The 56482-nt window shown below is 62.9% G+C and carries 53 protein-coding genes, 1 tRNA gene and 1 riboswitch (1 of these 55 cut by a window edge); of the genes, 28 read left to right on the forward strand and 26 right to left on the reverse strand.

What is annotated here, in order from left to right:
- Nucleotides 1–261: 261 nt before the first annotated feature.
- The 4 genes from E0L29_RS09775 to E0L29_RS09790 are packed head-to-tail and all read right to left on the reverse strand — an operon-like array spanning nucleotide 262 to nucleotide 2577.
- On the reverse strand, nucleotides 262–918 hold the full coding sequence (locus E0L29_RS09775; protein ID WP_242664361.1) for a FeoB small GTPase domain-containing protein: 657 nt from the start codon (nucleotides 916–918) through the stop codon (nucleotides 262–264).
- Nucleotides 915–1142, reverse strand: a complete 228-nt coding sequence (locus E0L29_RS09780) for a ferrous iron transport protein A (protein WP_131358339.1) — start codon at nucleotides 1140–1142, stop codon at nucleotides 915–917. Before E0L29_RS09780 ends, E0L29_RS09775 begins: the two co-directional genes overlap by 4 nt.
- Nucleotides 1139–1480 (reverse strand): ferrous iron transport protein A, encoded by a 342-nt coding sequence (locus E0L29_RS09785; protein WP_242664363.1) that lies wholly within the window; start codon nucleotides 1478–1480, stop codon nucleotides 1139–1141. Before E0L29_RS09785 ends, E0L29_RS09780 begins: the two co-directional genes overlap by 4 nt.
- A 26-nt stretch (nucleotides 1481–1506) precedes the next feature.
- A complete protein-coding gene (locus E0L29_RS09790) occupies nucleotides 1507–2577 on the reverse strand; it encodes an LbtU family siderophore porin (RefSeq protein WP_131358342.1) in 1071 nt (356 codons plus the stop codon).
- A 348-nt stretch (nucleotides 2578–2925) separates the two neighbouring features.
- Here E0L29_RS09790 and E0L29_RS09795 point away from each other — a divergent pair, with 348 nt between their 5' ends.
- Nucleotides 2926–3831: a DUF2914 domain-containing protein gene (locus E0L29_RS09795; RefSeq protein ID WP_131358345.1), complete on the forward strand. Its 906-nt coding sequence runs from the start codon at nucleotides 2926–2928 to the stop codon at nucleotides 3829–3831.
- 9 nt (nucleotides 3832–3840) lie between these two features.
- Here the strand turns inward: E0L29_RS09795 and ybgF are convergent, their stop codons facing one another.
- The 8 genes from ybgF to E0L29_RS09835 form a co-directional block, all read right to left on the reverse strand.
- The gene (gene ybgF / locus E0L29_RS09800; protein ID WP_242664365.1) at nucleotides 3841–4647 is read right to left on the reverse strand and encodes a tol-pal system protein YbgF; all 807 of its coding nucleotides are present in this window, start codon (nucleotides 4645–4647) and stop codon (nucleotides 3841–3843) included.
- Between the two features lie 81 nt (nucleotides 4648–4728).
- Nucleotides 4729–5244: a peptidoglycan-associated lipoprotein Pal gene (gene pal, locus E0L29_RS09805; RefSeq protein WP_131358351.1), complete on the reverse strand. Its 516-nt coding sequence runs from the start codon at nucleotides 5242–5244 to the stop codon at nucleotides 4729–4731.
- 78 nt (nucleotides 5245–5322) lie between these two features.
- Nucleotides 5323–5787 carry a peptidoglycan-associated lipoprotein Pal gene (pal, locus tag E0L29_RS09810; RefSeq protein ID WP_131358354.1) on the reverse strand — a complete coding sequence of 155 codons (465 nt, stop codon included), beginning with the start codon at nucleotides 5785–5787 and terminating at the stop codon, nucleotides 5323–5325.
- 57 nt (nucleotides 5788–5844) lie between these two features.
- A complete protein-coding gene (gene tolB / locus E0L29_RS09815) occupies nucleotides 5845–7155 on the reverse strand; it encodes a Tol-Pal system beta propeller repeat protein TolB (protein ID WP_131358359.1) in 1311 nt (436 codons plus the stop codon).
- Nucleotides 7156–7323: 168 nt separating this feature from the next.
- A complete protein-coding gene (locus E0L29_RS09820; RefSeq protein ID WP_131358362.1) occupies nucleotides 7324–8187 on the reverse strand; it encodes a TonB C-terminal domain-containing protein in 864 nt (287 codons plus the stop codon).
- Between the two features lie 8 nt (nucleotides 8188–8195).
- Nucleotides 8196–8615 (reverse strand): ExbD/TolR family protein, encoded by a 420-nt coding sequence (locus tag E0L29_RS09825; RefSeq protein WP_131358531.1) that lies wholly within the window; start codon nucleotides 8613–8615, stop codon nucleotides 8196–8198.
- Nucleotides 8616–8623: 8 nt separating this feature from the next.
- Nucleotides 8624–9292 (reverse strand): protein TolQ, encoded by a 669-nt coding sequence (tolQ, locus tag E0L29_RS09830; protein ID WP_131358365.1) that lies wholly within the window; start codon nucleotides 9290–9292, stop codon nucleotides 8624–8626.
- Nucleotides 9293–9384: 92 nt separating this feature from the next.
- Nucleotides 9385–10965, reverse strand: a complete 1581-nt coding sequence (locus E0L29_RS09835) for a DUF92 domain-containing protein (RefSeq protein ID WP_131358368.1) — start codon at nucleotides 10963–10965, stop codon at nucleotides 9385–9387.
- Between the two features lie 547 nt (nucleotides 10966–11512).
- Here E0L29_RS09835 and ilvD point away from each other — a divergent pair.
- From ilvD to radC, 10 genes are all read left to right on the forward strand, one after another.
- Nucleotides 11513–13201 carry a dihydroxy-acid dehydratase gene (gene ilvD / locus E0L29_RS09840; protein WP_131358371.1) on the forward strand — a complete coding sequence of 563 codons (1689 nt, stop codon included), beginning with the start codon at nucleotides 11513–11515 and terminating at the stop codon, nucleotides 13199–13201.
- An 18-nt stretch (nucleotides 13202–13219) separates the two neighbouring features.
- Nucleotides 13220–14941 carry a biosynthetic-type acetolactate synthase large subunit gene (gene ilvB / locus E0L29_RS09845; RefSeq protein WP_131358373.1) on the forward strand — a complete coding sequence of 574 codons (1722 nt, stop codon included), beginning with the start codon at nucleotides 13220–13222 and terminating at the stop codon, nucleotides 14939–14941.
- Between the two features lie 12 nt (nucleotides 14942–14953).
- Complete coding sequence (ilvN, locus tag E0L29_RS09850) at nucleotides 14954–15430, forward strand: acetolactate synthase small subunit (RefSeq protein ID WP_131358376.1); 477 nt, start codon at nucleotides 14954–14956, stop codon at nucleotides 15428–15430.
- 45 nt (nucleotides 15431–15475) lie between these two features.
- Nucleotides 15476–16468 (forward strand): ketol-acid reductoisomerase, encoded by a 993-nt coding sequence (ilvC, locus tag E0L29_RS09855; RefSeq protein WP_131358379.1) that lies wholly within the window; start codon nucleotides 15476–15478, stop codon nucleotides 16466–16468.
- A 22-nt stretch (nucleotides 16469–16490) separates the two neighbouring features.
- On the forward strand, nucleotides 16491–17552 hold the full coding sequence (gene leuB, locus E0L29_RS09860) for a 3-isopropylmalate dehydrogenase (RefSeq protein WP_131358382.1): 1062 nt from the start codon (nucleotides 16491–16493) through the stop codon (nucleotides 17550–17552).
- 25 nt (nucleotides 17553–17577) lie between these two features.
- Nucleotides 17578–19146 (forward strand): 2-isopropylmalate synthase, encoded by a 1569-nt coding sequence (locus E0L29_RS09865; RefSeq protein WP_131358385.1) that lies wholly within the window; start codon nucleotides 17578–17580, stop codon nucleotides 19144–19146.
- Between the two features lie 5 nt (nucleotides 19147–19151).
- Nucleotides 19152–20447, forward strand: a complete 1296-nt coding sequence (locus E0L29_RS09870) for a 3-isopropylmalate dehydratase large subunit (RefSeq protein ID WP_131358388.1) — start codon at nucleotides 19152–19154, stop codon at nucleotides 20445–20447.
- A 40-nt stretch (nucleotides 20448–20487) separates the two neighbouring features.
- Complete coding sequence (locus E0L29_RS09875; protein ID WP_131358391.1) at nucleotides 20488–21060, forward strand: 3-isopropylmalate dehydratase; 573 nt, start codon at nucleotides 20488–20490, stop codon at nucleotides 21058–21060.
- On the forward strand, nucleotides 21057–22655 hold the full coding sequence (gene cimA / locus E0L29_RS09880; protein WP_131358394.1) for a citramalate synthase: 1599 nt from the start codon (nucleotides 21057–21059) through the stop codon (nucleotides 22653–22655). The genes E0L29_RS09875 and cimA overlap by 4 nt, the downstream gene beginning before the upstream one ends.
- A gap of 181 nt (nucleotides 22656–22836) precedes the next feature.
- Nucleotides 22837–23508, forward strand: coding sequence for a DNA repair protein RadC (gene radC / locus E0L29_RS09885; RefSeq protein ID WP_131358397.1), 672 nt, complete (start codon nucleotides 22837–22839; stop codon nucleotides 23506–23508).
- 6 nt (nucleotides 23509–23514) lie between these two features.
- On the opposite strand, the gene E0L29_RS09890 is transcribed toward radC, so the two are convergent.
- On the reverse strand, nucleotides 23515–23808 hold the full coding sequence (locus tag E0L29_RS09890; RefSeq protein ID WP_131358400.1) for a cold shock domain-containing protein: 294 nt from the start codon (nucleotides 23806–23808) through the stop codon (nucleotides 23515–23517).
- 221 nt (nucleotides 23809–24029) lie between these two features.
- On the opposite strand from E0L29_RS09890, the gene E0L29_RS09895 reads away from it, so the two are divergent.
- The 3 genes from E0L29_RS09895 (at nucleotide 24030) to serS (ending at nucleotide 26639) form a co-directional block, all read left to right on the forward strand.
- Complete coding sequence (locus E0L29_RS09895) at nucleotides 24030–24761, forward strand: SDR family oxidoreductase (protein WP_131358403.1); 732 nt, start codon at nucleotides 24030–24032, stop codon at nucleotides 24759–24761.
- A 101-nt stretch (nucleotides 24762–24862) separates the two neighbouring features.
- Nucleotides 24863–25318, forward strand: a complete 456-nt coding sequence (locus E0L29_RS09900; protein ID WP_131358407.1) for a GatB/YqeY domain-containing protein — start codon at nucleotides 24863–24865, stop codon at nucleotides 25316–25318.
- A 31-nt stretch (nucleotides 25319–25349) separates the two neighbouring features.
- The gene (gene serS / locus E0L29_RS09905) at nucleotides 25350–26639 is read left to right on the forward strand and encodes a serine--tRNA ligase (RefSeq protein ID WP_131358410.1); all 1290 of its coding nucleotides are present in this window, start codon (nucleotides 25350–25352) and stop codon (nucleotides 26637–26639) included.
- Here serS and metX read toward each other — a convergent pair.
- Together metX and E0L29_RS09915 are read right to left on the reverse strand one after the other, a co-directional pair.
- Complete coding sequence (gene metX / locus E0L29_RS09910; protein ID WP_165498883.1) at nucleotides 26623–27687, reverse strand: homoserine O-acetyltransferase; 1065 nt, start codon at nucleotides 27685–27687, stop codon at nucleotides 26623–26625. The two genes, serS and metX, sit on opposite strands and share 17 nt — an antisense overlap.
- Before the next feature lie 20 nt (nucleotides 27688–27707).
- Complete coding sequence (locus E0L29_RS09915; RefSeq protein WP_131358416.1) at nucleotides 27708–29003, reverse strand: O-acetylhomoserine aminocarboxypropyltransferase/cysteine synthase; 1296 nt, start codon at nucleotides 29001–29003, stop codon at nucleotides 27708–27710.
- 85 nt (nucleotides 29004–29088) lie between these two features.
- A riboswitch (SAM riboswitch) is annotated at nucleotides 29089–29198 on the reverse strand.
- A gap of 105 nt (nucleotides 29199–29303) precedes the next feature.
- On the opposite strand from E0L29_RS09915, the gene rsmB reads away from it, so the two are divergent.
- From rsmB to E0L29_RS09930, 3 genes are all read left to right on the forward strand, one after another.
- Nucleotides 29304–30632: a 16S rRNA (cytosine(967)-C(5))-methyltransferase RsmB gene (gene rsmB, locus E0L29_RS09920; protein WP_131358419.1), complete on the forward strand. Its 1329-nt coding sequence runs from the start codon at nucleotides 29304–29306 to the stop codon at nucleotides 30630–30632.
- Nucleotides 30633–30666: 34 nt separating this feature from the next.
- Nucleotides 30667–31551, forward strand: a complete 885-nt coding sequence (gene xerD, locus E0L29_RS09925; RefSeq protein ID WP_131358534.1) for a site-specific tyrosine recombinase XerD — start codon at nucleotides 30667–30669, stop codon at nucleotides 31549–31551.
- Between the two features lie 70 nt (nucleotides 31552–31621).
- Nucleotides 31622–31697 (forward strand) — tRNA-Lys (locus tag E0L29_RS09930).
- Between the two features lie 7 nt (nucleotides 31698–31704).
- Here the strand turns inward: E0L29_RS09930 and E0L29_RS09935 are convergent.
- From E0L29_RS09935 to E0L29_RS09945, 3 genes are all read right to left on the reverse strand, one after another.
- Complete coding sequence (locus E0L29_RS09935; RefSeq protein ID WP_131358422.1) at nucleotides 31705–32160, reverse strand: DUF2721 domain-containing protein; 456 nt, start codon at nucleotides 32158–32160, stop codon at nucleotides 31705–31707.
- Between the two features lie 30 nt (nucleotides 32161–32190).
- Entirely contained in the window at nucleotides 32191–33585 is a 1395-nt protein-coding gene (locus E0L29_RS09940) for an MBL fold metallo-hydrolase (protein ID WP_131358425.1), read from the reverse strand.
- A 62-nt stretch (nucleotides 33586–33647) separates the two neighbouring features.
- The gene (locus E0L29_RS09945; protein WP_131358428.1) at nucleotides 33648–35420 is read right to left on the reverse strand and encodes a DEAD/DEAH box helicase; all 1773 of its coding nucleotides are present in this window, start codon (nucleotides 35418–35420) and stop codon (nucleotides 33648–33650) included.
- Nucleotides 35421–35746: 326 nt separating this feature from the next.
- On the opposite strand from E0L29_RS09945, the gene E0L29_RS09950 reads away from it, so the two are divergent.
- Nucleotides 35747–37051: a glycosyltransferase N-terminal domain-containing protein gene (locus E0L29_RS09950; RefSeq protein WP_131358431.1), complete on the forward strand. Its 1305-nt coding sequence runs from the start codon at nucleotides 35747–35749 to the stop codon at nucleotides 37049–37051.
- Here E0L29_RS09950 and E0L29_RS09955 read toward each other — a convergent pair.
- Nucleotides 37017–38258: a LuxR family transcriptional regulator gene (locus tag E0L29_RS09955; protein WP_131358434.1), complete on the reverse strand. Its 1242-nt coding sequence runs from the start codon at nucleotides 38256–38258 to the stop codon at nucleotides 37017–37019. The genes E0L29_RS09950 and E0L29_RS09955 overlap by 35 nt on opposite strands.
- Nucleotides 38259–38432: 174 nt before the next feature.
- Between E0L29_RS09955 and E0L29_RS09960 the strand changes: the two genes are divergently transcribed.
- Nucleotides 38433–38879, forward strand: a complete 447-nt coding sequence (locus E0L29_RS09960; protein ID WP_131358437.1) for a Fur family transcriptional regulator — start codon at nucleotides 38433–38435, stop codon at nucleotides 38877–38879.
- A gap of 108 nt (nucleotides 38880–38987) precedes the next feature.
- Here the strand turns inward: E0L29_RS09960 and E0L29_RS09965 are convergent, their stop codons facing one another.
- The 3 genes from E0L29_RS09965 to E0L29_RS09975 all read right to left on the reverse strand — a co-directional run bounded on the left by E0L29_RS09965 (nucleotide 38988) and on the right by E0L29_RS09975 (nucleotide 40844).
- Nucleotides 38988–39488 carry a rubrerythrin family protein gene (locus E0L29_RS09965; RefSeq protein ID WP_131358441.1) on the reverse strand — a complete coding sequence of 167 codons (501 nt, stop codon included), beginning with the start codon at nucleotides 39486–39488 and terminating at the stop codon, nucleotides 38988–38990.
- Between the two features lie 48 nt (nucleotides 39489–39536).
- Nucleotides 39537–40031 carry a ferritin-like domain-containing protein gene (locus tag E0L29_RS09970; RefSeq protein WP_131358444.1) on the reverse strand — a complete coding sequence of 165 codons (495 nt, stop codon included), beginning with the start codon at nucleotides 40029–40031 and terminating at the stop codon, nucleotides 39537–39539.
- Between the two features lie 144 nt (nucleotides 40032–40175).
- Nucleotides 40176–40844 (reverse strand): peroxiredoxin, encoded by a 669-nt coding sequence (locus tag E0L29_RS09975; protein WP_131358447.1) that lies wholly within the window; start codon nucleotides 40842–40844, stop codon nucleotides 40176–40178.
- A 245-nt stretch (nucleotides 40845–41089) separates the two neighbouring features.
- Between E0L29_RS09975 and E0L29_RS09980 the strand changes: the two genes are divergently transcribed.
- From E0L29_RS09980 to E0L29_RS09990, 3 genes are read left to right on the forward strand one after another with little or no spacing between them, the layout of a single operon-like run.
- On the forward strand, nucleotides 41090–41554 hold the full coding sequence (locus E0L29_RS09980) for a DUF4293 domain-containing protein (RefSeq protein ID WP_131358450.1): 465 nt from the start codon (nucleotides 41090–41092) through the stop codon (nucleotides 41552–41554).
- A gap of 7 nt (nucleotides 41555–41561) precedes the next feature.
- Nucleotides 41562–42578: a 4-hydroxythreonine-4-phosphate dehydrogenase PdxA gene (pdxA, locus tag E0L29_RS09985; protein ID WP_131358453.1), complete on the forward strand. Its 1017-nt coding sequence runs from the start codon at nucleotides 41562–41564 to the stop codon at nucleotides 42576–42578.
- Complete coding sequence (locus E0L29_RS09990) at nucleotides 42575–43270, forward strand: ATP-binding cassette domain-containing protein (RefSeq protein ID WP_131358456.1); 696 nt, start codon at nucleotides 42575–42577, stop codon at nucleotides 43268–43270. Before pdxA ends, E0L29_RS09990 begins: the two co-directional genes overlap by 4 nt.
- 89 nt (nucleotides 43271–43359) lie before the next feature.
- Here the strand turns inward: E0L29_RS09990 and E0L29_RS09995 are convergent, their stop codons facing one another.
- The 4 genes from E0L29_RS09995 to E0L29_RS10010 all read right to left on the reverse strand — a co-directional run bounded on the left by E0L29_RS09995 (nucleotide 43360) and on the right by E0L29_RS10010 (nucleotide 50316).
- Nucleotides 43360–47928: an LAGLIDADG family homing endonuclease gene (locus E0L29_RS09995; protein WP_131358459.1), complete on the reverse strand. Its 4569-nt coding sequence runs from the start codon at nucleotides 47926–47928 to the stop codon at nucleotides 43360–43362.
- Nucleotides 47929–48205: 277 nt separating this feature from the next.
- Nucleotides 48206–48973, reverse strand: coding sequence for a hypothetical protein (locus E0L29_RS10000; RefSeq protein WP_131358462.1), 768 nt, complete (start codon nucleotides 48971–48973; stop codon nucleotides 48206–48208).
- A 37-nt stretch (nucleotides 48974–49010) separates the two neighbouring features.
- Complete coding sequence (gene nadA / locus E0L29_RS10005; RefSeq protein ID WP_131358465.1) at nucleotides 49011–49940, reverse strand: quinolinate synthase NadA; 930 nt, start codon at nucleotides 49938–49940, stop codon at nucleotides 49011–49013.
- Nucleotide 49941: 1 nt separating this feature from the next.
- Complete coding sequence (locus E0L29_RS10010) at nucleotides 49942–50316, reverse strand: co-chaperone GroES family protein (protein WP_131358468.1); 375 nt, start codon at nucleotides 50314–50316, stop codon at nucleotides 49942–49944.
- A gap of 142 nt (nucleotides 50317–50458) precedes the next feature.
- Between E0L29_RS10010 and mreC the strand changes: the two genes are divergently transcribed.
- The 6 genes in view from mreC to tyrS are tightly spaced (at most 26 nt apart) and all read left to right on the forward strand, a layout consistent with a single transcriptional unit that may run on beyond the window.
- Nucleotides 50459–51301: a rod shape-determining protein MreC gene (mreC, locus tag E0L29_RS10015; protein WP_131358471.1), complete on the forward strand. Its 843-nt coding sequence runs from the start codon at nucleotides 50459–50461 to the stop codon at nucleotides 51299–51301.
- A gap of 16 nt (nucleotides 51302–51317) precedes the next feature.
- A complete protein-coding gene (mreD, locus tag E0L29_RS10020; RefSeq protein WP_131358474.1) occupies nucleotides 51318–51809 on the forward strand; it encodes a rod shape-determining protein MreD in 492 nt (163 codons plus the stop codon).
- A gap of 3 nt (nucleotides 51810–51812) precedes the next feature.
- Entirely contained in the window at nucleotides 51813–53771 is a 1959-nt protein-coding gene (mrdA, locus tag E0L29_RS10025) for a penicillin-binding protein 2 (RefSeq protein WP_131358477.1), read from the forward strand.
- Nucleotides 53768–55255, forward strand: coding sequence for an FAD-binding oxidoreductase (locus E0L29_RS10030; RefSeq protein ID WP_131358480.1), 1488 nt, complete (start codon nucleotides 53768–53770; stop codon nucleotides 55253–55255). Before mrdA ends, E0L29_RS10030 begins: the two co-directional genes overlap by 4 nt.
- Before the next feature lie 8 nt (nucleotides 55256–55263).
- Nucleotides 55264–55737: an SsrA-binding protein SmpB gene (smpB, locus tag E0L29_RS10035; RefSeq protein WP_131358483.1), complete on the forward strand. Its 474-nt coding sequence runs from the start codon at nucleotides 55264–55266 to the stop codon at nucleotides 55735–55737.
- A gap of 26 nt (nucleotides 55738–55763) precedes the next feature.
- Nucleotides 55764–56482, forward strand: partial view of a tyrosine--tRNA ligase gene (gene tyrS / locus E0L29_RS10040; RefSeq protein ID WP_131358486.1) — the 5' portion only. The gene runs 499 nt beyond the window's last position; only the first 719 of its 1218 coding nucleotides appear in the window; its start codon is at nucleotides 55764–55766; its stop codon lies beyond the right edge, outside the window.

The following is a 56482-nucleotide window of genomic DNA, read 5'->3' on the forward strand; positions in this document are numbered from 1 at the left end:
CCAAGAAGCTGCTGGTAATGAGAGATCAGGGATTCCATCACGAGACTGCGGGTTGGATTGGTGAGGCTTGAGACTACGTCAAGCTATCCATTTCCTCCCGCATTCCCACTAAATTTGACGAAGAGCCCACATTTCTACAGATCCTGAGTCTCAGCGTATTCGAGAAAGTCGATATTTTACAATTAGTTACGAACTCAGCCGGCACAATCGAGAGTACCTATACCGATAACCAGTTGAATTTATTTGACTTATAACCGGACACTAGTGGTGGGCGACGATTCCGCCGACCCCCTCGAGCTCCGAGGCGAGCCTCTTGACCGCCTGGACGATCGCGTCGGGGTAGGAAACCCTGCAGCCAGGAACCCGTTTCTTCTCGAGCTCTTCGGCGATGGCGTCCTTGAGCTCCGAAAGACCCTCGCCGCGCGAGGCCACCATCGGCACGACGCGGCACCCGAGCCCTGCCGAGAGCGCTTCGACGTCGATGTCGATACCGCGGCCGGCCGCGGTATCGAGCATGTTGAGCGCAACGAGCACCGGCACGTTCATCTCAAGCAGCCGGCTCGTCAGGTAGAGGTTGCGGTCGGGATTCGAGGCGTCGACGATATTGACGACGAGCTCCGCCTCGCCCCCGAGGATGTAGTCGCGGGCCACCGCCTCGTCCTCGGAGAGGGCGGAGAGCGAATAGATGCCGGGAAGATCGACCAGCTCGTAGGAGCGGCCCTTATGGGAGAACGAACCGCTCTTTCGGTCGACCGTGACGCCCGGCCAGTTGCCGACCGTCTGGTTGAGGCCGGTCAGCGCGTTGAAGAGCGTCGTCTTTCCGCAGTTGGGATTGCCGACGACGGCAACGACCCGCGTCTCCGAGGCCTTCTCGGCCGGTTTCATGACGGAACCGACCAGTGCTTCTGCCTCCATCATGCCACCTCCTCGACGGTTATGCCCTCGACCTCGTGCTTGCGGAGCGTCAGGCGGTAGTTCTTGACCGAGATTTCAAACGGATCGCCGAGCGGGGCGACACCCTCCACCCTGACGGTCTCACCGGCCAGCAGCCCCATGTCGAAGAGGCGGCGCCGAAGCTGCGGGGAGGCCGAGACGGAAAGCACCCGCCCGGCCTGCCCTTTCTTGAGTTCTGATAGATTCATGATATTTTTCTCCGTACGATGATTTCCATTGCAACACTGTGATCAATTGCCATCCGGCCGTCGTGGACCTTCAGGAGGAAGGGCACGCCGCGGCCGCTCTGGACCACCTCGACCGTCTGGCCGGGACTGAAGCCCAGCTCCGAAAGCCGGAGCTCCTGCCCCCGGCCGTCGTGCGGCCTTCCGTCCCGCGGCCTTCCGCGACCCGGACCCCGGCTGCCGTGAAGGAGGCGGCCGGATCCGTTGCCGCAGGAGAGCGGGCCCCCGCCGCCTTCACGGCGGCGGAATCCGACGATTTGGGCGGACTCCCCCGCTCCGAGCACACCAAGAGGCACCATCATCGCTGCTCCTGTTTTTTTGAGGTTGGTTAAAATTCCATTGCAAGCTGCATGGTGAGGGTATCGGTATCAGCCGTGCCGGCCTTGTTGTCGGCACGCTGGTACTCGAGCGCAAGGCCCGCACCATCGACCACATCCCAGCCGACGGTCGCGCCGTAACGGCTGTCATTGGTGCCGAAATCGTCGGAACCCTCATAGCGCACGGCGAGTCGAAGCGGAAGCTCGCACCGGTAACCCGCCTCGACGCTCCAGGCGGAAGGCTGACGGCCACTGTAGTCGCCACCATCCTTGAAACTGTCGCAGGCGCCGAGGTACTCGCCCCTCAATTCGAAGCTGCCGTAACCCGCCATGGCGTTTACCGACCATCCGCCCACGAAATCAGCCGTGGTTTTTTTACCATCAGCATCGAAGCTGTCCTGCAGCCCGTCGGTGTCGGCCATATTGTTGGTCCAGGAGGCGCCGAAGCCGTAGCGGAAATCATCCTGCTCCCCGCTCCAGCCGAGGGCTGCGACAAGACTCTGGATCTCGCTCTCGCCCGCCTTCTGCACGTCACCCTTGAAAACGGAGACCGAACCGGCAAGGCCGTCCTCTTCATAACCCGCCCTCACCGATGCGTGCCCGGTGGTCTCGCCGAGTTCGAGCGTCATGGGATCGGAGACCATGCCGCTCTCGAAGCTGCCGAAGGACTGCGTGAGGCGGCCGACCTCGAGGAACAGCGGCGAAGAGCCGGACTTCATCCGGATATAGGCCTGGTCGACCGAAATATTGTCATTGTTCTCACCCTGTTCGTAGAGCAGGACGCCGTAGCCCGTGATCCAGGAGTTGAGCTTCGCTTCGAGGCCGAGCTCGAGCGTGGCAAGGGTGATATCGGAGGTCGACTTCGCCCCTTCGGTGTCGACAAAGGCCCCTTCGACCTCGACAAGGCCCGCGAAGGAAAGCTCAGGGCCGACCTTCTCTTCGGCCGAAGCGGAAAGCTCGCTCCTCTTCTCGAGCGCGTCGAGACGGCGCTTCAGCTCCTCGACCTCGTTATTGGCGAATGCCGTGGATGAAAGGAGCATCGAAAGCGATGCGGCGGCGGTGGTTTTAACGAATCTGTTCATGTGCAGCTGAGGGTGTATGATTGTTCTTCTTATTTATACTCTATCTAATTAAATCACGAGAAACTTAACACTATTTAGATTTATTCCAAATAAGCTGACAAAAAAAATTACGCCAGCCGAATTGATATCGCCAGCAGCGTGACGGCTTCACCAGAGAGACAGTCCGTTAGGGAATTTGCAATTGCGACACGTCGGAACGCCGTAGGGATGAAAAAAAATGCCTCATCTGCAGACCGATGAAGGCATCCGGCGTATTTTTCGTTAAGTTAACAATGAAAAAGCCCTTTGAACTGAGACCGAATTCGTAGCTTTCCTCCCAAAGCGCCTCAACCCCAGAGAACACTCGAAATGGAAAACATGACGGAGTTCGTCCGGATCGGACGGACCATACTCGATACGCTCAGGAAGGCAAGGGAAGGCAAAGGGCTCAGCCTCGAAGAAGCCGCACGGATGGCCGGCACGGCTCCCGACCGCCTCGCACGGCTGGAGGCCGGAGACCTCGAGATCCTCCCCCCTGCCTACACGGTCGCCCTCATGCGTGAATACGCGCAGGCGCTCGGCGCCTATGACGAACCGCTCTTCCATGAGCTCAAGGAGGCGGCCGGCATTCCGGTGCCCCGGTCGAGCACGACGCGTCCTGTTCCCGACCATCGGGAGCAACAACCCGGACTGTGGCGCAATGCTTTTGCCGGAGCCGTTGCAGTGACGCTCCTTATCGCTGCCTGGCTGCTCGTCGGGCGCGCATGCCAGACCCCGTCCAGAACCGTACAGAAAACACCCGATCCGGCAATGACGGCCGCGGCACCGCCGGCCCCGGTGCCGGCTCCATCCGCCGCTCCTCTTCCGGAACCGGACACGCTGCAGAGCCAGGCGCCGGCCATAAACGCGGACAGTGCACCGGCAAGCGGCGCGACAGTAGCGCACAGCTGCTTCACGACGTCGATCGACAGGGAGAAACGCTCTCCTCTTGACCGGCTCCGGCGTACGCCACAGCAAGAAACTGCCATCGCATACTTCAGCGACATTCTGAACCCTTCGGGGAAACCCCTCTACCATGAGTGGCTGTTCAACGGAAAAACGGTACAGCGGATAGCCGTCGGTACGCCCACCGGCCGGCGATGGCGCTGCTGGTCGCAAAAAACGGTCGGACGGGGTGAAGAGGGAACGTGGACAGTGAGGATCGTGGAGGGAGAGGGAACAGTGCTGCATACCGACAGCATCCCCGCGGGAACGCTGCCGGCTGCGGCGGAATAAACGGGAACCCTAGTTGAGCTTCTGGCGGGCCAGCTTGGCTTCAGGAGCCTGCGGATAGACGTTCACGAGATCCCGGTAACGGGTTTTCGCGTTAGTCGTGTCGCCGATCAGTTCGAACGAACGGGCCTGCTTGTAGATCGCAGCAGGGCGCTTCGCGCTTTTGGTGTACTTGGCGATCACGGTCTGGTAATCGAGGATGGCCTTGTCGTAGGCTTTCTCGGCGAACCAGCTTTCGGCGATGAAGAACTGCGCGTCACCAGCCCGTGAAGACTTCGGATACTCCCTGACCAGGGCGGAAAAACGCTCGCGGGCGTCAGCATAACGCTCCTTGCCGAACATCGCCGCACCTTCATTGAAAAGATCGGAATCGTTTTTCGGGGCCGGAGCCTGCGATACGGCAACCGGAGCCCCCTTCATTGCGGCAGCGCTGTCAGGCGGAGCTGCGGCGACGCTGTCGGCGGCGGCAGCCGGCATTGCGGCGGGCACCGAAACGGCCTCTTTCGGAGGCGGCGTCAACCCGAGATAGCGTTCGACGGCCCGGATCCTGCGTTCGAGCTCATCGCTCTTCTGCACCAGCAGCGAATCCTCTGCACCGAGGCGCTGGAAAGCCGAGCGGCTGCGGTACGTCGACTCGTCGATGCGTCCCTCGATCGAACCGATTCGGTCGCGGATCTGCTGCATTTCGGTATAGGATCCTGCGGACTGCGTCTTGATGGTTTCAAGATTGTCCTTGACGACGACGAGGTCCTGCTTCGAAGCGCAGGCGGAGAGGAAAAGGAACGGAACGAGAAGAAACCTGCCGGATTTCGTGATCATGGGCATCGGGGTATTGTTCATCTTTGAATTAACCTCCCGGGCCCTGAACGGGCCCGGAAAGAAGGGAACGGCACTCGGTACTTACTTGAGGATGAAGTGCGCACGGCGGTTCTTCGACCAGGCCGATTCGTCATGGCCTGCCGCAAACGGCTTCTCTTCGCCATAGCTCACCGTCTCGATGCGAGAAGAGGGAATACCGAGCCTGACGATGTACTCCTTGGCGTTCGTGGCACGACGCTCGCCGAGTGCCATGTTGTACTCGGAGGTTCCGCGCTCGTCGCAGTGACCCTCGATAAGGGTGGATGCACCGGCATTGTTGCCCATCCAGGTGGCGTTCTGCTGAAGCTGATTCTGCGCGTCCGAACTCAGCTCGGAGCTGTCGAACTCATAGAACACGTCGCCGAGCGGACCGGTCTGGTACTCATCGAATCCGTAGCCGGAAGGACCTGCCTCGACGGAAGTCACGGGAGCTGGAGCGGGAACACCGGCTCCTGCCCCGGCATCAGCCCCGCCCGAAGGAGCCACGGCATTTTTGGACGAACACCCTGCAGTGAAAAGCACGGCGAGGGAAAGGATTCCATACACGCTTTTTTTCATGGGACCGGAAGTTTTGATTGTGATGGTTACGGGAAACGAAGCAGGGCGGCTGAACGCCGCCCTCTCTCCGGGTACTGCTTATTCAGCCACGAAATGCGCCCGCCTGTTCTGCGCCCAGGCCTCCTCCGTACTGCCGGCGGCAAACGGCTTCTCTTCGCCGAAGCTGACCGTCTCGATGCGCTCTGAGCTGACACCGAGATTTACCATGTAGTCCTTCGCAGAATTGGCCCGGCGCTCTCCGAGGGCCATGTTGTACTCGGCGGTGCCACGCTCGTCGCAGTGTCCCTCAACAACAACACGGCGGGAACGGTTGGCGTCCATCCAGGCCGCATTGTCGCGGAGCTGGCTCTGGGCGTCCACGCGGAGGGCCGACTGGTCGAAATCAAAGAACACGTCTCCGAGAGCGGGAACGGCAACAGGAGCTGGGGCCGGCGGAGGGGGGGGCTCCGGAGCGACGGCAACATCTTTCTGGCAGCTGCATGCTCCGATGAAGAGCAGCGCCGGGATACACAGACTTCTGGCTAAAGGCTTGAGATTTTTCATGGTTCCCCCTGTTTTGTGTTTGTAAAAAACTGCGTGTACTGCCTAAGAACAGATGCGTCAGCGGACAAACGACCATGAGGGCTGCATCTGCTCTCCCGACATCTGGAGGAGACGACGCTGGTGTTCCCCGTTCGCATTCATGACATAAAGTTTTTTCTGGCCCTGGCGGCTGGAGGTGAAGACGATCATGTCGCCGCCGGGCGACCAGGACGGAGATTCGTTCTCGCGGTCCCCCGAAGTCAGCTGGGTCGCGCCCGAACCGTCCGCCCTTATGGTAAATATATTTATTTCGCCGTTTTTCTCCATTGAACTATAGGCAATTTTATCGCCGGCCGGAGACCACGAGGGCTGCGTATTGTAATTGCCGTTGTAGGTCAGCCGACGGGTCTGGCCGGAGATCAGGTCGAGGATGAAGATCTGCGGGTTGCCGTAGCGGGCGGAAACGAACGCCATCCTGCTTCCGTCGGGTGAAAAGGACGGGGAGAGGTCTATCCCCCGGCTGCTCGTCACCCTGCGGGACAGGGAACCATCGGTGCGGACAAGGTAGATCTCCTGGTCACCCTGGAATGAGAGGGTCGTGGCCACCTCCGCGTTGCTCCGCCATCCGGGATCGATGCTGACCCCGGACTGCCGGACGGAGGCGATGCGGCGGTCCGAGAGGTTCATGATCTTCAGCGCCGGCCTGCCGCTCGTATAGTCGGTAAAGGCCAGGCTGGTGCCGTCGGGAGAGAGCGCGGGAGTAAGGGAGATGGAGCGGGAACGGGTCAGCTGGCGGACGTTGCTGCCGTCGAAGGCGCAGGAGTAGATCTCCTTGAACCCGCTCTGGTTCGACACGAACACGATGCTTGAGCCGAAGACCGATCGGTGGCCGGTCAGGAGCTGCACGAGATCGGCGCAGAAGGCATGGGCGAGGGCACGCAGATCGCCGGAACTGCCCGTATAGGTCTTGCTGAGAATGGGTTTGGCGCCGAAGGTCTCATAGGCGGCCATGGTAAGCCGGACCCGGTCGGGATCCCCCGAGACCGTCCCTCCGGCGAACACCTCCGCACCGATGGAATTGAGTGCGCCGAAATTCAGCGCAGGCTTTCCGCCTTTTCCCTCCTCGAAAAGGTTCATGGGCGGAGGAATCATGTTGAAAAGCCCCGTGAAATCGAGAGCCCGGCGGATCTCCCGGTCGATCTCCCCGGACCAGGAGGAAGCCTTTCCTCCCTCGGCCAGCGGTGGGGCGACAATGAGGGCGATGCGCCCGGAACCCTCCTTGCGGATCGCAATATACTCGCCATCCGTCGCACGGGCGGGAAGAGAGAAGGCCAGACTGAGAAGGAACGTGAGCAGAAAAGCGGCAGCGGGTCGCATTAAGAGCCTCATGGGTACGGTGGTGTCGTTATGGGTTGTCGTCTCGTTATCGTCTCATCATCGGCGGGAACCCCGGAGAGGATCTGCAGCCGGAGGTCCGTCACGGATCGGATCGATTCAAGGAAAATGAAAAAATATACACAATACGCGCAACCCCCGAAAGACTCCCATCCCTTTCCCTCAGGGCGCGATCCCCTCTGGCGTAAAGACGAAGCCGATCCACTCCGACTGCGAAGCATAGCCGGAAGGGAACGGGGGAAGGGGCGAGGACTTCTCCAGGGCTATTTCGACCGAGTTGTTCAGGTAGGCGCTCGGGGAACGCTTCTCGAAGACGATCTGCTGGATCGTTCCGTCGCGAAGCACCTGTATTTTCACATACACCTCCATCCCTCCGGCGCTCTGCAGCATCGGGCTCGAGAAGTTCCAGTTCGCGTTGATGATCTGTGCAATCCCGGCACGATAGGGATCGCCGGTCCCGCCTCCGCCCCCGGTACCGGCCCCTGTTCCCTTCCCCGGCGCTCCGGCAGGGCCGGAGGAGACGCCGCTTCCGGCGGCCACGGACTCCTTCAGGCGTGAGAGCGCCCGTTCAAGGTTGTCCCGGCCCGCCGCCTTTTTCGCCGCCTCGTCGGCCTCGACCTTTTTTTTGAGATCGGCGATCGCCTTCGAGATATCGGGAGCCTTTTCGGGCGCCACGGGTTTCTTCTTCGCGGCAGGGGTTTTCTTCGGCTCCGGAACGGTTTTCTTCGCCTTGGGCGCCTCAGGGACCTTCACCGCCTTCTTTTCTGGTGCCGAGGCCGCCTTCTTCTCCGGCTTCGGCGCCGGAGCAGGCTCGCTGACCGCCCTCGAACCACCCCCGGCAGGCTCTCCCCCGCCCGGAAGCGAAAGGAGGCTGACGCTGACGACCCTCGGCCTGAAAGGGCGCACGGCCGTCCACTGCTGATAGGCCACCAGCGCGGCGAAGACGGCGAGGTGAGCCGCCACGGCCAGGACGATCCAGAAGGAAAAAGGCCTGCCGGTTCCGAAGGGCATCCCGATTTTTCTCATAGACCCGCCTATCGTCCTTCCTTCCGCCTCACGGGGGCGGGTTCGGTAACCATGCCGATCTTCTCGATGCCGGCATCCCTGATCTGCGCCATGACATCCATCACCAGCCCGTAGGGCAGCGACTTGTCGGCCTTGAGATAGACCTCGCCGGTCTTTTTCACGTCGAGCAGCGTCGGGAGCTTCTCACGGACCTCCGAGGCGCCGAGTTCGTACTGGTTGACGAACACCCGCCTCGAGCCGTCGATGCTGATCATCAGGCCCTTGGGATCCACATCCATTTTTTCATGCGTGGTCTCCGGCGTCTCGACCTTGACGCCGTGCGTCATCATCGGCGCCGTCACCATGAAGATGATGAGCAGGACGAGCATCACGTCGACGAGCGGCGTGACGTTGATGTCGCTCATGAGCCGGCCTTTTCCGGAAGTCATCATGGTGATCAGTCCTGTGTCTGGTTGGGAAGGCAGGCGGAGGTGAACTCGGGGGCAAACTCCTCGATGTCGCGCTCGATGATGCCGATCTGGAGGGAGAAATAGTTGTAGGCCATGACGGCGGGAATGGCGGCGGCAAGCCCGGCGGCGGTTGCGACGAGCGCCTCCGAGATGCCCGGAGCCACGGCGGCGAGCGAAGCCGACTGCACCATGCCGATGTTCTGGAACGCGTCCATGATCCCCCATACCGTCCCGAACAGACCGATGAAGGGCGCGGTATTGCCGACCGTCGCCAGGAACGGCACCAGCGTCGAGAGGCGCTTCAGTTCGAGGTTGGCTTCCCGCTTCACGGCTCGCGCGATGCGAACGCGCGGCTCGCCGGATCCGGGAGCTTCGCTGAGGGCACGGTACTCGACGTAGGCCGCGCGGAAGACGCGGGCGAGGGAGGCGTTGCGGTAGTTCTCGCTTTCGGCGAAGATCCGCTCCACACCCTGCGACTGGAAAAAAGCGTCGAGAAATGCCGTCGACTCGCGCATCGAGCGGCGAACGAAGGTGAATTTCTGGAAAATGATCGCCCAGGAGACGACGGAGAAAAGCAGAAGGACGGCGAGGACGAAGAGGACGACGGGACCCGCCTGCGAGAGGAGGGTGAGGATACCGGAATGCGCTTCAGGCATGGGAACGTGGAAGGTTAAGGTTCAACTGCGGTCTCGTAGAGGAACGGCCCCCGGAGGGGCCGTCAGACAAACATACGATATAGGGCGACATATCAAAAGAGTCCTGCGTTCTGGATGACAAGAAAAGCGAGCCCGGAGCCGGAAAGGGCGCAGAGCGTGTTGACGAGGTCGTTGTTGACGAGGGCGTAGCCCTTCAGCAGCCGGTTCTCCACTTTCGATCCGTCGGGCGCCATGCTGTGGGTCCGCTCGGTCACCTTCTCGCGGATGGGATCGTAGTACTGGGCCTGGAGGGTGGCGCCGAAGAAACTGTCGACGAGGCTGGCCAGGAGGCCCGAAAACCCTACCAGGAGAAACGAGTTGAGGAGGCCGAACTCCTGCAGCCACGGCGTACCCACCGCCACGGCGCCGAGGCAGATGAAGAGCGAGCCGATGAAGGCGCCGGCCGTGCCGGGGAAGGATACCCCGCCGGAGGTGCCGACGGCGACCGGCTGGAGAGTGGTCACGAGCCATGCCTTGGGGTTCGGCCACATCGTGCCGATCTCGGTCGCCCAGGTGTCGGCCTGGACGGCGGCGAGGGTGCCGAGGTAGGCGAAGAAGACCGCCGGGTTTCCGGTAAGGGAGTAGACCCCCATGAGGATCCAGGCGATGCCGCCGTTAGCGTAGACCTGCCCGGCGTCCCGCTGCGAGCCTTTTTCGAAAACAAGGTCGAACTTGGCCTTGCGCCTGCGCCCGAGCTTCGAGAGGACCGATGAGAGCAGGTAGAAGGTGAGCAGCGGCACCGTCCAGAGCATGCCGCCGACACCGAAGATGGTGGTGCCGAGCAGGAAAGTCGCCGTGGCTCCGCTGTTGTTGAGGAAACGCACCTTCACCGAAAAAACGGCAAGCAGGAAGGCGAAGAGCCCACCGCCGAGGAGTCCGGAAGCCGTCGCGGCCTGGTTGCCGTCGAGCAGGTAGAGGACGTATGCCGTCGCGAAGGGAATGAAGAAGTTGTCGAGCCCGTAGGAGAGCAAAGCCTCGACTGCCGTCGAGACGAGGGCGAGCAGCAGGGCGAGCAGGAGAAGCGTGAGGAGCGGCGCACCCTGGAGGCCGCCGGTGAATGAGGGCTGGAAGAAGAGCAACGAAAGGGCGATGCCGGCAAACGAAACCCCGAACATCGTCGCCGACCCTTCCAGGCTCTTGCGGTTGCGGGTAAGGTCTGGAATCAGGTGGCGGCCGAAGGCGGAGCCGACGAGCGCGGCGAGCGAATCCCCTGCGGTCGAGGCCAGGACGGCGGTCTGCAGGATCCAGCGGTGATCGTCCCAGAGCAGGAGCGTGCCGAGCAGGAATGCAAGCGGCAGGAGGATGCTGCCGTAACTGCGGACCGCCTGGGAAGCAGGCTCCCCGGCCCCGGGGCCGGAGAGCAGCGAACGGAACCAGCCGAACGAAAGGTTCAGCGTATTGAGAACCAGGAACAGCAGCGCAAGGAGCAGCGGGTAGAAATTCGAGTCGAACCAGGACGGGACGAAGAAGAGCACCACGCCCGTTCCGAGGTGGACGATCTTGCGCGAGACCGTCGCATCGAGACCGAATCGGCCGGAAAGGAGCTCGGAGAGCAGGATGAAAAGAACGAGGAGGCCGGCCGAAAGGAGGAATGCCGGAAATTCTGGTGCGAGGGGGAGCGGAATGTTCAGCATGGCTGCAGTGTTGTGATTGTGCAGGATGATAATGCGGAAATTGCCCGATATCATTAAAATATACGCCTTTGGAACTCCAAGACAAGAAAAACCACGGGAATCCGCCAAGTGCCGAGGCACGACAGTGCACGAAAAAGGTGCGAAATCCGGCAGGAACGGAACCCATGTCCGTACCCCTATATTATTAGGGAGCATCCGCTTGTATTAATGGCGGCGAAAATGTAATTTAATGCCGATTTTTCGTCCGTTACCGTTTGCCGAAGAAACCCGTATCCATCCATGACTGCACCGTCGTCACATACCGGTTACCGCAACCGCCACTCCCCCGGCAGCCGCAAAAGGGCCTTACGGTCCCTTAGCAGCGCCGCGCGCCCTGCAGCCATCACTTCCGTATCGGGCATTATCGTAACCGGTTCAGTACGCTGAATCCGGCACCGCCCCCCAGTCCTCACATTCCTGTTTCTGCACACCACATGCACAGAGTGACGTCGGGACCGGCGGTTCCGGGGCCCTGGAAGTCAATTGCATAAAAACAGACATCGCACCTATGAGATCCGACACCATAAAAGCGGGATATGAAAAAGCCCCCCACCGCAGCCTTCTGAAAGCGACCGGCACCATCCGCGAGAAAAGCGACTACCGCAAGCCCTTCATCGGCGTCTGCAACTCCTTCAACGAACTGATTCCCGGCCACGCCCACCTGCAGGAGCTCGGCAGGCTCGCCTGCGAAGCGATCCGGGAGGCCGGCGGCGTCCCGTTCGAGTTCAACACCATCGGCGTCTGCGACGGCATCGCCATGGGCCACATCGGCATGCGCTACTCGCTGGCCAGCCGCGAGCTCATCGCCGACAGCGTCGAAACCGTCGCCGAAGCACACCAGCTCGACGGCCTCGTCTGCATCCCCAACTGCGACAAGATCACTCCCGGCATGATGATGGCCGCGCTGCGCATCAACATCCCGGCCATCTTCGTCTCCGGCGGCCCGATGAAAGCCGGCCACACGCCCTCCGGCAAAACGGTCGACCTCATCTCCGTCTTCGAGGCCGTCGGCCAGCGCAGCACCGGCGAGATCTCGGAGCAGGAACTCGAAACGATCGAAGAGAACGCATGTCCCGGCTGCGGCTCATGCTCCGGCATGTTCACCGCCAACTCCATGAACTGCCTCTCCGAGGCACTCGGCTTCGCCCTGCCCGGCAACGGCACCATCCTGGCGAGCGACCCGCGCCGCCGCGAGCTCGTCCGCGAGGCCTCGCACCGCATCATCGACCTCGTCGAAAAGAACGTCCGGCCGCGCGACATCCTCTCCCGCCAGGCCCTCCTCAACGCCTTCGCCCTCGACTTCGCCATGGGCGGAAGCACCAACACGATCCTGCACACGCTGGCCATCGCAAACGAGGCAGAACTCGACTTCGACTTCTCGGAGCTCAACGCCCTCTCGGCCAGGACGCCCTACATCTGCAAAGTGAGCCCCGCAACGATGGAGGTCCACATCGAGGACGTCGACCGAGCCGGCGGCATCTCGGCCATTCTCAAGGAGCTCTCGAAGATCGACGGGCTGCTCGATCTCTCCGTGCCCACCGTCACCGGCAGGAGCCTCGGCCAGAACATCGAGGGCGCCGTGGTCAGTGACCGCAAGGTCATCCGCAGCATCGAGGACCCCTATTCGGCAACCGGCGGCCTTGCCGTCCTCTACGGCAACCTCGCCCCCCAGGGCGCCGTCATCAAGACGGGCGCGGTCAGCGCGCCGATGATGCAGCACACCGGCCCCGCGAAGGTCTACGACTCCCAGGACGAGGCCATCGGCGCCATCATGAAGGGGGACGTCAAGGCGGGCGACGTGGTCGTCATCCGCTACGAGGGCCCGAAGGGCGGTCCCGGCATGCCGGAGATGCTCTCCCCGACGAGTGCCATCATGGGCCGCGGCCTCGGCGACTCGGTCGCGCTCATCACCGACGGACGCTTCTCGGGCGGCTCGCGCGGCGCATGCATCGGCCACGTCTCGCCGGAAGCGGCGGAGAGGGGCCCCATCGCAGCGCTCCGGACCGGCGACACCGTCTCGATCGACATCCCCAACCGCTCCATTACGATGGAGGTCGGAGAGGAGGAGATCGAACGACGCCTGGCCGGGCTGCCCGCATTCGTACCCAAGATCAGGAAAGGCTACCTGGCCCGCTACGCTCAAATGGTGACCTCCGCCTCTACCGGCGCGATCCTGAAGACACCCGACTACAACTGAACCCAAATACCGACGACCATGCCAGCATCAGGACCGACCATGAATGGCTCTGAAATATTCTTCGAAAGCCTCCGGCGGGAAGGAGTCGACCTCATTTTCGGCTACCCCGGCGGAGCGCTCCTGAAGGTCTACGAGACCCTCCACGACATCGAGGACATCAAGCACATCCTCGTCCGCCACGAGCAGGGTGCAACGCACATGGCCGAGGGCTATGCGCGTGCCACCGGCCGGCCGGGCGTGGTCCTCGTCACCTCCGGTCCCGGCGCGACGAACACCGTCACCGGCATCACCAACGCCTATATGGATTCCTCTCCGATGGTGGTCTTCACCGGCCAGGTGCCGAGCAGCCTCATCGGCAACGACGCCTTCCAGGAAGCCGACATCGTCGGCATCACGCGCCCGATCACCAAGCACAACTTCCTCGTCAAGGACGTGCGGGAACTGGCCTCGACCATCCAGAAGGCCTTCTTCCTTGCCACCAACGGCAGGCCGGGCCCCGTGCTCGTCGACATGCCGAAGGACATCCTGAACGCCAGCTGCGCCTTCGAGTGGCCGGAGCAGGCCGACATCCGCGGCTTCAAGCCGACCCTCAAGTGCCACCAGAACCAGATCGAAAAGGCGGCGCACAAGATCGCCGAAGCCAAACGCCCGCTCCTCTACATCGGCGGCGGCGTCATCACTGCGGAAGCCTCCGAAGAGCTGCAGGAGCTGGCCACGAAGCTGGACATCCCGGTCACCATGACCCTGCAGGGGCTCGGCGCCTTCCCGGCGAGCCACCCCCTCTCGATGGGCATGCTCGGCATGCACGGCACCTACTGGGCCAACCAGGCGGTCAACAAGTGCGACCTGCTCATCGCCGTCGGCGCCCGTTTCGACGACCGCGTCACCGGCCGGGTCGACACCTTCGCCCCCCAGGCCTACAAGATCCACAACGACATCGACCCGACGAACGTCGACAAGAACATCAAGGTCGACCTGCCGATCGTCGGCGATTCGAAGAACTTCCTCCAGGGGATCCTGAAGGCGCTGCCGAAAAAGGCCGAAAAGCACGAAGCGTGGCTCAATGAGATCCGCCAGTGGCAGGAACAGTGCCCGATGACCTACACGGTCGAGGAGGACTCGCTGAAGACCGAATTCGTCATCGACCAGGTGTCAAAACAGACGGAAGGCAACGCCGTCGTCGTCACCGACGTCGGCCAGCACCAGATGTGGACCTCGCAGTACTACCGCTTCAACAGGCCCCGCTCGATCATCACCAGCGGCGGGCTCGGCACGATGGGCTACGGCCTTCCGGCCGCCATCGGCGCGGCCTTCGGCGTCACCGACCGCCCTGTCGTCCTCTTCTGCGGCGACGGCGGGTTCATGATGAACATCCAGGAGCTCGTCACCGCGGTCCACTACCGGATCCCGGTGAAGATCTTCCTGCTCAACAACAGCTACCTCGGCATGGTCCGCCAGTGGCAGGAGCTGTTCCACCAGGAGAAGTACTCGTTCACCGACCTCGAGGACAGCAACCCCGACTTCCTCAAAGTCGTCGAGGCGTTCGGCTGCAGGGCCATGCGGGCCGAGACCCCGGCGGAAGCCGAAGCGGCCATCCGCTCTGCGCTTGACTACAACGAAGGCCCCGTCTTCGTGGAGTTCCGCGTCATCAGGAAGGACATGGTCTTCCCGATGGTTCCGGCAGGCGGCTCCATCTCAGACATGCTCCTCGAGAGGCTGAATCCGAAAACAATGGTTTAACCCCGTCCAACGATGAAACATCTCATATCAGTCCTTGTCGAAAACAAGTTCGGCACCCTCAACCGGGTCGCATCGATGTTCAGCGCCCGCGGCTTCAACCTCGAGAGCATCTCCATCGGCGAGACCGAGGATCCGGAGATCTCACGCATGACCATCGTCACGCGCGGCGACGACCAGATCGTCAGCCAGGTGCTCAAGCAGCTCAACCGGCTCATCGACACCATCAAGGTGACCGACCTCACCCGCCAGCCGCATGTCGAGCGCGAACTGCTGCTCATGACCATGAAACTCAGCAAGGCCACCCAGCACGAGATTTTCGAGCTGATCAACGTTTTTAAGGGAAAAGTCGTGGATATCAAACAAAAATCCATTACTATTGAGGTCATCGGTTCCCCGGATAAAATCAATACCACCATTGATATTTTCAGGCCCTACGGCATCCGGGAGCTCGCCCGCTCTGGGGCTGTAGCCATCCACCGCGGGGAATGAACACCAGAATAACTGCCATTCAATCAATCAAAACCTACTTACGAGATGAACGTTTATTATGAGCAGGATGCCGATCTCGGGCGCCTCCAGGGAAAGAACATCGCCGTCCTCGGTTACGGCAGCCAGGGCCACGCCCATGCGCTGAACCTCAAGGACAGCGGCCTGAACGTTTGCGTCGGCCTCCGCACTGACAGTTCATCATGCCAGAAGGCACGCGAGGCGGGCCTCCGCGTCGAACCGGTCGCCGATGCCGTCAAATGGGCGGACATCGTCATGGTCCTGCTCCCCGACCAGACCCAGAAAGCCGTCTACGAAGCCGAGATCAAGCCGAACCTCTCGGCAGGCAACACCCTCGCCTTCGGCCACGGCTTCAACATCCACTACAAGCAGATCGTCCCCCCGGCCGACGTGGACGTCATCATGATCGCCCCGAAGAGCCCCGGCCACCTCGTGCGCCGCACCTACACCGAGGGCAACGGCGTGCCGTGCCTCATCGCCGTCCACCAGGACGCCAGCGGAAGCGCGAAGGACACCGCGCTTGCATGGGCCAAGGGCATCGGCGGCACGAAAGCCGGCGTCATCGAGACCAACTTCAAGGACGAGACCGAAACCGACCTCTTCGGCGAGCAGGCCGTCCTCTGCGGCGGATCGGCCGAGCTGATCAAGGCCGGCTTCGAGACCCTCGTTGAAGCGGGCTACCCCGAGGAGCTCGCATACTTCGAGTGCATGCACGAGCTCAAGCTCATCGTAGACCTCTACTATGAAGGTGGCCTCTCCCGCATGAACTACTCCGTCAGCGATACGGCCGAGTACGGCGGCATGACCCGCGGCCCGCGCCTCATCACCCCGGCGGTGAAGGCCGAGATGAAGAAGGTGCTCGAGGAGGTCCAGGACGGCCGTTTCGCCCGCGAGTTCATCGACGAGTGCGAAGGCGGCTACAGGAACCTCAACAGGCTCCGCGAAGAGAACACCCAGCACCCGATCGAAAAGGTCGGCGCCAAGCTCCGCAACATGATGAGCTGGCTCGTCAGGAAATAACCCTCTCCACTTCGAGAACACTATGTACAAGATCGTATCCATACCCGGCGACGGCATCGGCCCGGAAGTAGTCGCCGGAGCACTTGCCGTCATGCGGCAGGTCACGAAAAAGCACGGCTTCGAGATCCAGGTCGAGGAGCACCCCTTCGGCGGCGCATCCTACGACCTGCACGGCAGCATGCTGACCGACGAGACCCTCAATGCCTGCCGCGAGTGCGATGCCGTCCTGCTCGGCGCCGTCGGCGGTCCGAAGTGGGAGAACCTTCCGCACGAGCACAAGCCTGAGGCCGCGCTCCTCAAGATCCGCCGCGAGCTCGGGCTCTTCGCCAACCTCCGCCCCGCAAAGGTCTACGACGCCCTCGTCGACGCATCGAGCCTGAAGGCCGACGTGGTGCGCGGCACCGACTTCATGGTATTCCGCGAACTGACCGGCGGCATCTACTTCGGCGAACCGAGAGGCTACGACGAGACGAAAGGCTGGAATACGATGGCCTACGAAAAGCACGAGGTTGAACGCATCGCGCGCCTTGCCTTCGAGGCGGCCCAGAAGCGCGGCGCCAAGCGCGTCATGTCGATCGACAAGGCCAACGTCCTCGAGGTGTCGCAGTTCTGGAGGAACGAAGTGCACCGCGTGCACCGCGACTTCCCCGACGTCGAGCTCGCCGACATGTACGTCGACAACGCCGCCATGCAGATCGTGCGCAACCCGAAGCAGTTCGACGTCATCGTCACCGGCAACCTCTTCGGCGACATCCTCAGCGACATCGCCGGCATGATCACCGGAAGCCTCGGCATGCTGCCCTCGGCCAGCATCGGACGCATCCACGCCCTCTATGAGCCGATCCACGGCAGCGCTCCCGACATCGCGGGCAGGAACATCGCCAATCCCATCGCCACCATCGCTTCGGTCGCCATGATGTTCGAGCACAGCTTCTGCATGCAGGACATCGCAAACGAGATTCATGCAGCCATCGAAGCCGCGCTTGCCGACGGACTTCGCACGGCCGACATCGCAGCTCCCGGAGAGAAAACGGTCTCGACGACGGAGATGACGGAGGGTATCCTCCGCCACCTCGGCGCCTGAGCAGAACGAAAGGGTTTAAGGCACGGTGAAAGAAAAGATCCTGGTATTCGACACAACGCTCCGCGACGGTGAACAGTCCCCCGGAGCGTCCCTGAACGTCCAGGAGAAGGTCGAGATCGCCCGGCAGCTCGAGAAACTCGGGGTGGACATCATCGAGGCGGGCTTTCCCGCCTCCTCCCCCCTGCAGTTCGAAGCGGTCGAGCGCGTCGCCGGCGAGTCCGCCGCCGTCGTCGCAGCCCTCTCACGGGCAGTCGAATCCGACATCCTCTCGGCCTGGAAGGCACTCAGCAGGGCGAAAAAGCCCCGCATCCACACCTTCATCAGCACCTCCGACATCCACATCCAGGGCAAGTTCGCCTCCGACCGGTACGGACGCACGCTCGACGAGAAGCGGCGCACCGTCCTCCGGATGGCCGTCGACGCCGTCGCCTACGCGAAAAGCCTGTGCGGGGATGTCGAGTTCTCCGCAGAGGATGCCGGCCGAACCGACCCCGGCTACCTCGCCGAAATCACCGAAGCGGTCATCGCCGCCGGCGCCACGACCGTGAACATCCCCGACACCACCGGCTATACCTGGCCCTCGGAGTTCGGCAGGAAGATCGCCGACCTCCGCTCACGGGTCCCCAATATCGGGGAAGCCACGATCAGCGTCCACTGCCACAACGACCTCGGACTGGCCGTCGCCAACACGCTCAGCGCCCTTGAAAACGGAGCCCGGCAGGCCGAGTGCAGCATCAACGGCATCGGAGAGCGGGCCGGCAACGCCTCGCTCGAGGAGATCGTCATGGCCCTCAAGGTCCGCAGCGACCTGCACGACTTCGAAACCGCCGTCGACACCAGGGAGATCTACCGGACCAGCCGGATGGTCTCCACGTTCACCGGCATCATCGTCCAGCCGAACAAGGCGATCGTCGGAGAGAACGCCTTCTCGCACGAATCCGGCATCCACCAGGACGGCATGCTGAAGAACCGCCAGACCTACGAGGTGATGACCCCGGAATCGGTCGGCGTGCCCAAAACCAGCATCGTCCTCGGCCGCCACTCCGGCAAGCACGGCCTCAAGGCTCGACTCGAAGCGCTCGGCTACGCCATCGCGGACGAGGAACTCGAGCCTGTCTACCGGCGCTTCATGGAGATAGCCGACAAGAAGAAAGAGGTCTACGACGACGATCTGCGCTTCCTCATGGGCGACACGCTCGCCGACCGGGGCTCGGCCTACACCCTCGACTACCTGCACATCAACAGCGGAACCGCGTCCATCCCGACAGCCACCGTCCGGATCCTCTTCCGGGACAGGGTATACGAGGAGTCGGCCACCGGAGACGGGCCGGTCGACGCCTGTTTCAGGGCGATCGAGCGGGCCCTCTCCATCTCTTCGATGGTCACCGGCTACACCGTCCGTTCGGCCACGGCCGGCCGCGAAGCGCTCGGAGAGGCGCAGGTGCGGATCCGCGACGCCGAACGTTCATACACCGGCCGGGGGGTATCGACAGACATCATTGAAGCCAGCGCCAGGGCCTACATCCAGGCGCTCGGCCTCCGACTTGAACACGAAGAAAACACCACAAACGAAACCACAGAGCACGGGGTTTAAGAATTATGGCACAGACAATAACCCAGAAAATCCTTTCAAGGGCGGCAAACCGCAAGTTCGTCGACGCCGGCGAAAACGTATGGCTTAACGTCGACGTCCTCCTCACCCATGACGTCTGCGGACCGCCGACCTTCGACATCTTCAACCATGAGTTCGGAGCCGGCGCCAAAGTCTGGGATCCGGAGAAGGTCGTCGTCCTTCCCGACCACTACATCTTCACCTCGAACGAGCACGCACGGCGCAACATCGACCTCCTGCGCAAGTTCGCGGCCGAGCAGCACCTCCCCAACTACTATGACGTCGGAACGGAGCGCTACAAGGGCGTCTGCCACGTCGCGCTCGCCGAAGAGGGCTTCAACGTCCCCGGCACCGTGCTCTTCGGCACCGACTCGCACACCTGCACCTCGGGCGCGTTCGGCATGTTCGGCTCCGGCATCGGCAACACCGACGCCGCATTCATCCTCGGTACCGGGAAGCTCTGGGAAAAGGTGCCCGAATCGATGAAGTTCACCTTCGACGGGGTAATGCCCGAGTACCTCATGGCCAAGGACCTGATCCTGCAGATCCTCGGCGACATCGGCACCGACGGGGCCACCTACCGCGCCCTCGAGTTCGACGGCGAGGCGATCCACAGCCTGCCGATGGAGGAGCGCATGACGCTCACCAACATGGCCATCGAGGCCGGCGGCATGAGCGGCATCATCGCCGTCGACGAGGTCACCGAGGCCTTCGTGAAGGCCCGCACCTCGAAGCCCTACGAGATCTTCCACAGCGACCCCGACGCCAGGTACCACAGCGTCCACCGCTACGACGTCTCGAAGCTCGAGCCGGTCGTCGCCAAGCCGCACAGCCCCGACAACCTCGCCACCGTGCGCAGCGTCGAGGGAACGCCCATCACCAAATCCTACATCGGCTCCTGCACCGGCGGCAAGCTGACCGACTTCAGGATGGCCGCAAAGATCCTCTACGGCCAGAAGGTGGCCATCACGACGAACATCGTGCCCGCCACCGTCCAGGTCGCAGCCGGCCTCGATAGCGAGACGCACGAAGGAAAAACGCTCCGCGAGATCTTCGTGGAGTCGGGATGCAACATCGCCCTCCCCTCCTGCGCAGCCTGCCTCGGAGGCCCGTCGGACACCTTCGGACGTTCGGTCGACCGCGACGTCGTCGTCTCGACGACCAACCGCAACTTCCCCGGCCGGATGGGCAGCAAGCAGGCCGAGGTCTACCTGGCCTCACCGCTCACGGCGGCGGCATCGGCCATCACCGGCAAGCTCACCGACCCGAGGGACTTCCTCTGAGAAACCGCACAGAACAGAACCTGAACTGAGAAGAAACACCATGGAAAGCATCATACAGGGAAAAGCCTTCGTACTCGGCAAGAACATCGACACCGACCAGATCATCCCGGCCGAGCACCTCGTCTACAGCCTCTCCGACCCCGAGGAGGTGAAGCTCTACGGCAAATACGCCCTCTCCGGCGTACCGCCGGCCCAGGCCGGCCTTCCCGAGGGCAACATCCCCTTCGTCAGCGAAGGGAGCTTCAAGAGCGACTACTCGGTCATCATCGCCGCCGAGAACTTCGGCTGCGGCTCCTCGAGGGAGCACGCCCCCTTCGCCCTGCAGGTTGCCGGCGCGAAAGCCATCGTCGCCGAATCCTACGCGCGCATCTTCTACCGCAACTGCGTCGACGGCGGCTTCGTCATCCCCTACGAGACCGCGGAGCACCTGACGGAGTTCGTGAAGACCGGCGACGAGGTGAAAATCGACATCGCAGCCAACACGCTCGAGAACCTCACCACCGGCAACACTTACAGCCTCAATCCCCTCGGCGACGTCTTCGACATCGTCGAGGCCGGCGGCATCTTCGCCTACGCCCGCAAGGAAAACCTGATGGAAAGGACCGATTCATGACTGGCACAGGGAAGAAGGTGGAGCTCTACGACACGACGCTGCGCGACGGAACCCAGGGAGAGCACATCAACCTCTCCCTGCAGGACAAGCTGCTCATCGCCCAGCGGCTCGACGAGTTCGGCATGGACTATATCGAAGGCGGCTGGCCGAGCAGCAACCCGAAAGACGAAGAGTTCTTCAGAAAGGCGGCAGCGCTTGAGCTCCGCCACTCCAGGCTCTGCGCGTTCGGCTCGACGGCCCGCCGTTCCGGCGACGTAGAGAGCGACGTGAACCTCCTGGGCCTCGTCAGGTGCCAGGCCCCGGTCATCACCATCTTCGGCAAGACATGGAGGGCGCATTCGGAGAAAGGCCTCGGCATCTCCGACGCCGAGAACCGAGCCCTGATCCGCAACTCGGTAGCCTTCCTGAAGGATGCCGGCCGCGAGGTCTTCTTCGACGCCGAGCACTTTTTCGACGGATGGAAGGACGACCGCGCCTTCGCCCTCGACATGCTCAAGGCCGCAGAAGAGGGCGGAGCGAGCCGCATGGTTCTTTGCGACACCAACGGCGGCACGCTGCCGCACGAGATCTCGGCCATCGTCGAAGACGTCAGGAAGCACACCTCCGTCCCCGTCGGCATCCACTGCCACAACGACAGCGAGCTTGCCGTCGCCAACTCGATCGCCGCAGTCATGGCCGGCGCGACCCACGTACAGGGCACCATCAACGGCATCGGCGAACGGTGCGGCAACGCCAACATCCTGAGCATCATCGCCAACCTCGTGCTCAAGCTCCCCCAAACCGGAGCCTCGGTACCGGACCTCGCCCAGCTGACCTCGCTCTCGCGCTTCGTCTACGAGATCCTCAACCTCCCTCCGGATTCGAAAGCACCCTTCGTCGGCCGCTCGGCATTCGCCCACAAGGGCGGCATCCACGTCAGCGCCGTCATGAAGGAGAGTTCGCTCTACGAGCACATCGATCCCGCCCTCGTCGGCAACCGCCAGCGCGTACTGGTCTCGGAACTGGCCGGCCAGAGCAACATCCGCTACCGGGCCAGGGAGCTCGGCATCACGATCCCCGAGGACGGAGAGCAGATCAAAAAGATCGTCCTGCACGTCAAGGACCTTGAAAACCGGGGATACCAGTTCGACGGCGCCGAAGCCTCGTTCGAGCTGATCCTGCAGAAGGAGCTCGGTTCCTTCAAGCCCTACTTCGAGGTGATCGAAAGCAAGGTGTACGTCGAATCCAGCCTGGAAGGCCGCAACGTCGACCAGGCGGTCATGAAGGTCCGGGTCGGCAACGAGACCGAGCATATCGCTGCCGACGGCGACGGCCCAGTCAACGCGCTCGACAAGGCGCTGAGAAAAGCGCTCATCCGCTTCTACCCCGAGATCAAGGGAATCAAACTCGTCGACTACAAGGTCCGCGTCCTCGAAGAGAAACGCGGCACCAGCGCCAGAGTGAGGGTGCTCATCGAAACCGGCAACGGCCGCACCACATGGGGCACCGTCGGCGTATCGACCAACATCATCGAGGCCAGCCTCCGGGCCCTCGAGGACAGCATGAACTACCACCTCTTCACCCTGAAGGCCCCGAAGCCCGAACCCGCCCTCTGACGAACGCACGAAGGGCCGGCATCCGCTGCCGGCCCCTCGCTTGCCGTTACCATATTTTCTGCGTATTATATCCTATACTATCCGACAGAGACCGACAAACCGTCTCTCACGGATACACCCCATGGCGCAGCCGCGCCGGAGCACCGGGGCGATTCCGCCAACCCCTCGCGTCCATCCGCCCATGCGCATACACGATCTCGACCCGGAGAACCGTCCGCGGGAACGCTTCCTCTCCAGCGGCCCCTCAGCGCTCAGCTCGGCAGAGCTCCTTGCCCTCATCCTCCGCTCCGGCACCAAACACCTCAACATCGTCGACACCTGCCAGCGCATCATCGCCGAGAACGGGCTGGAGAAACTCGCCTCGATGACGCTGCGGGAGCTGCAGAAGACACCGGGCATCGGCCAGGCCAAGGCGATGCAGATCGTCGCCATCTTCGAGCTCAACAACCGCCTGAGCCACAAGAAGAACGCAAACCGCCGCATACAGGGCGCCAGGGACGTGTACGAGTACATGAAGGGACGGATCCCCGACGAGACGCAGGAACACCTCTTCGTGCTCCACCTGAACACGAAGAACCAGGTCACCCGGTGCGTCCGCTCCACCGTCGGGACCCTCAACGCCTCTCTCATCCATCCGAGGGAGGTGTTCAAGTCGGCCATCCGCGAGAGCGCCCACGCGATAATTCTCGTCCATAATCACCCATCGGGGGACACCGAGCCGAGCAACGCCGACCGCCAGGTGACCACGCTCCTCAAACAGGCGAGCGCCGTCATCCAGATCGACCTGCTCGATCACGTCATCGTCGGAAAGACCGGCTGGTTCAGCTTCCGGGAAAGCGGCCTGCTCGGCTGAGAAGCCCTACTCCCCCAAGAATCCGGCCGGGGCGGACGTTTCCCCGGACGCAGCATCCTGCACTGCGGAAGAAGAGGCCTGAGCGGCCTCGGAGGGCAGTTCACGGACATTCTTGGCCTGGAGGCCTTTCTGGGTGGTATCGATCTCGAAATCGACATCGGCGTCCTGGTTCAGCACCTTGAAGGGCTGGTCGCTTTCGATTGCGGAAAAATGCACGAAAATGTCCTCCCCGCCTTCGGGGTGGAGGATGAAACCGTACCCTTTCTTCCCGTCAAACCATTTCACTTTACTTCTTGCCATAACGAGCATACTGATTTATCATTGTTCATACCGCGGCAGTACGGCATAGGGGTTTGCGGTTGCCTTGCCATTTGCTTATGAGCGAATATATACAATATTGCCATCACTTCACACCACACACGGATGTTGCAATGTTATTACACTCTTAATCCAGGATATCACGCAACCGACACCGTCCCCCGGAACGACATATACATAAACCACCCAAAAGAGCAGACAGCATGAAACAGGTCATCGTCATCACGGGAGCCGGCAAAGGCATCGGCCGGGCCATCGCCCTGGAATTTGCGGCAGCCGCCGCCCGGAACACGGAGTTCGAACCGCTTCTCGTCCTCGCGTCCCGCACGCCCGAAGAGCTTGAACGGCTCGCCGAAGAGTGCCGGGGATACGGCGCGGAAGCCGAAACTGCGGTGCTCGACATCGCAGACACCTCCGGGCTGGACGACTTCGTCGAGGGCATCGTCAGGCGGCACGGCCGTATAGACTGCCTCGTCAACAACGCAGGAGTCGGCAGCTTCAAGCCGTTCCTGGAGATGAGCGAAGAGGATTACGAGCTGATGGCCGGCGTCAACATGAAAGGGACCTTCTTCCTTACCCAGAAGGTGTTCCGGCACATGGAAGGCCGTCGTTCCGGGCACATCTTCTTCATCACCTCCGTCGCCGCCCGGAAGGCATTCCCCTCCTCCTCCATCTACTCGATGACGAAGTTCGCGCAGGACGGACTCGTCGAAGCCGTCCGCATCTATGCGCGCAGGTGCGGGGTCAGGGTGACGAACGTCATGCCGGGCGCCGTGCTGACCCCGATGTGGGGAGCGGTCGACGAGGAGATGAAGAGCGTCATGATGATGCCGGAGGACATCTCGGGACCGGTCGTGGAAACCTACCTTATGGCGAAGCGCACCGTCGTCGAGGAGCTGGTACTGCGTCCGGTCGGCGGCGACATCAACGAGTAAAGGAAGGAGCGGCGCCGAAATAGCGCCGCCCCGTCTGGGAAAGATCGGGTTTTTGCCTTATTTTCATCCACTTACCATAGCAATCACAAGACACAAGCGCCATGAGCCTCAAGGAACAGATAGACGCCGACCTGAAAGCCGCAATGAAAAGCGGTGAAAAAACCCGCCTGACCGCGATCCGCTCCATCAGGGCGGCGCTGCTCGAAAAGGAGGTCTCCATCCGCGTCGGAGGGAAGGCCGAACTGAGTGAGGACCAGGAAATGGACGTGCTTTCGAGCCTGGCCAAGCGCCGCCGCGACGCCATCGAGCAGTTCAACGCCGGAGGAAGGGCCGACCTGGCCGAAAACGAGGAGGCCGAACTGAAGGTCATCGAAACCTACCTGCCGGAACCCGCCGGGGCCGAAGAGATCGAGGCCGTGGTGCGCGAGGTCATCGCGAAAACCGGTGCCTCGTCCATGAAGGATATGGGGCGCGTCATGGGAGAATCCATGAAGGCCCTCAAAGGCAAGGCCGACGGCAGCGCCGTGCAGGCGGCCGTCAAGGCGCTCCTTTCCTGACAACCACTTTTCCCCACAGACCAACGGAACCATGCTCGACATCAACTACATACGCCAGAACCCCGAAGAGGTCGCAGCCATGCTCCAGGCCCGCCAGCTGTCCGGCGAGGAGCCGAAGCTTCGGCGGCTGCTTGAGGCAGACACGCTTCGCCGGGAGCTGGTGCAGAAGAGCGACGAGCTGAAAGCCGAGCGCAACGAAACCTCCAGGGAGGTCGGCCGGCGGAAGAAGAGCGGCGAAGCGGCCGAAGAGCTGATCGCCAGGATGCAGTCGGTCGGAGAGGAGATCTCCGAACTCGACCGGAAGCTCTCCGGGCTGAACCTGGAGATGGAGGAGATCCTGCTCGCACTCCCGAACCGGCTCGACCCCTCCGTTCCCGTCGGCCGCACGGCCGAAGACAACGTGGTCTTCGGCGAGCCGGTGCATTTCAGCCACCCGCTGGAGTTCGACGTCAAGGACCACCTGGAGCTCGGCCGCTCGCTCGGCATACTCGATTTCGAACGCGGAGCCAAGATCACGGGAGCCGGCTTCCCGGTCTACGTCGGAAAGGGAGCCCGGCTTGAGCGGGCACTGCTGAACTTCATGCTCGACCGGCATACCGAAGAGCACGGCTACCGGGAGATCTTCCCGCCCTTCATGGTAAACCGCGACTCGCTGAGGGGAACGGGCCAGTGGCCGAAGTTCGCCGACCAGGTCTACCACATGGAGGAGGACGAGCTCTATGCCATCCCCACGGCCGAAGTGCCGGTGACGAACATGCACCGCGACGAACTGCTTCCGGCAGAATCCCTTCCCATCGCCTATGCCGCCTATTCGGCCTGCTTCCGCCGCGAAGCCGGCAGCTACGGCAAGGACACGAGAGGGTTCCTCAGGGTGCACCAGTTCAACAAGGTGGAGATGGTGCAGTTCACCAGGCCGGAGGACTCCTACCGCACGCTCGAGGCGATCCGCAGCCACGCCGAGGCGATCCTCTGCGCCCTGGAAATACCCTACCGGGTGCTCCTGCTCTGCAGCGGGGACATCAGCGCCAATGCGGCGAAGTGCTATGACATCGAAGTGTGGTCTCCGGCGGAGCAGAAGTACCTCGAGGCCTCGAGCTGCTCGAACTTCGAGGACTACCAGGCCCGTCGCGCCAGTATCCGGTTCAGGCCGGAGGCCAAGGGCAAGCCCGCCTTCGTGCATACCCTCAACGGATCGGGCCTTGCCACCACGCGCCTCATGGTCTCCATCCTCGAGCACTACCAGACCCCCGAAGGGGGCATCAGGGTGCCTGAGGTGCTCGTACCCTATACGGGATTCCGCGAGATCACGCCTTCAGCATGAGGGCTGCGAGGAAGTCGCAGACCATCCGGCTGACCTGATCGACGTCGATCAGGAAGGCGTCGTGGCCGAAAGGCTCCTGGAGATAGACGATCTTCGAGTTCGGAAGCATCCGGGCCAGCTCCTCCTGCTCCTCCTTCGGATAGAGCACGTCGGAATCGATGGAGAGGATCTCCGTCGGAAGCGTGATCGAACACACCGCCTCCTCATAGCCTCCCCTGCCCCGTCCGAGGTCGTGCATGTCCATGGCCCGGGTGAGGGTCATGTAGGTGTTGGCGTCGAACCGCCCGACCAGTTTCTCTCCCTGATGGCGCATGTAGCTCACGGCCTGGAAGGTGCCGTCCGGCTGCCGGCTGCGGCCGAACTTCTCCTCGAAGTTGCGGAAGCTTCGGTAGCTGCACATGGCCATCATGCGCGCTGCCGCGAGCCCTGCGGCAGGAGGCGCGTCCGGCTCGTACCACCCGTCCTTCCACGCCGCATCGGCCGAAATGGCCTGCCGCTGGGCCTCGCTCTGCGCGATGCACCAGGCGGAGTGGCGCCCCGAGATCCCCATCGGCATGAGCGCCCGGGCCACGTCCGGATAGAGCGCCCCCCACTCGAGAACCTGCATGCCCCCGAGCGAGGCGCCGACGACGAGCTTCAGCCTCCCGATGCCGAGGTGGCCGAGCAGCCGGTGCTGGAGGTGGACCATGTCGCGGATGGTGATCGGGGGAAAGTCCGGTCCGTAACGGCGGCCGGTTTCGGGATTGGGCGAAAGCGGCCCGGTCGTGCCGTAGCAGCTGCCGAGCACGTTGCTGCAGATGATGAAGTCCCGGTCGGGATCGAACGCGCGGCCGGGGCCGAACAGCCCGCCCCACCACTCGTCGGCGTCGGCAGAGCCCGTCAGGGCGTGGCAGACCAGGATGGCGTTGTCCCTCTCTTCGTTGAGCCGCCCCCATGTCCGGTAGGCGACCTCCACCACCGGAAGAACGGCGCCGAGCTCGGTCCGGAAGGGTTCAGTGGATGAAAAACGTTTCGTTTCGGCGGAGACAAGTTCGTTTATGGGTTTCATGCCTTGGTTCATGCCTTGGTTCATGGCTGTGTTCTGAATGCCTGCTGGAAGTCCTCCAGGATGTCGTCGATATGCTCGATGCCGACCGACACGCGGACCATGTCGGGAGTTACGCCGGCCGAAACCTGCTCTTCGGCCGTCAGCTGCTGGTGCGTGGTCGAAGCGGGGTGGATGACGAGCGTCTTGGCATCGCCCACGTTGGCCACATGGCTAGCCAGGCGCACCGAATCGATGAAGGTGACCGCTTTTTCGTAGCCGCCCCTGAGGCCGAAGGTGAGCACGCAGCCGAATCCGCCTCGCAGGTATCGGGCCGCCATATCGTGCGTCGGGTGGCCTTCGAGGCCGGGATAGTTGACCCATGCGACCTCCGGCCGCCCTTCGAGCCAGCGGGCGAGGGCCATGGTGTTGGAGAGGTGGCGCTCCACCCTGAGCGAGAGGGTTTCGAGGCCCTGCAGCATGAGAAACGAATTGAACGGGCTCTGGACAGGGCCGAAGTCGCGCAGCCCCTCGACGCGGGCCTTGACGATGAAGGCCAGTTCACCGAAGGTCTCGTGGAACCGCAGCCCGTGATAGCCTTCGGAAGGCTCGCTGAGCATCGGGAACTTTCCGCTGCCCCAGTCGAACGTGCCGCCGTCGACGATAACCCCTCCCATCGAGGTGCCGTGTCCGCCGATCCACTTGGTGGACGACTCCGTGACGATCGAGGCGCCGTGCTCGAGCGGACGGCAGAGGAAGCCGCCGCAGCCGAAGGTGTTGTCGACGATGAGCGGGATGCCGTACTCGCGGCCGAGGGCGGCGAGCGCCTCGAAATCCGGCACATGGAAGGCGGGGTTTCCGATCGACTCGACATAGAGCGCCTTGGTGTTCTCGTCGATGCAGCGCCGGAAGTCCTCCGGCCGGAGCCCTGCGGTGAAATGCACCCCGATGCCGAGACGGGCGAAGGAGACCTTGAACTGGTTATAGGTACCGCCGTAGAGGTAACTGGAAGAAACGATGTTGTCGCCCGTCCGGCAGAGGCTCGTGATGGTGAGGAACTGCGCCGAATGGCCGCTCGACACCGCCAGCGCCGCCTTGCCGCCCTCGAGCGCGGCCATACGGCGTTCGAAGACGTCGTTGGTCGGATTCATGAGGCGGGTATAGATGTTGCCGGGCTCTTTCAGGGCGAACAGGTCGGCCCCGTGCCGGGCGCTCTCGAAGGTATAGGCTGTCGTCTGGTGGATCGGAACGGCGCGTGAGTGCGTAACCGGGTCGGGCTCCTGGCCGGCATGGACCTGGAGGGTCTCAAAACGGTATGTCGGGGTCTTCTTTTCGTTCATGGCGGCAGTTGGTTCACCGGTGGCGCCACCATCTCCTGGGGGGAAGGAAAAAATACGGAATGCGTCTGAAGCGGGGTATCGTATCTCTTCATCTTTCCCGGCCGTTTCTCCGGGATGGAATTGGCACCGCTCACTATGGCAGTGACGGTTGCCAAGGCTTCTCAGGGCCAGTCCCTCCACCTTTCTCGATGATAGCGTAAAACTTGAAAAGAACATTAATTCAATGAATCTACAACAGCAAAGAGTATTTTACAAGCCGCAGCCAAGAGAGACAGCCCCCCTCAACACCGACCAGCAGTTATGACTTCATCACGGGAACTCGCCTTCAACGTCCTCCAGCAGCTCGAGAGCGGCTCGCGCCACTCCGACTCGCTGCTCCATGAACTTCTGGAGGCCTCGTCCCTGAAAGGCCCCGACCGCGCGCTCGCGACCGCGCTCACCGGCGGCGTGCTGCGCCGCCGCCTTCAGCTCGATTTCATCATCTCGAAGTTCTACAGCCACGACCTCGAAAAAGCCTCCCCCGCCGTACGCAACATCCTCCGGCTCGGTGTCCTCCAGCTGCTTTTTCTCGACCGGGTGCCCCGCTGGGCCGCCGTCAACGAGTGCGTCAGGCTCGCCCGCCGCTACAAAGGGGAGCGGATGTCGAAGCTCGTCAACGCCGTCCTGAGGAAGATATCGCCAGAAACGGTCCACCTCGAAGAGTGGCTGGCGGGAAGCACCCCCTCCCGGCGCCTCTCGGTGCTCCACTCCCATCCCGAGCCGCTCGTGCGGCGCTGGATCGGGCGCTTCGGAGCGGAGCGGGCGGAATCGATGCTCCGTTACGACAACGAGCCGCCGCTCTTCGGCATCCGCCGGAACCCCCTGAAGAAAGCCCCTGCAGAGAGCTCTGCGATACCGGAGAACGCGTGGCGGGAAAGCGGCATTCCGGGAGTCGGCATCGTCGGGGACTTCGCCCTGATCGAAGCGGCCGTCCGCGAAGGCCTCGTCTGCGTGCAGAACCCGACCCAGGCGCTTGCGGGCCTGTTGCTCGACCCCCGGCCCGGCTGGAAGGTACTCGACCTCTGCGCCGCGCCCGGAGGCAAAGCCGCACATCTGGCAGAACTGATGGAGAACCGCGGCCAGCTCATCGCACTCGACCGTTACGAACAGAAGACGGAGCGCATCGCTGCCCTCAGCCGGCGGCTGGAGCTCTCCATCATCGAAGCCCGTACCGGGGACGCCCGGGAGTTCACCCCGACCTTCCGCCCCGACGCGGTACTCGTCGACGCACCCTGCACCGGCACCGGCGTACTCGGCCGCCGCGCGGAGCTGCGCTGGAAGAGCGGGCCGGACCGGCTCGCCGAACTGGTACGGCTCCAGGAGGAGATCCTGGAACATGCCGCAACCCTTCCCCGCCCGGGCGGCGTACTGCTCTACTCGACCTGCTCGGTCGAAGAAGAGGAGAACCGCCTGCAGGTGGAGGCATTCCTCAGCCGCCACCCGGAATATTGCATCGACCCCTCCATGGGAAAGGTACCCGAAACATTCCGCAGTGACCGCTCACAGGAAGGAGGCATCGCTACACTCCAGGGATCGCGACCGGGATTCGACGGCGGATACTGCGTCCGGATGCTCAGGCGGGAGGAGTAAAGCGGTGGAGGGGCTGCATGCCGAATACGCACGGATGCTCGAGGGCTTCCTCGACTACCTCTTCATCGAGAGGAACTTCGCCGGCAACACCAGAGAGTCCTACCGCAACGACCTCCGGCGCTACATGCTCTGGCTGCAGGAAGAGGGGGTCGCCCTCGAAACCCTGACGACGGAGAACATAGGGCGTTTCGTCGACAGCCTCCACCTGGCGGGGCTCGAGCCAAGCTCCGTCGCCCGGAACGTCTCGGCCATCCGTTCGCTGCACCGCTTCCTCTTCCAGGAACGCCTGCTCCCGACGAACCCCGCCGAAACACTCCACCAGCCGAAAAAGAACCGCCACCTCCCTTCCGTCCTCACCATCGATGAGACGCGGCGGGTGCTCGAAGCCCCGATGCTGAAGGAACCTCCGGGACGCTTCCGGCTGCGCGACCGTGCGATCCTCGAGCTGCTCTACGCCTCCGGCATCCGCGTCAGCGAACTCGTCGAGATGCGGCAGCAGAACCTCTACCTCGACGAACGCTTCATCAGGGTCTTCGGCAAGGGCTCCAAGGAGCGGCTCGTACCGATCGGGGACGAAGCGGCGCAGTGGATCGGCCGCTACCGCGAAGAACTGCGGCTCCGGCTCGCCAACCGAAACTCCCTCGACCACCTCTTCCTCAACGCACGGGGAGGGAAGCTCACCCGCATGGCTGTCTACTCGATGGTCAGGCAATACGCCGTGCTGGCAGGCATCGCCAAACAGATCAGCCCCCACACCTTCCGCCATACCTTCGCGACCCACCTGCTCGAGGGAGGGGCGGACCTGCGCGCCGTGCAGGAGATGCTCGGGCACAGCTCGATCACGGCAACCCAGATCTACACCCACATCGACCGCACCTTCGTGCGGGAAGTCCACCGCACCTGCCACCCGAGGGGATAGGCCGGAAGCCCGGGAACCATTACGGAAGGGGGCGGGTTGAGCTGGAAAAAGGACGTCCCTGCGTTCTCTTGAATGCGTAGCTCAGCGGGTAGAGCATCTGCCTTTTAAGCAGAGGGTCGCAGGTTCGAGCCCTGCCGCATTCACCAACAGGCGCTAGCAGGCCTTGGGATGGATCTCCTGCTCGATCTTCAGCGCCATCAGCGTGAGGTTGATGTCGAAGAGGAAGAAGACCAGCGAGGCAGAAAGCGAAGCCATGCAGGCAAAGAAAAGCACGGCGATGAGGATGCTCGCATCGATGTCGGCGAGCACCGAATAGAAGAGCAGCATGATCATCACCGACGCCCCGAGGCAGGTGAGGGTGGCAAGGAGGATCGCCATGCGGATGTAGCGGGCGCGCTGCCAGAGGATGTCGAGCTCGCGGTTGAGCACGCCGGCGTTGCCCTCGGCCGAGGCGTCGAGCCCGGCGAGCAGAACCCTGGAGCGGTCGATGATGCGTCCGAGCCGGTTGGTCATGGTAAGCAGGAGCAGGCCGATGCCGGAGATGAGGATGACCGGACCGATCGCGGTCTGAAGGGTCGGGACGAACTCCATGATGGCTGAAGCGGGCATAAATTCAATAAGGGTTAATGTTGAGTTCGCTCATGAACTGAAATCGTAGCGGTCCCCCGGTTCCGGAATCCCGGCACGGCACCCCAGGCGTTGCTCGATCGCCGTGCGGAATGACTCCTTGGCCGAAGGATCGCCGTGGACTACGAAGAAACGGGGAGAGTTTTCGAACCCCGAAGCCCAGCGAAGCATGTCGTCGCGGTCGCCGTGGGCCGAAAGCCCCCCGACGGTATGGAGCGCTGCACGGACCGGATAGCTCCTGCCGTGGATCTCCACCTCCCCGGCGCCCTCGACGAGCCGCCGTCCGAGCGTACCCTCGGCCTGGTAGCCGGTGATCAGCAGGTGGCATTCGGGACGCGGGATGTTGTGCTTCAGATGGTGCAGTATGCGGCCGCCGTTGCACATGCCGCTGCCGGCAATGATGACGGCGCCGCTCCGGCGCGCGTTCAGCTCCTGCGACTGCTCGACCTTCGGGGTGAAATGAAGGTTGCGGAGGGTCGGAAGCAGACTGCTGTCCCCCTTTGCGGCCGCCGCTTCGCGATCGAACAGTTCGGGGTGGCCCCAGTAGATGAGGCTCGCCTCGATGGCCATCGGGCTATCGAGGTAGACCTGCCACTCCTGCATCCCCCACTCCTCGAAATGCGTCGCCATGAGGTAGAGCAGCTCCTGGCTGCGCCCGATCGAAAACGCGGGAATGAGGATGTTGCCGCAGCTCCGGCAAGCACTTCTGAAAATATCGCCGAGCTCGTCGAGCGTTGAGCTGAATTCGCGGTGGAGCCGGTCGCCGTAGGTACTCTCGATGATGACGGCATCGGCATCACGGACCGTTTCGGGATCATTGAGGATGGGGTGGCCGTACTGGCCGAGATCCCCGCTGAACACCAGCTTTCTCCTGCTGTCGCCTTCGCTGAGCCAGAGCTCCAGTACTGCCGAACCGAGGATATGGCCCGCGTCGCGGAAACAGGCTTCGAGTCCGGGTACGACCGTGAAGCGCTCTGCGTATGGGACTCCCCTGAAACGCTCGAGCGCGCGCAGCGCAGCCTCACGGGTGTAGAGCGGTTCGGCCCGGCGGTCGGCGGCGATTCGGGGATGTTTTCTGTGGTAAAGGGCGTCGCGCTCGGCAAGGGATGCCGAATCGAGCAGGAGGACCCGAGCGAGATCCGCCGTCGCCTCCTGGGTGAAGACGGGCCCTGAAAACCCCCGGCTGACGAGCAGGGGGATGCGCCCCGAGTGGTCGATGTGGCCATGGCTGAGCAACACGGCGTCAAGCTCGCGGGCATCGAAAGCGAACGGCTCCCGATTCAGGGCCTCCTCGTCGTGCGAACCCTGGACGAGCCCGCAGTCGAGCAGGACGGTGCGCCCCCCGACCCTCAGGATATGGCATGAACCGGTGACCCGCTCGGTCGCTCCGTAGAATTCGATTTCCATGGTGCTTCCTCCCTCTGATTCAACCGTTTCGCCGCCATGCCGGCGGCCCTGACAGGAAACGCTCAGCCCTTCCGTTTCTTTTTCGGACCGGTGAAGAACCCGCCGTCCCGTCCCGAGGGCTTGGGTCCGCGCTTTGCCGGCTTGCCGCCGTACTGGGAACGGCCGCCCTGGCCGCCGTCCATCTTCGAAACCCTCAGCTGCTTGCCGCACACCCTGACCTTGCGCAGCTCCTGGTAGACATCGTTGGGCATCCCGGCCGGCAGCTCTACTGTCGAGAATGTGTCGGAAATGGAGATGCGCCCGATCGCTTCCGGATCGAGGCCGATCTCGTTGATGATTGCACCGAGGATGTTGCCCGGCTGGACGCCGTCGGCACCGCCTACCTCGATCCGGTAGAGTTCGCGCGGTTCGTCGCCGTACAGGTCGTTCTGGCGGGCTTTGCGGCGGGGCGGAGCCTCATCGAACGATCGCTCCCGCTCCGGGCGGCGGGCCTGCCGTTCCGGCTTGGCCGAGAACAGCAACGGAGTATCCCCCTGCACCATGGAGGCCAGGGCTGCGGCGGCCTCGAGCTCCGGGACGTCGTGCTCGCGGCAGTACTGCTCGATAAGCCCGGTGAAGAAGGCCAGATCCTCGGCCGCGATGGTATCGCTGATGCGCTGCTTGAACTTCTCGATGCGCTTGTCGTTGATGATCTCGGTCGAGGGAAGCTCCATCAGCTCGATCCGTTTGCGGGTCGCCTTCTCGATGGCGTAGAGCATGTTCTTCTCCCTCGGCGAGACGAAGAGGATGGCCTCGCCGCTGCGTCCGGCCCGGCCGGTACGGCCGATGCGGTGCACGTAGGACTCCGTGTCGTAGGGAACATCGTAGTTGATGACGTGGCTGATACGCTCGACGTCGAGGCCGCGCGCGGCCACGTCGGTGGCGATGACGATGTTCAGCGTCCCGTCCTTGAGCTGGTCGACGGCGCGTTCGCGCTGCTGCTGCACCATGTCACCGTTGAGTGCTGCGGCGGCGTAGCCGCGTGCCTGGAGCTTTTCGGCAAGCTCGAGCGTCATCGTCTTCGTGCGGACGAAAATGATCATGCCTTCGAACGGCTCCACCTCGAGGATGCGGGTGAGGATGTCGAGCTTGTGGCTGCCGCCGACGATCCAGTAGCGCTGGCGGATGGTTTCGACCGTCTGCGCCTTCCCCTGGATGGTCACCTCGGCGGGGGTATTGAGGTATTTCTGGGCGATGCGGCGGATCGGAGCCGGCATGGTCGCCGAGAAAAGGGCGACCTGGCGGCCTGCGGGAGTCTCGCCGAGGATCCACTCCACGTCGTCGATGAAGCCCATGCGAAGCATCTCGTCAGCCTCGTCGAGCACCAGGTACTTGAGTGAATCGAGATTGAGCGAACCGCGGCGCATGTGGTCCATGACGCGTCCGGGGGTACCGACGACGACATGCACCCCGCGCTTGAGCATGCGGAGCTGTCCGCCGTAGTCCTGGCCGCCGTAGATCGGCAGCACATGGAACCCCTTGAGGTATTCGGCGTACTTGTGGAAGGCTTCGGCCACCTGGATGGCCAGCTCGCGGGTCGGGGCCAGCACGAGGACCTGGGGTTCGGTGAGGGAAAGGTCGATGCGCGAAAGCGCGGGAAGGGCGAAGGCCGCGGTCTTGCCGGTTCCGGTCTGCGCCTGGCCGAGGACATCGCGCCCCTCGAGCAGGAGCGGAATGGTACGGGCCTGTATCGGGCTCGGGGTTTCGTAGCCGACGTCCGCGAGCGCGCGCATAATGGGCTCGCCGAGGGCGAGGTCGGTAAAACTGGTGATCTGTTCGGTGGTTTCCTGGCTCATGCTCTGGTATCCTTGGTGCTATGGTGTTGTCAATGCCTCTCTTCTTCTCCATTGAGGTGTGGCAACAATGCACAGGAAAGCAACGCAATAGGGGAAGATGTTCCCGCCCCCTGCAGCCGGGGGCCACAATCGCCGTAACGGCCGTAACACACGATACCTGCTCTTTCTCGGCATATCAACCACGCAGTCAATGCGAAGCCATACTACAAATTAATTCTGCCATTACCGAATAGATATTTCATCCCTCTGCCCTACCGACTTTTTTCTTAAGTTTGGAAAACAGGACGCCGCCCTGCCGACGCCCCGAAAAACCCTTCGTCCGCCCCATGAGCCAGCCGCTCCTCGCCATCTATTCCGCACTCATCCCGGCCGTTGCCGCACTCGCCCGGGCCGCCGGGCGGCTCAGCCCTCCGCTCGGAGAATTCTTCGCCGTGCGGCGCGGAGTGCATGCAGCGCTCGCGACGAAATGCGCTGCCGTGGAGGCCGGCCGGCCCCGCCTCTGGGTCCATGCCGCATCGGTCGGCGAGTTCGAGCAGGCCCGTCCCATCATCACGGAACTCAAGCGAAGCGTCCCCGGCCTTGCCGTCTTCGTCTCCTTCCTCTCCGAGTCCGGCTACAGCGCCCGCCGGGACTACCCCGACGCCGAAGCGGTCTTCTACCTCCCGGCGGATACCCCTGCCAATGCGAAAAGGACCGTCGAACTCGTCAGGCCGGACCTTTTCATGCTCATGCGCTACGACTTCTGGCCGAGCCACCTGCTTGCCCTCAAGCGGCACGGAGCAAGGATGATCCTTGCCGCAGCGGTGCTGCAGGAGGGATCCGGCTACTTCAACCCGCTCCTGAAAGGGTTCTACCGCGAACTCTTCGGCCTTTTCGACCGGATTTTCACCGTCGGCGGAAAGGACGAGCGGGCCTTCAGGGAGGTCTTCGGATGCACGACGGCCGAACGGGCCGGAGAACCGCGCATCGACCAGGTCATCCGGCGCAGCACAAACAGCGCCGGAAAAACCGCAGGCCTGCGGCATGTTTTCAGCGACCGCAGCGTGCTCGTGGCCGGAAGCGTCTGGGAAAAGGACGAGGAGGTGGTGCTCGGAGCCTGGCTGCAGACCGTGGATCGGCCTTCGCTCGTGCTCGTCCCCCACAAGGTCGGCCGCGAAAACATCCTTCGCATCGAACGGGAGCTTGAGGCAATGGCCGTTCCTTTCAGGAAGGTGTCGGAACCGGACGTCCGGCTCGACCCCTCGAGGGAGGTGCTCCTCGTCGACGAAACCGGCTATCTGGTGGAACTCTACAGCATCGCCACCCTGGCCTATGTCGGCGGAGGGTTCGGCGTCAACGTGCACAACACGCTCGAACCCGCCGTCTACGGCATCCCGGTGATGTTCGGGCCGCGCCACCACAACTCCCCGGAAGCCGAAGGGCTGCTCGAAGCGGGAGGGGCTTGCGTGGTCGGAAACATTGCGGAGATGAAAGCCGCCCTCGAAAGGCTCCGGAAAGGATCTTTCGCATCGGCTGAAGCGGGAAGGGCGAGCTACCGGTTCATCCACGACCAGGCGGGTGCGACGGAAACGATCGCGGATGCGGCCCGCCAGGCACTCAGTCCTGGCATGTCTGGGAGGCAAGCGCGGTAAAGTAGTTCTTCAGCGACTGGTGCTTCTCGAGTCCGAGCTTCTTGTGCAGCCGATAGCGGATGTTCTCCATCCCGCGCAGCGACACTCCGGCTGAACGGGCGATCTCCCGCGTTGCGTAGTTCAGCTTGATGAACAGGCTGAGCCGGCGCTCACGCTCGCTCAAATCAGGGTGGCGTTCCTGCAGCACGCCCAGGAAACAGATGTCGGAATCAGTCAGCTCCGTGCTCAGCTCCACCTCGGCCGACCGGCGGAACTCCATTTTCCTGCAAAGCCCGCGCATGGCCTCACGCAGCTCGGGACCGGTCTCGACGCGGTCAACCTCCGTACAGAGCTTCGAGAGCATGGAGATCTTGTCGTCGAACAGCCGTGCGACACGCGAGAGCTCCGCATCCTTTTCCGAGAGTATCGCGCGAAGCCTCGTCAGCTCCGCCTCATACTGCTGCGCCCCCCTGCCGTTCTCGTCCAGCAGGAGCTTCATCTGGACCCTGCACTCCGCCTCCCGCTTCCCATACTCCGCCTTCAGGCGCCGGATCCGCTCCTGATGCAGCGTTTCGCGCCCCTGCAGATCGCGGCGCATCTCTTCGAGCGAGGTAAAGAAAAACCGGTATTCGTTCTGCTCCTGCGGGGCTGCAATCGGCTGATCGAGCATGTCGAGCCACGTAAGGCGCGCCGAAGCGGCGAAGAACCGGCCGACAGCCTCCTCCAGCGAATCTGCCACCGGCGATTCGGGAACTTCGGAAGGGGCATACCGGACCTTGTAGTCGGCGATGTACTCCATCGCCTCACGGTAACTGCCGACGATCAGCGCCTGGGAGCGGTCCGGACAGAGCGAGCCGAGGCCGAGCATGTGGGCCGTGATTTCGGGACGGACGTTGTAGACCACCAGCACGGCGATCCAGGGCCCCCAGTTGTAGAAGAGATTCCCGTAGTCCTGCTTGTAGCTCAGACGGACCTCGTTGATGGGAGCATAGTCGATCACGACGAAGAGCTTGCGGCCGTTGAGCTGCATCTCCTCGCAGATGGACTGGAAGAGCTCGGCGTCGATGTAGTCGAGATAGGTGGGCTCTTCGGCGATCACACGGCCATGGATGATGTCGGTGCCGATGACATCGAAAATGACCCGGTATCCGGGCCCGGGATGCTCGACCTGCCACGCGGGGTTCTCCCTGACGGGCAGATCTGTGACGGGACACCGTTTCATCGACATAAAGGGAGAGGAATAATGTTAGTACAGTAAAAGTAGCCATTCTCCGGCGGAGAACAAAAAAAGAGCGAAAAAGTCACGTTGCCGCTATTAAATAAGAATTGCTCCATATATGAAATTTGACTATCTTATTTCAAGATAGAATTAATCCGATTTAACGGAAGGGGGAAGAATGCGATGAACGAGGCACGGGAAGGAAAAATGACCGAAGAGTTCATCTCACGGTGCCGCTCACACGGCCTGAAGGTGACCCCGCAGCGGCTTGCCATATTCAGGGCGCTTGCCGGATCGAAGGAACATCCTTCGGCCGACGCCGTGTACCGCAGGCTCGTACGGGAGCACCCGACGATCTCTTTCGACACCGTCAACCGCACGCTCCTGACATTTGCAGAGATCGGCGTCATCGAAACGGTCGAATCGCACTCCGGCGTACGCCGCTACGAAACCGACCTCATGAGCCACCACCACCTCCACTGTGTGAAGTGCGGCAGGATCATCGACTTCACCGACAGCAGCCTTGACGACATCCCCGTCCCGAGCAATGCGCCCGGCAGCTTCACCATCCTCGGAAAGCGCGTCGTCTTCAGCGGCATCTGCGAGGAGTGCAGGAAAAAGAAGAGCTGAAGATCGCTTTTCGGCCACAGGAAGAAACCCGCCCTCATCCGCACCAAACGAAAGAAGCCCCCGGAAATCCGGAGGCTTTTCTCATTATGGATGCCGCAAGAGACCGGCTCAGCCGACCTGCACGTAGACCTCGGCCTTCACGCCGCAGATCGGGCATTTCTCGGGAGGGGTGCCGAGCTCGATGTGGCCGCACACGGGGCAGAGCCAGACGGCGGTCTCGACGATATCCGTCCCGTTCTTCACGGCCTCGAGCGCATGACGGTAGAGCGCAGCGTGCACCTTTTCGGCCTCGACGGCGAACCCGAACATGCGCTTTGCCCTGTGTCCTTCGGCCACGGCCTGTTCGTACATGGGAGGGTACATCTCGTTGTGCTCGTAGGTCTCGCCGCCGATGGCCGTTTCGAGGTTCTCGACGGTCGAACCGACCGCGTCGTCAGCCATGAGATGGCCTTCGGCATGGATCCTCTCGGCTTCGGCTGTGGTTCGGAACAGCTTGGCGATGTTCTTGAACCCTTCCTTCTCAGCCTTCTTGGCGAAGGTCACGTATTTCATGAAAGCCTGGCTCTCGCCGGCAAAGGCGTTCTTGAGGTTTTCGTGGGTCGATGGCATATGGATGGTCCTCCTTTGTTACGTGTTTTGGCTTGGTGATAGACAACATCATTTCCTGAGGAAAAGCCCCAGGTCCTCGAGCAGCGACTGGAGATCCTCCTCGTGCTCGACCTCGTCCTGCATGATCTGCACGGCGAGATTGAAAGTGATCGGATCTTTCATGCCGATCTCCTCGATGATGCTGTTGTAGGTCGTGATGGCGCACTGCTCTCCCGAGATGTTCTGCTCGAGGACGTTGCGCACGAACGGATCGTCCGGGGCGTCGTAGCCGCAGTTGGTCCACTCGAACCAGAGCTTCGGATTCGCAAGCGGCTTTCCGCCGAGCTGGATGATGCGCCCGGCAACCATGTCGGCGTGTCGCAGCTCGTCGGCGGCGTGCTGCAGGAGCTCCGCCATGACTGCGTCCTTCATCGGTCCTTCGACGATCTTCGATCCGATCCAGTACTGGTAGTAGGCAAGCCATTCGTCGGCAAAGGCTTTGTTGAGCAGCTCGAGCACGCGCTCGATGTTCTCGCCTACGATTTCACGTCCTTTCGTTCCCATAGTGACTCCTCCTTGTTGGGGGGGTTATGATGACAGATTCTCAACGTAGAAACAATTCTACAGAAAAAAGTCCTGTATTCCACAAAAAAATCCACCAGGCCCGCCGAAACCGCGGGCCTGAGGATAGTGGTCGAAGAAAGAGGCTTACTTGTCGAGCGCCTTGTGGCAGAACCACCAGTCGTAGCACTCGTACTGGCCCGGACGCTTCTTGGCGTCGGCGACGTTGTTGGCCGGAGGAATGATGACCCGATCCCCGAGCATCGCATTGTTCGGCCAGTCCGCAGGCATGGCGACCTTGTTCTTGTCGGAGATCTGCAGGGCCTTCACAGCGCGGAGGATCTCATCCATGTTGCGGCCGATCTCCTGCGGGTAGTAGAGCACGAGGCGCACCTTGCCCTGCGGGTCGCCGACGAAGACGGCGCGCACGGTGTTCGAACCCTTGCCGGGATGCAGCATTCCGAGCTGGTTGGCGATCCGGTCGTTGGCCGCAACGATCGGGAAGGTGATTTCGACGTTGAGCTTCTCCTCGATCCACTCTACCCACTTGATGTGTGAGAAGACCTGGTCGACGCTCATGCCGATCAGCTTGCAGCCGATCTTGTCGAACTCCTCCACGCGCTGCTGGAAGGCCACGAACTCGGTCGTGCAAACCGGGGTGTAGTCTGCCGGATGGCTGAAAAGCACAAACCAGCTGCCTTTCAGGTCGCCGGGGATGTTCATGGGTCCGTGGGTGGTCTGTACGTCGAGCTCCGGGAAATCGTCGCCGAGCAGCGGCATGGAGATGTCGTAGTACAGTTCTTCCTGGTGTGTCATGGTGTTTTCTCCCTGTTGGTTTTGTTTTGATGGATGGTACTGCAAAAAAGAAGCTGAATCGAACGTCTGATACCAATATACCACTCTTCGGATAATTTTCAAGAGCAAATACTAAATAGGAATGATTATTTTTTATAAAAATCATTCCCGCCCGTTTCCGCATACCCCAACCCCTCTTTCCGAGAGCATGATGTTATGTGTATATTGCACCCGTTCCCTGTCACAATCATGCAAACGTCATGGCCATGATCGCAAGAATCCAGTCACTCTACCTCATTCTTGCCGCGCTCCTTGCCGCAGCAAGCACGTTCTTCCCGTTCTGGAGCTTCAGCTCCGCCGGGCTCCTCATGCTCAGAGACTTCAGCGCATCGGCGGATGCCGGCATCTTCTTCACCGCCGGAAGCTTCGCCTCCGGAATCTTCTCGCCGCTCACCGCAATGGCGTCTGTTGCGGCGATCTTTCTTTTCAGGAACCGCGGACTCCAGCAGAAGGTCATCGCCCTCGCCGTTCTCTTCTTCGCGCTCGACCTGCTCTCGGCCCTTACGGCCGCCCACTTCATGAACCAGCACTTCGTCGCTCTGGGGGAGCCGTTCTCCCACCGTCCGGAAAACGGGTTCTTCATGATCCTGCCGGAGCCGGTGCTCTTCTGGCTCGCCATGAAGGGGGTCGAGAAGGACAACCGCATCGCCAACGCGTACAAGAGGCTCTGAAAAAGAAATGCGCATCGTCTTTTCGCTTGGAGACCCCCACGGCATCGGCCCGGAAATCATCCTCAAGGGGTTCCTCGAACTCCGGAAGAGCGGGCATTGCTTCGCCGTGGCCGGATCCTACAACGTCCTCGAGTACTACCGCCGCCGCCTCGACCTGCCGGTGGAGCTCGAACGCGTCGAAGATGCCCGCTCGCTCCAGAGCCTCCCGGCCTGCAGCTGCGGGGTCCTGCCCGTCTTCAGCGTCGGCGAGCCCGACTCGATCGAACCCGGCACCGTAACCGCGGGGGCGGGAGCCCTTGCCAAAAGCAGCATCATGGCGGGCGCGGAGCTCTGCCGGAGCGGAGCGTTCGACGCCCTCGTCACCGCCCCCATCCACAAGGAGTCGCTCGCACTGGCCGGCTCGCCCGATTCCGGCCATACCGGCATGCTCGCCAGGATGTTCGGCGTCGCATCCCCCACCATGCTCTTCGCCGACCGTGCCAGCGGCCTCAAGGTCGCGCTCCTGACCATCCACGAACCGCTCGAACGGGTCCCGGAGCTCGTGCGCCAGACCGACATCGAAGCCTTTCTTGCACGCCTCGCCCACAACATCGAAACCGACTTCGGGATGGAGCGTCCCTCCATTGCCGTACTCGGGCTCAACCCGCACGCCTCCGACGGAGGGGTGATGGGCCGGGAGGAGAAGGAGTTCATTTCGCCGGCCATCGCCCGGCTCCGGGAACGGATGCACATCGAGGGCCCCTTCCCCGCCGACGGCTTTTTCGGAGCACGCATGCAGGGCCGCTTCGACTGCGTCGTGGCCATGTACCACGACCAGGGGCTGCTCCCCTTCAAGGTACTCGCCTTCCACAGCGGGGTGAACGTCACGCTCGGCCTGCCGATCGTACGCACCTCGCCGGACCACGGCACGGGGTTCGACATCGCGGGGAAAGGCTCGGCTTCGGCCGAAAGCCTGCACGAGGCCGCGCTGCTTGCCGCCCGGATCGCCGAAAACAGAAACAGGAAAACCCAACCCTCTCCATGATCTCATTCATCAACGTCGATATCGAGCTGAACCGCAAACCGGTGTTCAGCAACCTCAACCTCACCATCCAGCCCGGAGAACTGGTCTATGTGGCCGGGAGGAGCGGCAGCGGCAAGTCCACCCTCCTGAAGTCGATGTACATGGACGTCAGGCCGAAAAAGGGCGAGATCCAAATCGCAGGCTACAACTCACGCACCATCAGGAAGCGCGAAATCCCGCTCCTCCGGCGCAAGCTCGGCATCGTCTTCCAGGACTTCCGGCTCCTCGAGGACCGGAGCGTCTACGACAACCTCGCCTTCGTTTTGAAGGTGACCGGAACGAAAGAGAAACAGATCCCCGAAAAGGTCATGCAGGCGCTCGGGAGCGTAGGCCTCGAGAGCGCAGCCAAAGCGATGCCCTCCCGCCTCTCGGGCGGTGAGCAGCAGCGCGTTTCGATCGCCCGGGCGCTCGTGCGCGAACCCCTCGTGATCCTGGCCGACGAACCCACCGGCAACCTCGACCCCGACACCTCGCTCGAAACCCTCGAATACCTGAAGAAGATCAACGCAAAAGGCATCATCGTCGTCATCGGCACCCACGACTACGAACTCATCCGCCACTCCCCCGCAAGAACCTTCCTGATCCGCGAAGGCGCTCTGGCGGAAGCCGCCGTGCGGGAGACCGAAACCGGCTACCGTCCCGTGCCGGTCTGAAACCCTGAGCCCCGAAACAAAAAAAGCCCCCACGTTCACGCTGAACATGGGGGCTTCTTTTTTTTGTCCGTTTCCCTGGCGGCCGGGGCCTAGGAGCAGCCGGTCGTCATCCCGCAGTCTTCGCACACCTTGCAGGTGCCGTTCTGCTTGACGCGCATCGAACCGCAGTTCTCGCACTGCTCGCCGGTGTAGCCCTGCACCTTGGCCTGGGCGACCTGGCTCTTGAGGGTGCTCGTGTACTCGGACTCGCCATGGTGGGCCGCGGCGACCGGTTCGGGCTCCGGAACCGATGCGGCAGGTGCCGCGGGGGCCTTCCCGTTGCCTTTCTTCGTGTCGTGCTCCGGCACCTCGTCGACCGCCTTGACGTGGACGAAGTCCTTGCGGCCGAGGTAGTCGTAGCCGATCGAGCGGAACACGTAGTCGAGGATCGAGGTCGAGTTCTTGATGGCGTTGTGGCCCTGCACGGCGCCGGCAGGCTCGAATCGGGTGAAGGTGAAGCTGTCGACCAGCTCCTCGAGCGGCATGCCGTACTGCAGCGCCTTCGAAGCAAGCACGGCGAAGCAGTTGAGCAGGCCCTTGAAGGATGCGCCTTCCTTGTACATGTCGATGAAGACCTCGCCGAGCGAACCGTCCTCGTACTCTCCGGTACGAAGGAACACCTTGTGGCCGCCGACATAGGCCTCGCGGATGAAGCCCTTGCGGCGCTTCGGCAGGGTGCGGCGCTCCGAGCGGTGGTAGACACGCTCGACGATCCGCTCCTGGACCTCCCGCGGCCCCTTCGTCTCGTCGACGTCCTCCTCGTTGCCGAGCATGATGACCTCGTCCAGGTCCTGGTAGCTGGAGATGTTCAGCGGCTGGGAGAGCTTCGAGCCGTCGCGGTAGACGGTGATGGCCTTGACCATGTGCTGCCAGCCGGAAAGGTAGACCTCGCCGATCTCGGCAGTCGTCGCCGTGGCCGGCATGTTGACCGTCTTGGAGATGGCGCCGGAAATGAAGGGCTGCACCGACGACATCATGCGCACATGCGCCATGTGGTTGATGAAGCGCATCCCCTTGCGCCCGCAGCGGCTTGCGCAGTCGAAGACCGGCAGGTGCTCGAGCTTCAGGTGCGGGGCGCCCTCGATCGTCATGGTGCCGCAGATGTAGTCGTTGGCCGCCTCGGCGTCCTCGGCCGATGCGCCGAGCGCCAGGAGCATGTCGAAGTTGGGGTCGTTGAGCTGTTCGTCCGTGAAGCCGAGCGACAGGCAGAACTCCTCGCCGAGAATCCACTTGTTGAAAGCGAAACGGACGTCGAAGACGGTGGCGAGGTTCGACTCGAGCAGGGCGATCTTCTCGTCGGTGAAGCCGCGCTTCTGCAGCCACTGGCGGTTGACGGAGGGGCAGCCCTCGAGCGAGCCGCTTCCCTTGCAGTACTTCTCGATATCCTCGATCTCAAGGGGGCTGTAGCCGAGGCGGCCAAGGGCCTTGTGGACCGACTGGTTGACGATCTTGAAGTAACCGCCACCGGCCAGCTTCTTGAACTTGACGATGGCGAACTCGGGCTCGATGCCGGTGGTGTCGCAGTCCATGACGAGGCCGATCGTGCCGGTAGGGGCGATGACGCTGACCTGCGCATTGCGGAACCCGTGCTTCTTACCCTTCTGCAGCGCCTCGTCCCAGACCTTCGCGGCGGCGTCGAAGAGCTCCTTCGGGCAGTACTCGGAATCGATGCCGCGCGGCTTGACCGAGAGACCCTCGTACTCCTCCTCCGCTTCGTTGCGCGCCGCCCTGCGATGGTTGCGGATGACGCGGAGCATGTCCTTCGAGTTCTTCTGGTAGCCGTCGAACGGTCCGAGGTCGCGGGAGATCTCTGCCGAGGTGACGTAGGCCTGGCCGGTGATGATGGCCGAGATGGCTCCGGCAAGCGCCAGCGCCTTCGGCGAGTCGTAGGGGATGCCGAGCACCATCAGCACGGTGCCGAGGTTGGCGAAGCCGAGGCCGAGGGTGCGGTACTCGTAGCTGAGGCGGGCGATCTCAGGCGAGGGGAAGTGGGCCATGAGGACCGAGATCTCGAGCACGACGGTCCAGAGGGCCGAGGCGTGGCGGAGCTCGTCGACCTTGACCCTGCCCGACTCCTCGTCGATGAAGTGGATGAGGTTGAGACTTGCCAGGTTGCAGGCGGTGTTGTCGAGGAACATATACTCGCTGCAGTTGTGCACGCCGAGGCCGTTGGCGACGAAGTGGTGGGTCTCGGGCTCGGTCAGGTCGAACACCGGCTCCTCACCGAGGGCGATGAGCGAATCGACGGGGTCGAGCAGCGGGTCGCGGTAGGTGCCGACGTTCCGGTTCAGGCTGGCGAGCGCTTCCGATTTCCGGCTCTCCGCCATGAAGCCGATCCTCTCCTCGAAGCGGACCCTCGAGCTGCGGCTGATGCGGAGGCTGTGCGTCTGGCGGACGGGATACTCCTTCATGCCGCCCCTGCCGTCCGGCAGCATGGCGACGGGATCGCCGACCCTGCGGTCCTCGTAGATCTTCGACTTGATGCCGAAGTTCAAGAGGAGCAGCTGCACCTGCAGGAGCAGCTCGAGCGAGGTGGAGTCGAGCGCGACGTACTGCGACTTCTCCCCGTAGTCGGCCACGGTGCCGTCTGCCGTGAAAAGTCCGCGGAGGATCGCCGCCTGCTCAGCCTCGCCGAGGCGGAAGACCGCGTCGGTGAAGGCCTTGTTCCGGCTGCCTTCGTCAAGCACCGCGTAGGCCTCGAACCGCTCGAGGATCCCGGGGCTGCCGACGGCGGCGCGCGAGGTGGTCATGGTCTGTGTGACGGGGCCCCGCTTGTTGTGCTCACCGAGCTCCGGACGCATGTCGTTAAGAAGGTCGTTGGCCCACAGGGTGATCTCCTCCTCGGCCTTGTCCATGGTGAGGAAGGCCGTTCGGCGCTCTTCTCCCGAAGCGGTCGTCGAGCCGGTCGGGGTGATGCAGCCGTCCCCGACGAGGAGGCCGATCAGCTGCGCGATGTCGGCGGAGCCGGTGCTCTCTTTGCCGAACTCGGCGCCGACGAGACGCACGACATCGTCCTTCGTGAGCTCGGAGGCCATGACGTCGCCGCGGTTTTCGGTGAAGACGGGGTGGTCGCCCGTCAGCTTCAGGCGGTAGCCGCTTTTCGTGCGAAGCTCGTAGACCGGCTTGGTCCCGGTCGGAAAGATCTTCTCGACCCAGTGCAGAGCGCCGTCGATGCTCTTGATGCCCCTCGACTGGCCGACGAGGCCTCCGATGCGCTCGAGGCCGCGGTCGGTCGCCACCAGCGTGTCGGCGGTCACGCACGGGTTGCTGGCGTTGATCCTTCCGGCCGCCGGGCAGGTGTGCCACTCGTTGATGGTGGTGTCGAACTGCAGGCCCGGGTCGGCGCACTGCCATGCGCTCATGAGGATCTTCTCCCAGAGGTCGCGGGCGTTGACCGCACGGGCGGTCTTGCCGGTGGTGCGCTCCTTGAGCATCCAGAGCTCGTTGTTCTCGACCGCCTTCATGAAGGCGTTGGTCACCCTGACCGTGTTGTTGGAGTTCTGTCCGCCGACCGTCTGGTAGGCCTCCGATTCGTAGTGGGTGTCGTACTCCTCGAAATCGAGCGTGGTGTAGCCCTGCTCGACGAGGGCCAGCACCCTGATGATGTAGCTCATCGGCACGGCGCGGTGCAGGGCGTTCTCGATGAGGCGCTGCAGCTTCGGGTTCTCCGTGCGGTCTGCGCCGTTCTGCACGGCCTCGTCGACGATGGCCTTGAGGAAGCGCGAGCAGATCCTGGAGCCGGCGACCAGAGAGGCGACCTTGTCCTCCTCGCGGGCCTTCCACTCGATGAACTTCTCGACGTCGGGATGGTCGATGTCGATGATGACCATCTTGGCCGCCCGGCGGGTGGTGCCGCCCGACTTGATGGCCCCGGCAGCCGAGTCGAAGATCTTCAGGAAGCTCATGAGGCCGGAGGAGCTGCCGCCGCCGCTGAGCTTCTCGCCCGAGGAGCGGAGGTTGGAATAGTTGGTGCCCGATCCGCTGCCGAACTTGAAGACGCGGGCCTCGCGCACGGCGAGGTCGAAGATGCCGCCCTCGTTGACCAGGTCGTCCTGGACCGACTGGATGAAGCAGGCGTGGGCCTGCGGGCGGGTGTAGGCGTCGGGCGACTCGACCACCTTCTTGGTGGCGGGGTCGACGTGGTAGTGGCCCTGCGCCGGGCCGGTGATGCCGTAGGCGAAGTTGAGCCCGGTGTTGAACCACTGCGGGGAGTTCGGCGCGCCGCGCTGCGAGAGCAGCATGTAGGCGATCTCGTCATAGAAGGCCGAGGCGTCCTCGGGAGCGTCGAAATACCCGTGCTTCTCGCCCCACTCCTTCCAGCAGCCGGCAAGACGGTGGACGACCTGGCGGATGGAGTGCTCGCTGCCGGTGACGGGCTGGCCCTTCTCGTCGAGCACCGGCTCGCCCTTCTCGTCGAGCTGCGGAACGCCGGTCTTGCGGAAGTACTTCTGGGCCAGGATGTCGGAGGCCATCTGCGACCAGTGCTTCGGCACCTCGATCTCGTTCATCTCGAACACCTTCGAGCCGTCCGTGTTGCGCAGGACCGACGACTTCAGGGTGTATTCGAACCGGTCGAAAACGTTTTCACCGGGAGATGTGAAGTGGCGGGGTATTTTCATGGAAGCGCTCCGAGATCAAAGTTGGTGATGAGTATAAAACATCATTTAAAAAAGCTTTAAGCGCGGCAGCCCTCGAACGGGAAAAGCGGCTCCGAAGCCGGGCGCGCGCAGAAATGGGAATATAACATAAATCGGAAAAGAAGTCACGGCTCCCGCAGACGATCGGCTCCTCCCGAGAGAAGGAAAAACGCAGGGAAGAGACTGAAAACCCCATGATTTCTATGCCCGAAGGAGTCCTCGGAACTGAAAAAAAACAGGATAAAGCCCAAGTTTTTTTTTACTTCACCCGCAGCCCCTCCGGCAGACGGGGAAGAATACTTTCGGGCCGGTCCTGCACCGGGCAGCCGGCATAGACGAGGATGGCTCGCAGGAGCGAGGCGGAGTGGACGGCCTGGACGATCGCTTCCCGGCGGGTCATGTCGCGCCCCTGGCGCTGCATATCGAGGGCGAGCGTTCGGGAGAGCTCCCCGATACGGGCGATTTCGCGGGCAAGATCCTGCTCGCTCGAAATGGAGATCGGGTAGATGCGGCTCCGGATCACAGGGGCGAGACCGAACGCCTCATCCTCGATCACGGCGTCGCCGGCATGGTGGCGGCGGCGGTTGAACTCGTCGTAGGCCACGTTGTGCAGCGGCATGGAGAGGTCGCCGACGTAATGGGAACAGTAGACCATCGCATAATCGGGGAACTTCCCCCTCTCCCTGAGCTCCCGGTATTTGCGGACCGAGGCCACGATGGCGCCGTAGAGATGGCCGTCGCCGTCCTTCGTCCGATCGTAGCGCTCCGCCTGGGAGAGCACCGCCTCAGCGGTGAGCGGCTTCCCTTCGGGGTTGTGTGCGTAATGGTTCGGGCCTTCGAAGGCGCCGCAGGGGTATTTCGACTTGGCGACGTCGGGAGCGGCGGCGCTGTACCAGCGGTCGAACCCGGCGGCCCAGGCGATGGCCAGGTGGGTCCGGTCGTGCCAGGCACGGAGGTCTCCCGCCGGCCGGAGCAGGAGGGAACAAGCGACGATGGCGGCGAGGACGGCGGATTGCAGGGTTTTCATGGGGCTCCCTCCGGGGTTGGCGTCCGGCTCCCCCGCCTCAGGCGGACATGTCGAGCATCCGCCGTATCGGCTTCAGCGCGGCCTCTCGAAGGGAATCGGGGACGGTGATTTCGGGTGAACGGTCGAGCATGCAGCGATAGAGCTTCTCGAGCGTATTCTGCTTCATCTGCGTACAGACGCTCCGCGGGTTCGACGTGTCGCGCGGTGCGGCAATGAAGGTCTTCGAGGGCGAGCGCCGCTGCATTTCATAGAGGATGCCGGGCTCGGTTGCCACGATGAAGGTATCGGAAGCACTCCGCACCGTGTAGTCGAGCAGCGCCTGCGTCGAGCCGACGAACGAGGCCAGCTCGAGCACTTCGCGCCGGCACTCCGGATGGGCGATGAGCTCCGCCCCGGGGTGCTCGCCGAGTGCCGTACGCATCATGTCGGGCGAATAGGCGTCGTGCACGTAGCAGAACCCCTGCCAGAGGATGATGTCACGCTTGAGCTTGCGGGCGATGTAGCCCCCGAGGTTCCGGTCGGGCCCGAAGATGACGGGGGTCTCCGCCGGGATCTGACGGACGATGTGCTCGGCGTTCGAGGAGGTGCAGGTGATGTCGGAGAGCGCCTTGGTCGCAGCCGTGGAGTTGATGTAGGTGATGGCCACGGCCCCGGGGTGCTCCCGGCGGAACCGGGCGAACTCCTCCTCCGGGCAGCTGTCGGCAAGCGGACATCCCGCGCTCCGGTCCGGCATGAGCACCGTGCGCGCGGGGTTGAGGATCTTGGCCGTCTCACCCATGAAGTAGACGCCGGCGAAAACGATCACCTCGGCGTCGATCGTTTCGGCCGCCCGGGCGAGAGCGAGGCTGTCGCCGACGATGTCGGCGACCTGCTGTATTTCTGGAAGCGTGTAGTAATGGGCCAGGATGACCGCATGCATCTCTTTTTTCAGCGCCCTGACGCGCTCCTGCAGCTCGGCTGTGTTCATCTTATTTTAGATAGTATTCAAGTTCGTCGTCCTCCCTGACAAGAAGCAGGATCGCGGCGTTGGGGACGATGAGGAACCGCTCGCCGTCGTAGTCGATCTCGTGGGCGCTCGACTGCAGGAATATGGCGAGGTCCCCGACATGGGCCTGGAGGGGAATGTACTGCGGGGTCGTGACCGGCTCTTTCCAGGGCTCGTCCGCCCCGCTCGGAGGGGCCACCGCGTAACCCGGCCCCGTCTTCAGGATGTAGCCGCTCTGGATCTTCTCCTTCTCCTGGACCCCCGGAGGCAGGTAGATGCCGGATTTCGTCTGCTCCTCGAGGGATTTGGGTTTGACGAGGACCCTGTCGCCGACAACGACAAATTTACTTATATTCATGATCGCAATTCATCAAGCTGGTTCCCTCTCCTGCTGCCGCGGGCCGGTGCGCCCTCCGCCTGAGGAAGTGTGAAAATGTAAAAAAATTCCGTGTCCGGCAAATCAGCCGCCCCACGCCCTGAGTGCATAACCGATCCGAACCGTGAACAAGTTTTTCGGCCTCTTCCTGAGATACAACTCATGGGTCATCCTGAGCCTTCTGACGGGGATCTCCCTTTTCGTCACGGCGATCGAAAAGAACGACGTCCCGGCCAAAGTCACCACGGCCGGCTCGGACCTTCGGGCCTATCTGGCGGAGCGGCTCGGAAGCCTCGGCTACCTCCTGCACATCAAGGAGGAGAACCAGCGCCTGCTCCAGCAGAACAGCCGCCTTCTCGGCCGGCTGCTCCTGGCCGAATCGGCGCTGCGCGAGCAGAACGCGCTGGAGCGCCTCCAGCACGCGACACCGCCGGCCATGCAGCGCTTCAGCGTCGCCCGCGTCGTCGACCGCACCTTCAGCGACCGTGAGAACATGCTCCTCCTCGACAGGGGCCGGCGCGACGGCGTCCGGAAGGACATGACGGTACTGACCCCCGAAGGACTCGTCGGACGGGTGACGAGGGTCTCCGCCCACTACAGCTCGGTCATGCCCCTCATCCACTCCGACTTCAAGGTGAGCGTCGTCTCCTCGGCCAGCGGCACGACGGGCCTTGCATCCTGGGAGGGAGGCCGTGAAGACCTTGCCTACATCGAGCACGTCCCCATCAGCAGCAGCCTGGCGGAGGGCGAAGAGATGCTCACCACCGACTTCAGCACCTTCGCCGTACCGGGCGTACCGGTCGGCCGCGTGATCTCGGTGAAACCGGGACGGCTGTTCTCCACCGTCACCATCAGGCCCTCCGTCGACTTCTCCCGGCTCGGCTACGTCCTTCTGGCCCCCCTCAGCAACGAACCCGAAAAGCTCCGGATGCTCGGAGAGCCGGCTCCCGGAGAAGAGAACCAGTAACCCAATGCCCTGAACCGTGGCAAGAAACATCTTCATACTCCTCGCCGTCCTCGTCGCCGTCACCTTCATGCAGGTGCTGGGTTTTTCGCGCCTGACGGTGCTCTACACCGCCCCCGACGCCCTGGCCGTCTTCCTGGCCTTCAGCGCCGTCACGCTCGGCCGCAACGCCGGCATGGGGTTCGGCTTTCTGGGAGGGATCCTCACCGGCCTTCTCTCCGGCGCAGCGGGCCTCCACATGCTGGCGGGAACCCTCGGAGGGTTCGCCGCAGGCTCCTTCCACATCCCCCGGGACAGCCATGCCACGCCGAGCCAGAAAATGCGGCGCATCTATGCTGCCACGGCCGTCGCGGCCTTCGTCTCGCACACGGTCCTGTCGATCGGGGAAAACCCGCTCGGGCTCTCCCCCGCCTACCGCATCGTCGTGCTCGGCCTTCTCGAAACGCTGCTCACCCTCCTGCTGGCATTCGCGGCGAACCTGCTCATCCTGAAAAAGACCTTTTCAGACTGAGCGATGGACAGACTCCAGCACAGCACCAGGATCGTCTCGTTGCTCATCATGGCGGCCTTCGCCGTCCTGCTCGGGCGGCTCTTCTGGATCCAGGTGCTCGATTTCCAGAAACTCGGCTCGATCTCCTCGTCGAACAGCGTGCGCAGGGTCTGGGTGCAGCCCCCGAGGGGGCGCATCATCGACCGGAACGACGTCATCATGGTCGACAACCGGCCGCTCTACTCCGTGAAGGTCATCCCCGCCGAATTCAAGGGCGAGGGCACGGCCGCCCTTGCCTGGCTGATCCGCAGGCCCGAAGAGGAGGTCCGGGAAAAGGTCGAGCGTGGCCGACTGTTCAACCGCTTTTCGGCCGTCACCCTGCGACGGGACCTCGAGGCCCGGGACGTCGAACGGCTCGGTGAAAACCTCTGGGAGCTGCCCGGGGTGCTCATCGAAGCCGAGAACAAACGCAAATACGCCGACTCCCGCCGGGGCGCGCACCTCTTCGGCTACCTCCGCCAGATCGCCCGCCGGGATGTGGCGAAACTGGTGCAGGAGGGCTACGCACAGGACGACAAGATCGGCTACAGCGGACTCGAGCGCCAGTACGAGGAGCGGCTGAGGGGCACGAAAGGCGCCCGCTTCGAAATGGTCACCCCGCTGGGGCGCTACGCCGGCAAGTACGACGACGGCCGGAGCGACGTTTCCGCCGTGCGCGGCGACGACCTCTACCTCAGCATCGACTCCGGGCTCCAGCAGCTCGCCGGGGAACTCATCGAAAACACAGGAAAATCGGGGGCCATCGTAGCCATCGATCCCTCCACGGGAGGGATCCTGGCGCTCGAGAGCGCCCCCGGCTACGACCTCGAAACCTTCAACGGCGCCACCGATCCCGACGGCTGGCGCGCCATCATCACCGACCCCCGCAAGCCGCTCTTCAACCGGACCGTCCAGGCCGTCTACCCTCCCGGCTCGATCTACAAGATGGTGCTGGCCATGGCCGCGCTCGAAGACGGAAAGATCGACCCCGCGAAAAAAGTGCTCGACAACGGGGTCTTCACCTACGGGCGCCGGCGCTTCCTCAGCCACGGAGGAAGGGGCCACGGATGGGTCGACATGCGCCGGGCCATCACGGTATCGTCGAACCTCTACTTCTACAGCCTCATCTTCGACGTCGGTTTCAGCGAATGGACCCGCTTCGGCTCCATGTTCGGATTCGGGCGCAGGACCGGCATCGACCTGCCGGGCGAGCGCAGCGGGCTCCTCCCCTCGAGCGCCTACTACGACCGCCGCTACGGCAAGGGGCGGTGGACCCAGGGCTACCTGGTCAGCCTCTCCATCGGCCAGGGAGAGCTCGGCACCACCCCCGTGCAGCTTGCAGCCTACGCCGCAGCCATCGCCAACGGCGGAACCCTCCACCAGCCGCACATCGCCAACGGCTACCGCGACACCGAAACCGGCCGGTTCGTGCCGCTGCAGCACTTCAGCCGGCAGATCCCCGTATCGGAACCGACCTTCCGCTTCATCCGCGAAAGCATGACGGACGTCGTCCGGGAGGGCACCGGCCAGCTGGCCGCAGTCGAAGGCATCACGGTCGCCGGCAAGACCGGCACCGCCCAGAACCCCCGCGGCAAGGACCACGCATGGTTCATCGCCTTCGCACCGGTCGAGGATCCGAAAATCGCCGTGGCGGTCCTCGTCGAGAACGCCGGATTCGGAGGAACCATCTCGGCGCCGATCGCCGGCAAACTCATCCGCCGCTACCTGCTGCCCGAATCGGCTGCACCGGCATCCCCGGACTCCTCCGGGGGTTCGGCCGACACCAGCCCCGCCGAAGCGGACTCGCTCTCGGACTCCCTGCCGCTCATCGAAGGAATAGATGGCGACGCCAAGGGGAACGGCGACGCCGGCACCGCCGGACACGACACCGAACCCCTGCCGGTGGAGACATCGGCCGGAAACACCGAACCGCAAGCGCCATGATCCATAAAGAAGACCCCGCATCCATACAGAGCTACCTTGAGGACACGAGCAACCTGACCACGGGCCGGACCGAGGGGGTGTTCATCCCCGAAACCCCCGAAGAGCTGGCCGGCCTGCTGCGGGAAGCCGCCGCCCTCAAGCGCCGCTACACCCTCTCGGGCAACGGCACCGGCACGACCGGCGCAAGGATCCCGATGGGAGGCCACGTCATCTCGATGGAGAGGCTCAAGGCCGTCGGCGAGCCCCGACAGACCGCTCCCGGCCACGCCCTCATGAGAGTCCAGGGAGGAGCGATGCTCGAGGAGGTGCAGAAGAGGGCCGAAGCCGCAGGGTGGTTCTACCCGCCGGATCCGACCGAAAAGCTCTGCTTCATCGGCAGCACCATCTCGAACAACTCCTCCGGTGCCCGCTCGTTCCGCTACGGGCCCACGCGCGAGCATGTCGAATCGATCACAATCGTCCTGCCGCAGGGCGACATCCTCGAGCTCCGCCGCGGAGAACACCCCGCAGGACCGGACGGGACGTTCCGGCTCGAGCTGCCCCTGGCCGGCACGCTCGAGTTCCGCCTCCCCCGCTACCGGATGCCCGAAACGACCAAGCACAACGCGGGCTACTACAGCCGCGAGGGAATGGACCTCCTGGACCTCTTCATCGGCTCCGAAGGCACCCTCGGGGCCATCGTCGAAGCCGAGCTCCGGCTCATTCCCCTGCCGGAGCGGATCATCTCGGCCATCATCTACTTCCCCGAAGAGGAGGGGCTGCTCGGGTTCACCGAAGCCCTCCGCAAAAAAGAGGGGCGGGCGCGTCCCCGGGCCCTCGAGTACTTCGACCCGAACGCGCTCGCATTCCTGCGCCGCCGGCACCCCGACACCCCGGAGGGCACAAAAGGGGCGATCTTCCTCGAACTCGAAACCACGGCCGGGGACGAGGATGGGGACCTCGAAAGGCTCTTCGCGCTCATCGAGGAGCACGGCGGGCTCGAGGAGGACTCATGGATCGCCCTCGACCGGGAGGAACAGGACAGGATGCGAGAGTTCCGCCACAGCCTCCCCCTCCAGGTCAACGAATGGCTCAGGACCCAGAAGGAAAGCAAGGTCAGCACCGACATGGCCGTCCCGCCCGCCCGGTTCCGCGAACTGCTCGAAACCTACCGCAGCGCTTGCGAACGGCTCGGCTTTGTCTATATTATTTTCGGTCATATCGGCGACGCCCACGTGCACCTGAACATCCTGCCGCGCAACCATGAAGAGTTCGTGGCGGCCAAGGAGCTCTATCTGGAGTTCATAGGAAAGGTGCTCGAACTCGGCGGCACGCTCTCGGCCGAGCACGGCATCGGCAAGCTCAAGAGCCCGTACCTCGAAGCGATGTACGGCAGGGAGGGGCTCCGTGAGATGGCGGCCCTGAAGCGCGCCCTGGATCCCGCTCTCGTGCTCAACATCGGGAACATGATCCCGGCCGAATATCTCGAAAACCAGCAACGATAAAGCCGGCAGTGGCGAAAAAAGAACAGAAACGTTCATATGCGGAGTCCATCCAGAACCGGAAGGCCCGCTACGAATACCAGATCCTGGAGACCATCGTCGCCGGCATAGAGCTGCTCGGCAGCGAAGTGAAATCGGTACGCCTCGGCAAGGCCAGCCTCAACGAGAGCTATGCCGGCATCCGCAACGGCGAGATCTGGCTCGAGAACATGCAGATCACCCCCTACGAGTTCAACCGCCTGGACGAGCTCGATCCGAGGCGCAGCCGCCGCCTCCTGCTCCACCGCAGGGAGATCGAGCGGCTGAAATCCAAGATCGATGAAAAAGGCCTCACCCTCATCCCCCTGAAGGCCTTCTTCAGCCCGAAGGGCATCCTCAAGGTGGAGCTCGCGCTCGCCAAGGGCAAGAAGCTCTACGACAAGCGCGAAGCCATCAAGGGCCGGGAGAACGAACGGCAGCTCCGCCAGATCCGCAAACAGTACTAGAACACCCCAGAAAGACACACCGCACCATGGCATTCCCCTCCCTTCAGGAACAGCTCGACGTCATCTCCGCCAACACGGTGGAGATCATCAGCCCCGCCGAACTCGAAACGAAGATCAAAGGCAGCATCGAGAGCGCCACCCCGCTCAGGGTGAAGCTCGGCGCCGACCCCTCACGGCCCGACCTCCACCTCGGCCACTCGGTCGTGCTCCAGAAACTGCGGGAGTTCCAGGACCTCGGCCACGAAGCCATCCTCATCATCGGCGACTTCACCGCCATGATCGGCGACCCCTCCGGCAAGAGCAGGACGCGGCCGCAGCTCAGCCACGACGAAGCCCGCGAAAACGGCGCGAGCTACTTCGAACAGGCCTCGAAGATCCTCGACCCTGAAAAGACGACCATCTGCTACAACGCCGACTGGCTCGGCCGCATGAGCTTCGCCGACGTCATCCGCCTCTCCAGTCACTACACCGTCGCCCGCATGCTCGAGCGGGACGACTTCGAACGCCGCTACCGCTCCGGCGAACCGATCTCCATCCACGAATTCCTCTACCCGCTCGCCCAGGCGATGGACTCCGTCCACCTGAAGAACGACATCGAGCTCGGCGGCACCGACCAGAAGTTCAACCTCCTCGTCGGCCGCGACCTGCAGCGCGAGCACGGCATCACGCCGCAGGTCTGCATCACCATGCCGCTGCTCGTCGGCACCGCCGGGGAGGACAAGATGTCCAAGTCGCTCGGCAACGC

It is taken from the genome of Chlorobium sp. N1, from assembly GCF_004332115.1.
In the GTDB taxonomy this organism is placed as follows: Bacteria; Bacteroidota; Chlorobiia; order Chlorobiales; family Chlorobiaceae; genus Chlorobium.

Coding starts and splice junctions, on each gene's coding strand:
- E0L29_RS09775 (WP_242664361.1), bottom strand. CDS start 918: ATGATGGAGGCAGAAGCACTGGTCGGTTCCGTCATGAAACCGGCCGAG.
- E0L29_RS09780 (WP_131358339.1), bottom strand. CDS start 1,142: ATGAATCTATCAGAACTCAAGAAAGGGCAGGCCGGGCGGGTGCTTTCC.
- E0L29_RS09785 (WP_242664363.1), bottom strand. CDS start 1,480: ATGATGGTGCCTCTTGGTGTGCTCGGAGCGGGGGAGTCCGCCCAAATC.
- E0L29_RS09790 (WP_131358342.1), bottom strand. CDS start 2,577: ATGAACAGATTCGTTAAAACCACCGCCGCCGCATCGCTTTCGATGCTC.
- E0L29_RS09795 (WP_131358345.1), top strand. CDS start 2,926: ATGGAAAACATGACGGAGTTCGTCCGGATCGGACGGACCATACTCGAT.
- ybgF (WP_242664365.1), bottom strand. CDS start 4,647: ATGATCACGAAATCCGGCAGGTTTCTTCTCGTTCCGTTCCTTTTCCTC.
- pal (WP_131358351.1), bottom strand. CDS start 5,244: ATGAAAAAAAGCGTGTATGGAATCCTTTCCCTCGCCGTGCTTTTCACT.
- pal (WP_131358354.1), bottom strand. CDS start 5,787: ATGAAAAATCTCAAGCCTTTAGCCAGAAGTCTGTGTATCCCGGCGCTG.
- tolB (WP_131358359.1), bottom strand. CDS start 7,155: ATGAGGCTCTTAATGCGACCCGCTGCCGCTTTTCTGCTCACGTTCCTT.
- E0L29_RS09820 (WP_131358362.1), bottom strand. CDS start 8,187: ATGAGAAAAATCGGGATGCCCTTCGGAACCGGCAGGCCTTTTTCCTTC.
- E0L29_RS09825 (WP_131358531.1), bottom strand. CDS start 8,615: ATGACTTCCGGAAAAGGCCGGCTCATGAGCGACATCAACGTCACGCCG.
- tolQ (WP_131358365.1), bottom strand. CDS start 9,292: ATGCCTGAAGCGCATTCCGGTATCCTCACCCTCCTCTCGCAGGCGGGT.
- E0L29_RS09835 (WP_131358368.1), bottom strand. CDS start 10,965: ATGCTGAACATTCCGCTCCCCCTCGCACCAGAATTTCCGGCATTCCTC.
- ilvD (WP_131358371.1), top strand. CDS start 11,513: ATGAGATCCGACACCATAAAAGCGGGATATGAAAAAGCCCCCCACCGC.
- ilvB (WP_131358373.1), top strand. CDS start 13,220: ATGCCAGCATCAGGACCGACCATGAATGGCTCTGAAATATTCTTCGAA.
- ilvN (WP_131358376.1), top strand. CDS start 14,954: ATGAAACATCTCATATCAGTCCTTGTCGAAAACAAGTTCGGCACCCTC.
- ilvC (WP_131358379.1), top strand. CDS start 15,476: ATGAACGTTTATTATGAGCAGGATGCCGATCTCGGGCGCCTCCAGGGA.
- leuB (WP_131358382.1), top strand. CDS start 16,491: ATGTACAAGATCGTATCCATACCCGGCGACGGCATCGGCCCGGAAGTA.
- E0L29_RS09870 (WP_131358388.1), top strand. CDS start 19,152: ATGGCACAGACAATAACCCAGAAAATCCTTTCAAGGGCGGCAAACCGC.
- E0L29_RS09875 (WP_131358391.1), top strand. CDS start 20,488: ATGGAAAGCATCATACAGGGAAAAGCCTTCGTACTCGGCAAGAACATC.
- cimA (WP_131358394.1), top strand. CDS start 21,057: ATGACTGGCACAGGGAAGAAGGTGGAGCTCTACGACACGACGCTGCGC.
- radC (WP_131358397.1), top strand. CDS start 22,837: ATGCGCATACACGATCTCGACCCGGAGAACCGTCCGCGGGAACGCTTC.
- E0L29_RS09890 (WP_131358400.1), bottom strand. CDS start 23,808: ATGGCAAGAAGTAAAGTGAAATGGTTTGACGGGAAGAAAGGGTACGGT.
- E0L29_RS09895 (WP_131358403.1), top strand. CDS start 24,030: ATGAAACAGGTCATCGTCATCACGGGAGCCGGCAAAGGCATCGGCCGG.
- E0L29_RS09900 (WP_131358407.1), top strand. CDS start 24,863: ATGAGCCTCAAGGAACAGATAGACGCCGACCTGAAAGCCGCAATGAAA.
- serS (WP_131358410.1), top strand. CDS start 25,350: ATGCTCGACATCAACTACATACGCCAGAACCCCGAAGAGGTCGCAGCC.
- metX (WP_165498883.1), bottom strand. CDS start 27,687: ATGAAACCCATAAACGAACTTGTCTCCGCCGAAACGAAACGTTTTTCA.
- E0L29_RS09915 (WP_131358416.1), bottom strand. CDS start 29,003: ATGAACGAAAAGAAGACCCCGACATACCGTTTTGAGACCCTCCAGGTC.
- rsmB (WP_131358419.1), top strand. CDS start 29,304: ATGACTTCATCACGGGAACTCGCCTTCAACGTCCTCCAGCAGCTCGAG.
- xerD (WP_131358534.1), top strand. CDS start 30,667: ATGCTCGAGGGCTTCCTCGACTACCTCTTCATCGAGAGGAACTTCGCC.
- E0L29_RS09935 (WP_131358422.1), bottom strand. CDS start 32,160: ATGCCCGCTTCAGCCATCATGGAGTTCGTCCCGACCCTTCAGACCGCG.
- E0L29_RS09940 (WP_131358425.1), bottom strand. CDS start 33,585: ATGGAAATCGAATTCTACGGAGCGACCGAGCGGGTCACCGGTTCATGC.
- E0L29_RS09945 (WP_131358428.1), bottom strand. CDS start 35,420: ATGAGCCAGGAAACCACCGAACAGATCACCAGTTTTACCGACCTCGCC.
- E0L29_RS09950 (WP_131358431.1), top strand. CDS start 35,747: ATGAGCCAGCCGCTCCTCGCCATCTATTCCGCACTCATCCCGGCCGTT.
- E0L29_RS09955 (WP_131358434.1), bottom strand. CDS start 38,258: ATGTCGATGAAACGGTGTCCCGTCACAGATCTGCCCGTCAGGGAGAAC.
- E0L29_RS09960 (WP_131358437.1), top strand. CDS start 38,433: ATGAACGAGGCACGGGAAGGAAAAATGACCGAAGAGTTCATCTCACGG.
- E0L29_RS09965 (WP_131358441.1), bottom strand. CDS start 39,488: ATGCCATCGACCCACGAAAACCTCAAGAACGCCTTTGCCGGCGAGAGC.
- E0L29_RS09970 (WP_131358444.1), bottom strand. CDS start 40,031: ATGGGAACGAAAGGACGTGAAATCGTAGGCGAGAACATCGAGCGCGTG.
- E0L29_RS09975 (WP_131358447.1), bottom strand. CDS start 40,844: ATGACACACCAGGAAGAACTGTACTACGACATCTCCATGCCGCTGCTC.
- E0L29_RS09980 (WP_131358450.1), top strand. CDS start 41,090: ATGATCGCAAGAATCCAGTCACTCTACCTCATTCTTGCCGCGCTCCTT.
- pdxA (WP_131358453.1), top strand. CDS start 41,562: ATGCGCATCGTCTTTTCGCTTGGAGACCCCCACGGCATCGGCCCGGAA.
- E0L29_RS09990 (WP_131358456.1), top strand. CDS start 42,575: ATGATCTCATTCATCAACGTCGATATCGAGCTGAACCGCAAACCGGTG.
- E0L29_RS09995 (WP_131358459.1), bottom strand. CDS start 47,928: ATGAAAATACCCCGCCACTTCACATCTCCCGGTGAAAACGTTTTCGAC.
- E0L29_RS10000 (WP_131358462.1), bottom strand. CDS start 48,973: ATGAAAACCCTGCAATCCGCCGTCCTCGCCGCCATCGTCGCTTGTTCC.
- nadA (WP_131358465.1), bottom strand. CDS start 49,940: ATGAACACAGCCGAGCTGCAGGAGCGCGTCAGGGCGCTGAAAAAAGAG.
- E0L29_RS10010 (WP_131358468.1), bottom strand. CDS start 50,316: ATGAATATAAGTAAATTTGTCGTTGTCGGCGACAGGGTCCTCGTCAAA.
- mrdA (WP_131358477.1), top strand. CDS start 51,813: ATGGACAGACTCCAGCACAGCACCAGGATCGTCTCGTTGCTCATCATG.
- E0L29_RS10030 (WP_131358480.1), top strand. CDS start 53,768: ATGATCCATAAAGAAGACCCCGCATCCATACAGAGCTACCTTGAGGAC.